The sequence below is a fragment of the Seongchinamella unica genome, from assembly GCF_004354085.1.
Classification (GTDB): Bacteria; Pseudomonadota; Gammaproteobacteria; order Pseudomonadales; family Halieaceae; genus Halioglobus; species Halioglobus unicus.
In genome coordinates, this window is record NZ_SMSE01000005.1 from 1 (window position 1) to 57,671 (window position 57,671).

Here is a 57,671-nt window from a genome sequence, read left to right on the forward strand (position 1 = left end):
CAATTCGAAATCAATGTTCCATAAAACTATGAATCAATGGTCACTTGTTGTGTCTGAATAGTCGTGATCAACTATCCCAACAAGTGCCCACACATCTGTCTTCGTCTTCTTGTTAAGCAACACCCGAACCGCCAGGGTTTCGGGTTGGCGCTGAGGTCTCCCTCGAGCGCGGAGGCGTATTATACAGCCGGGCCTCCGGTTGGCAACAAACTTTTTAAAAAAATTTGCTCCGATTCGGCCTCGATGAGTTGCAATCTTTACTTCCTAAGCTATTGATAGCTTTCGGGTTTTCTGATTACTCCCGACAGTGTTTTGAACACCGCCCTCATCGAAGGGAGGCGAACTATACGCAGCGATACCAGGCAGCGCAAGCCCTTTTTAAAAATTATGCTGAAATGCCAATTTTTGCCAGTTTTGGCGCACAGGATTTGAGCGCTGCCGGCAGCTGAAGCGGGTCCGCGACACCGTCCCGGCGACCCCTGCGACCCCTGCGACCCCTGCGACCGGCTAGCCTATCTCGAACAGGTGGTACTTCTTCTTGCCCAGTTTGACCAGGTAGTAGCGACCGTAAAGCGCGGCCTCCGGGTCGAAACAGCCGGAAACATCGGCGTTGGCCTCCCAGCCAACCGGCCGACTATTGATGGTCACCGCGTTGCGCCCAAGGGCGTCCTTGACCTGTTTGCCGGATGCGGCCATGCCGGCCTCGGTGAGCAACTGGGTCAGGGTCTCCGGGAAGGCGTCTCGAGTCATTGCGCTGGCCGGCAGCCCGTCCTGGCGCAACTGGGCGAGATCGCTCTCCGCCAGACTGTCGATAGAACCACTGAACAGCGACTCGGTAATCCGCTCCGCTGCTGCCAGCCCTTCATCTCCGTGGACCAGCGAGGTCACTTCCCGGGCCAACACGCCCTGGGCCTCGGGGCGACCCTGGCGTTCGGCATCGGCGCGCTCAATTTCCTCGATCTCTGCCACATCAAGGAAGGTAAAGTACTTGAGGAAGCGGTATACATCCGCATCGGCGCATCCCAGCCAGAACTGATAGAAGGCATAGGGCGAGGTCTTGTTTGCGTCAAGCCATATGGTGCCAGACTCGGTCTTGCCGAATTTGGTACCGTCAGCCTTGGTTATCAGCGGCATGGTCAGCCCGAACACCTGTTTGCCATGTAAACGACGGGTCAGGTCGATGCCACCGGTGATATTGCCCCACTGGTCGGATCCGCCGATCTGCAAGGTACAGTCGTAGCGTTCGTTGAGCTCGGCAAAATCGAAGGATTGCAGGATCATGTAGGTGAATTCGGTATAGCTGATTCCGCTACCCTCGCGCTCAATGCGCTGCTTCACCGACTCCTTCTGGATCATGGCATTAATGGAAAAGTGCTTGCCGACGTCACGCAGGAAGGTCAACACATCCATATTCGCGGTCCAGTCCAGGTTGTTCACCACCTCCGCGGACGTCTCGCTACCGTCAAAATCGATAAACTGCGACACCTGCTTTTTCAACTTATCCACCCAGCCTGCAACCACATCGGGAGTATTGAGCTGGCGCTCCTGCGCCTTGAAACTGGGATCGCCAATCAGGCCGGTGGCGCCGCCGACCAGCGCCAGCGGTTTGTGGCCGGCATGCTGAAACCGACGCAGCATCAGCAGCGGCACCAGTGAACCGATATGGAGACTGTCGGCAGTCGGATCAAAGCCGCAATAGAGCGTGCGGGTGCCGCCATCCAGCCAGGCGGGGAGTTCATCCTCACCGGCAATCTGGAATATCAGTCCGCGAGCGCGGAGATCTTCAAGTAAGGCGCTGCTCATGGGTTGTTCCGCCGTCTGTCCTGGATTGGTCAAAAAAGGGGCGCCAAAGATACAACACCGCTTCCCAAATGCAAGCTTCCGGCACTTCTTGCCTATAGAAGTTGCTGATTATTTAATATACTTGGCGCTCATTTACTGGAAACAAAGACGGGATATGCGAGCAGGGAACCGACCGCGGGGAGCTACGGCGATCCGCACCGAACAATCACCGCTGGCCACACTGCAGCTGCCACAGTTGAAACTGGGGCGCGGACAGGTGATGGCAGCTGCGGTGGTTGTCGGCTGCCTGGCTATCGGCTTCGGTTTGAGCAGTGGCGAAAAGCCACAGCCCGAGGAGCCCCTGGTCATCGAGCAGGAAGCCTTTCCCAGCAACGCTGAGCTCGCCCCCGAACCCCCGGTCGACACCTTTGCTGCCGTCACCGAGCCAGCTGCGGAGCAGCCGTGGAATGAACAGGTGGTGCGCAGCGGTGACAATCTCTCCCTGATCTTCAAGCGCGCTGGCTACAACGACCGCCATGTCCACCGCGTGGTCACCGAATCAGAACACGGCAAGGGACTGGCTCGAATCTATCCGGGTCAGACCATCGCCTTCCAGAGCGACGACAAGGGCGAGCTGGTCGCCGTGCGCCACGTCAAAGACAAACTGCAGACAGTGAGCTACCGGCTCGAGGACGGCCACTTCAGCAGCCAGCTGTTAACCCGTGAGCCCGAACTGCGGGAGTCATCCGCCACCGGCGTAATCACCTCCTCGCTATTTATGGCCGGGCAGGAAGCAGGCCTGTCACACACAACCATCATGGACATGGCCAATATTTTCGGTGGAGTGATCGACTTCGTGGGGGACCCCCGTAAAGGCGACACCATGCACCTCATGTTCGAGGAACTGTATTTGGACGGCGAGAAATTCGACGATGGCGAAATCATCGCCGCCTCCTACAACAACCAGGGCAAGACCTTTACCGCCTACCGTTATACCGACAGCAACGGCGAAACCGGCTACTACAATGAAGACGGCGTCAGCATGCGCAAGGCTTTCCTGCTGGCCCCGGTGGACTTCACCCGTATCAGTTCCAATTTCAACCCGCGCCGCATACACCCGATCTACAAAACCGCCCGCCCCCATCGCGGCACCGACTATGCGGCTCCGACCGGCACGCCGGTATATGCCGCCGGTGACGGCCGGGTCATCCAGGCAGGCTACAGCAGAGCCAACGGCAACTACGTTTTCATCCAGCACGGCGAACAGTTTGTGACCAGGTACCTTCACCTGCACAAACGCCGGGTGAAACAGGGGCAGCGGGTATCGCAAAGCCAGGTAATCGGAACCGTCGGCTCCACCGGTGCAGCAACCGGACCGCACCTTCATTATGAATTCCTCATGAATGGCGTTCATCGCAACCCCCGCACCATCCACAAGCAGCTGCCGAAAGCGAAATCCCTCGCAGCCTCGGAGCTGCCGCGTTTTCGCCAGGCTATCACCGGGATATCAGCCCAACTGGCCGCACTCCAGCAGGAAACCGACACCCGGCTGGCCATGGCCAACGCCAGCGAAGACAGGGGTTAAGGTTGCCAGAGCAGCTTTTTATCGGCCTGATGTCCGGCACCAGCGTCGATGGGGTGGACTGCGCTCTCATTGAAATCGACGACGACCATGTCCAACTGCTCCACACCCTGCAACAGGACATCCCGACAGAGGTCCGCGAACAGGTTGCCACACTGAGCCATAGCGGCCCCGGGGAGATCGAACATCTCGGGATTCTCGACCGGCAGATGGGTCAGCTGTTCGCTTCTGCCGCGCTGGCCCTGTTAGACACGGCAGGGAAGAGCCCGGCGGAGATTTCCGCCATCGGCAGTCACGGCCAGACCATTCGCCACCGCCCACGTTCCGGAGGTCACAGTGACAGGCAGAGCTTCAGCCTGCAGATCGGTGACCCCAACACCATTGCCGAAACCACTGGCATCACCACCGTGGCCGACTTTCGACGACGTGATATCGCCGCGGGTGGCGAGGGTGCACCGCTGGCGCCCGCCTTTCACCGGGGCGCCTTTGGTGCTGAGGGCGTAAACCGCGCCGTGGTCAACATCGGCGGCATTGCCAACGCCACCCTGTTACAGGGCAATTCGCTGATTGCCGGATTTGACACCGGACCCGGAAATACGTTGCTGGATCACTGGATAGAGCGGCAACGGCACCTGCCCTACGATCGGGACGGTCAGTGGGCCGCCAGCGGCGAGCAGGTACCCGAACTACTGGCCAAGCTGCTGTCACACCCCTACCTGCAACTCAGCGGCCCGCGAAGTACCGGCAAAGAGGCTTTCAACCTGCCCTGGTTGTACGACCTGCTGGCCGGGCTTCCGGAGCTTCGCCCCGAAGACGTGCAGGCCACCCTGGTGGAGTTCACCGCAAAGACCATTGCCAATGCCATAGGGCAGTCCGGGCTGGCCGTCACCGAGGTTTACGTCTGTGGCGGCGGCGCTCATAACCAGACATTGATGACGCGTCTCGATAGCGCCCTGCCAGACTGCGATATTGGCACCACATCGGCCCTGGGAATAGAACCGGACTGGGTGGAAGCGGCCACCTTCGGCTGGCTGGCCTCACGCACACTGGCGGGCCTGCCTGGCAACGCTCCGGAAGTCACCGGCGCAGCGCAGGCAAGAGTACTGGGCGCAATCTACCCGGGCAATCAGTGATCGCCCACTGCCGCAGGCGCGTGAATCCAGGCTAGATCGAAAAGGAGGCGCCGCAGCCGCAGGTGGTAGTGGCGTTGGGGTTGTTGATCACAAAGCGGGACCCCTCGAGGCCCTCGGTGTAGTCCACTTCCGAACCCACCAGGTACTGGAAACTCATCGGGTCCACCAGCAGGGTGATACCGCCCTGTTCGATGGCCGTGTCGTCCTCCGCCGTTTCCTCTTCAAAACTGAAACCGTACTGGAAGCCGGAGCAGCCCCCGCCGGTAATATAAACGCGCAGCTTCAGTTCGCTGTTCTCCTCCTCAGACACCAGCTCCTGCACCTTGCGGACGGCGTTGGCGGTAAGGTTGATACTGCTTGGATTGAAAGCTTCAGCTACAGACATGGTTTGGCTCTTGGCCTCGTTAAGGGGCCGTCAGAAATTTGATAACGGCCCATTATCGTAAATCCGACTAATTTGGTCAACTTTTAGCTGAGGCGACTTGATCCTTTGCCGGTTGCTTGCCCGCACCGACCTCAGTCACCTCTACCGTGGGGTCCTGGGGCTTTTCCCGCTTGGCTTCGCCGCTATTGATGTGAGTCAGGCTGCCATTGACCTCGGACCCTGCCGCCATCTCCAGCAAGGTGTAGTGAACATTGCCGTGAACACGGCCCTTGGCCGCAAGCTCAAGGTGTTTGCCGGAGTACACATCACCCTCGACCTCGCCATTTATCACCACCGAAGGCGCTCGAATCTCCCCCTGCACCCGCCCCTTGTCAATTATCCGCACAAGCGCATCCTTCCCTTCTTCGGCGAGAATATTGCCTTGCACGACCCCTTCAATGTCCAGGCTGCCGCTAAAATGGACGTCTCCTACGACAGTTGTATCGCGAGCCACCAGCGTGGTGTTGCCACCGGCGCCAAATCCGGATTTCTTATTTCCCAACATGGGTAAACCTCTCATTAATCTGCCAGGAAAATTCCTCCCTGACCTCCATCTTGCGTGGCGAGGTGGCTGTTGCCAGCAGACGCACGCTCCCGGGTTCAAAACCCTGCGGCAGTACCAACGTCCCTTCGATCGACTGGAAATAACGGAACCTCAGCGTTATCGCCGGCCCCTCCAGATCATCGCTCAGTTCTGCCAGCGAATAGCTTACCTGCTGATCGTCGAGCACACCAACCACCTCCGCACTTAACTCACCTTTTAGCAACGAATGCTTACGCGCCTCCTGCTGGGCAACGATGCGGAAAGAAAACTGGCCCGGCATATCCAAAGCCACCAACTCCAGCGGACGCAGGCTGAGGCCCTGGGCAATCTCACCCGGGGCCATCAGGCTGCGATAAAACTGCAGGCCCTCTTCGAGCGAGGCTATCTGTTCTTTCTGCTCGGCGATTTCCCGGCGCACCATTTCCAGTGCCTGCTCGCTGACCTGGGTCTGGGTTCGCTGCACCTCCAGCTCTGTCCTGAGGCTGCCCAATTCTTGCTGCAGGCGCGGCAGTTCGGCTTTCATCACCCGGTACAGCTCCGGGTTGAGGCCCATACCGCGGTAGGCGGCCTGCTCGCCCAGGTAGAATGCAAGTACCAGCAGGGCAGCAATCACCACTCCCGCCAATCCCAGGCGCTGCCGCTGCAGTCGCCGCAGCTCGCGACTGCCCAGATGGCGTTTACGGGTAAAGGGCACGTCCGGACCTCAGGGAAGCAAGCCTACCTGCTGCAATCCCCTGTCCTCGGGAAGGCCCAGCATGATATTCATGTTCTGGACCGCCTGGCCCGACGCGCCTTTCACCAGGTTGTCAATGGTCGACATCACCACGACGGTATCGCGGCCCTGCGGAACCTGCAGGCCGATCTGGCAGCGATTGGCGCCCTTGACTGTGCGGGTCTGGGGAAACATGCCCGCCGGCAGCACATCGACAAACGGTTCCTCGGCGTACCACTCTTCGTAAAGCGCCTGCAGGTCCACACTCATGTCCACCAGGCGGGCGAACAAGGTGGCGTGGATGCCGCGAATCATCGGCAGCAGGTGCGGCACAAATGTCAGCTGCACCGGGCAGCCAGCCACGTCCGCCAGACCCTGTTCGATCTCCGGCAAATGGCGGTGACCGGACACACCATAGGCCTTGAAGCTATCGGCCACCTCGGACAGGAGGTTGTCGACCTTGGCCTGCCTGCCGGCGCCACTGGCTCCGGATGCGGCACTGGCAATCAGGTGCTGGGTATCAACCAGGCCGCGCGCCAGCAGAGGAATCAGGCCCAACTGCACCGAGGTCGGATAACATCCGGGGCAGGCCACCAGGCTGGCGCTGGCTATCTGCTCACGATTCAGCTCAGGCAGCCCGTAGACCGCCTGCGGCAGGACATCAGGGCTGGCATGGGGTTCGCCGTACCAGCGTGACCACAGCTCGGCATCGCGAATTCGGTAGTCTGCGGACAAATCGATCACCCGGGCACCTGCCGCGAGCAACTCGGGAACCAGATTCATCGCCACATTGTGAGGCGTGGCAAAAAACACGACATCACAGGCAGCCAACCGGGCCACATCGGGTTCCGTGAAAGCCAGGTCATAATAGCCGCGAAGATTGGGGTAGAGGTCATCGAGCCGGCGGCCGCTTTCAGCGCGGGAAGTGATCGCCACCACTTCGGCGTCTTCATGCAGCGCCAGCAAGCGCAGGAGTTCGACGCCGGTATATCCGGTGCCTCCAACAATTCCAATCTTGATCATAGCCTTTCCTGTCATTCTTTCTGCCCGATACCGGGGACGCCGGGAACCGCGTAGTATAAAAGCAATGGCAGCCCAAATAACTGGTAATATTGTCTTTTTGACCCGGACTCTGCCACTCCGTGAGCCAGCTGATCAGCAATTATCGCCGCTACCTGACCAACTACGACTCCGTATTGGCCTACTCCCTGCTGGGAGTCATCGGCGGGGTTGCATCGGGGCTGGTGATCCTGGCTTTTGAGCAGGCGATCATCCAGCTTGCCGCGCTCTGGGGAGTGGGCAATCACGGTGAAGATTTTGAATCCTTGTCTCCCGGATTCCGTTTTGCGCTGCCTGCCGCGGGCGCCCTGCTACTGGGAATCGGCTACCACTTCCTAAGTAGCGAGAACCGCGAGGTGGGCATCGTCCACGTGCTCAGCCGGATGCACTCCCATTACGGTGTACTCCCCGCACGCAATGCCGTCCTGCAGTTTTTTGCCGGCGCATTCGCCCTCGCCAGTGGCCAATCCGGGGGCCGTGAAGGCCCCGGCGTACACCTGGGTAGCGCGGTTAACAGCCTGCTGGGCCAGCGCCTGCAACTACCCAACAACAGTCTGCGGATACTCATTGCCTGCGGTACCGCAGGGGGCATAGCGGCGGCCTTCAACACGCCCCTGGCGGGCGTTATCTTCGCCATGGAAGTCATCATCGCCGAGTACACGGTGGTTGGCTTTATCCCGGTTATGCTGGCGGCGGTCTCGGCCTCGGCGGTAAGCCGGACCCTGACGGCCGGCGGCGTGGCTTTCAGCATTCCCCCGGTCCAGCTCGCGTCACTGTGGGAGATACCCTACATCGCCTTCCTCGGATTTTGCTGTGGCCTGGCGGCTGTCGCCTTAATCCTGATCAGTAAATACACCGCCCGCCTGTCCCACCACAACGTGATCATCCGGTTTGCCACCGCCGGTCTGGTCACCGGTGGGCTGGCATTAGTCGTGCCGCAGGTCATGGGCATGGGTTATGACACTCTTTCCCTGGCGCTGGACGGGCAACTGGCACTGTTCGCCCTGCTGGTGATTGCCGCCGCCAAGATCCTGGCGACTGCCATCACCGTCGGGGTGGGCTTGCCGGTGGGGGTAATCGGTCCCAGTTTGCTCATCGGTGCCTGCATCGGCGGGGCCATCGGGCTCGTCGGCCAATTGGCGCTGCCGGAACTCGCTTCGGACCCGACCCTGTACATTATCGTCGGCATGGGTGCGGCAATGGCAGCAGTCATGAATGCCCCCCTGGCAGCGATTCTGGCGGTGATCGAGCTGACTCACTCCATGAGCATTGGCATGCCGGCGATGCTGGCCATTGTCGCTGCCACCCTCACCAGCACCGGTATGCTCCGCCAACGCTCCCTGCACCAGACCATATTGCGCCAGCTGCAGCGAGCAGTGCCCAGCGACCCCCTCAACCAGCTGCTGCACAGTACCCATGTGGGAGCCATCATGGACACCCGGGTGGTCCGGGTACCTGCCTCCCTGGACCCGACCGATCGGGAGCCTTTGCTGGAGTTCAATCCGGCCTGGTGCCTGGTCGGCCGGGATGGGCAGGACCTTTACCTGGTACAGGGCCAGGATCTCCTCGACTGGCTGGGCGAACAGGATGCCGAGCAATCCGTGGACATCACCGAGGCCGACATTCGCCGCTGGACCCTGACGGATGTCCCGATACAGGCCAGCCTGCGCCAGGCCATGGACAATATCGGCAACCAAACCGTGGAGGCGGTCTGCGTCTATGAGCGCAGCCGCTCCTCCAGCCAACCGATACTCCACGGTGTCATCACCCGTGAGAGCATCGAGAAATTCACTCTCAGCAGGCTATAGCCAACAAGGACACCCCATGCTGTGGATTAAAGCCCTACATCTCATCTTCGTGGTCTGCTGGTTTGCCGGCCTGTTTTACCTGCCGCGCATATTCGTCAACTACGCCGCCAGCGAAAACCCGGAGACCCGCGCCACCCTGGCCCAAATGGCGCAACGGCTGTATCGCTTTATTACGCCCTTCATGATTATCCTGGCGGCCCTGGGTATCTGGTTGATTGCGCTCAATCCCGCTTATTACCTGCAGGCAAAATGGCTATGGCTGAAACTCGGCGGCATGGCCTGCCTGGTGGTTTATCACCTGCAATGCGGCCGTTATGTCAAGGCGATGCTGGAATCGCGAGATGATCACAGCCACGTCTTTTACCGCTTTTTCAACGAGGTACCCGTCGTGTTCCTGTTCGCCATGATTATCCTCGCCGTACTGAAACCATTTTGACAGCGCTGGATATTCTCCGGGCCAAACAGGATAATTCGCCCCCCCGGTCCGCGGACCTGGATTGATCAAACCACCAGAGCAGATAGTTATGAGCACCTCGCAGGAACTCTTTGAACGCGCCCGCCGGCATATTCCCGGGGGCGTCAACTCGCCGGTAAGGGCATTCAAGGCCGTCGGCGGCACGCCGGTTTTTATCGAGCGCAGCGAAGGGGCCTATGTCTTCGATACTGAGGGCAAACGCTATATCGATTACGTTCTGTCCTGGGGACCGATGCTGATGGGCCACAATCACCCCCGGGTGCGCGAGGCAGTGATCAAGCAATGTGAAAAGGGGCTCAGCTTCGGTGCACCCACTGAACTGGAAATCCAGCTCGCCGACCGTATCTGCGACATCATGCCCGGCATGGACCTGGTGCGCATGGTCAGTTCCGGTACCGAGGCCACCATGAGCGCCATTCGCCTGGCCCGCGGCTATACCGGCAGGGACACCATCGTGAAGTTCGAAGGCTGCTACCACGGCCACTCGGATTCACTGCTGGTCAAGGCGGGCTCTGGGGCCCTGACCCTCGGTGTACCCAGCTCTCCGGGAGTTCCGGCGGCCCTGGCCGACCACACCATGACCCTCACCTACAATGACATCGACGGTCTGCGCCAGGCTTTCGCCGAGCACGGCGACAGCATTGCCTGCATCATCGTGGAGCCGGTGGCCGGTAATATGAACTGTATTCCGCCGCTACCGGGTTTCCTGGAGGCGCTGCGGGAGGTTTGTGACAACAGCGGCGCAGTGCTGATCCTGGACGAGGTCATGACCGGCTTTCGTTTCGGCCTGCAGGGCGCCCAGGGCTATTACGGCGTCGAGGCGGACCTGACCACACTGGGCAAGGTCATCGGCGGCGGCATGCCGGTCGGCGCCTTTGGCGGCAAGCGCGAGATCATGGAACAGATAGCGCCCCTTGGGCCGGTTTACCAGGCCGGCACCCTGTCCGGAAATCCCGTGGCCATGGCTGCCGGTTTGGCAACGCTGGACATTATCTCCGAAGACGGCTTTTACCCGCCGGTGTTCACCCGCACCCGGGCGCTCTGCGACGGCCTGCAGGCGGCAGCTGACAAGGCGGGGGTCCCCTTCACCACCAACAGCGCCGGGACCATGTTCGGCGGCTTCTTCACCGACGCCGACAGCATCAGCAACTACAACCAGGTCATGGCCTGCGATACCGAGCGGTTCAACCGCTTTTTCCACCTCATGCTGGCGGCAGGGGTCTACCTCGCTCCGGCTTCCTACGAAGCCGGCTTCACCTCCAGTGCCCACAGCGACGAAGATATCGAGGCCACCGTCGACGCCGCCACCGCCGCGTTCGCCGCCCTGTAACGGAGGAGTTTTCATGTCATTCAGCTCAAGCAGAGGTCCTTACCCCTCTACTCGAATGCGTCGATTGAGGGCTCGTGAGTTCTCCCGCCGGCTGGTAAGTGAGAACCTGCTGACGCCCGCCGACCTTATTTTTCCCGTGTTTGTGCTCGAGGGCGAGGGCCAGCGCGAAGCGATCCCCTCCATGCCCGGAATAGAGCGCCTGAGCATTGACCTGCTGCTGGGCCAGGCAAAAGAACTTCACGGCCTGGGAGTACCGGCTATCGCCCTGTTCCCGGTAGTGGCTGGCGAACGCAAAAGCCTGCAGGCCGAGGAAGCCTACAACCCCGACGGCCTGGTGCAACGGACAGTAAAAACGCTCAAGGATGCGGTTCCCGAGTTGGGTGTGATCACCGATGTCGCCCTGGACCCCTTTACCACCCATGGCCAGGACGGGATCATCGACGACTCCGGCTACGTTCTCAACGACCGCACCACCGAGGTACTGGTCAAGCAGTCCCTGTCCCACGCCGAAGCGGGTGCCGATGTGGTGGCCCCTTCGGACATGATGGACGGCCGCATCGGCGCGATTCGCCAGGCCCTGGAAGCGGCCGCCCGGCCCAACACCCTGATCATGTCCTACGCCGCCAAGTACGCCTCCAGCTACTACGGCCCATTCCGCGACGCGGTGGGCAGTGCCGGCAATATCAAGGGTGGCAACAAGTTCAGCTACCAGATGGACCCGGCCAACAGCGACGAGGCCCTGCACGAATGCGCCCTGGACCTGGCCGAGGGTGCGGATATGATCATGGTCAAGCCTGGCATGCCTTACCTGGACATCGTTCGCCGGGTGAAGGACGAGCTCAAGGCACCCACGTTCGCCTACCAGGTCAGCGGTGAGTACGCCATGCACCAGGCTGCCTTTGAGCAGGGTTGGCTGCAACGGGAAGCGGTCATGCTGGAATCACTGCTGGCGTTCAAGCGCGCGGGCTGTGACGGCATACTCACCTACTTCGCCCTGGAGGCGGCCAAAGCGCTGCAGTAAACCCATGTTCAAGCGATGCTGGCTAGCCATCTGTCTCGCGACCGCCTGCCAGACGGGCTGGGCGGAGTGCGAATGCCTCTGGCAGGGGTCGTTCGCCGATGTCCAGCATGAAACCGACCTGGTGGTCGCTGGCCGTATTGTCAGCCGCAAGGGCAATTCCGTCGACCTTGACATCCAGCGCACTCTCCGCGGGTCCACCCCGGGCGAAGAAATCCGTATCTGGCTGAAAACGGCCGATTACTGCCGCCCCGAACCGGAACTGTTCCCGCCAGACTCGACCTGGGTCATGGCGCTGCAGCGCATCGATAAAACTGTGCCCGGTGGCTTCAACCCCAACACCCCAAACTTCAGCTACGGACGCATTGGCGACTACCGCTTATCCAGCTGCGGCGGCTACTGGCTGCAACTGCGTGGAGACTTTGTCAGCGGTGCGCTGGTTGACTCGCCCCGCTGGGTGCACGACCCCAAAATGACCCCTGTACTGCTGGACCTGGTCAACGCCTTCGTTAACGGCGAGATTGGGGCCTCGGCCCTGCTGGAAGCCAGCCGGGAAGATCCCGCACTGCGGGACTTGCGACTCGACACCCGGGCTTTCCTGCGCGGTGACGAGGACTGAGGGAGACAGGGAAATCTGTTGAAATCTCCGGATAATGCAGGTTTTTGGCAAAAACTTGCGGTATAACCCGGTCATTGCACACCTGACAATCGGGAAGCCATGACCAACGTGTTGCACTTTATGGCCCGCATCCGGGATTGGTGGATCGCGCTTTGCACCGGTCGCGATCCGCTGCGGCCACTGGATGAAGAACACTACCGGCAGCGAATCCTGGCGCTCACCAGTTTTTTCTGGCTGCTGACGGTCATCATCGTCACCGTGGTAACCCCGTTGATCATAGACCTGTCACCCGAGGGCAGGCTGGCAGCCACATCGCTGTTGGTCATCGCCGGCTTCAGCGTGCTGGTGAGCGTCCTGATCCTGCGCTACCTGAACAATCGCATCGCCGCGCTGCACATGTTGTTGCTGGTTTACACCGGGGCTTTCACCGTGGCCTGTGTCTACTTTGGCGGCACCCGGTCGCCCACTTACGCCCTGCTGATCCTGGCGCCGGTCATGGCCTCGATTGTTGGCGGCACCGGTGCCGGCACATTCTGGACCGGCCTGGTGCTGCTGATCTGGACCGTCATTCTCGGCCTGGAAAGACTCGGCATGCAGTTTCAGCAAATTATCATGCCGCAGAATTACAACCTGGCCATCACCATCGCCTACGCCGCAATGGGCCTGGCGGTGGTCAGTATCATCATGGTGTATGCGGAATTGAACAAACACCTGCGGCAGGCGCTGCAGAGCGCCAACAATGAGCTGGATTACCTGTCTACCCACGACGACCTGACCGGGCTTTACAACCGTCGCTACTACGAGCAGCGCATGGCAAAAAGCCTCAAGCGGGCCCGCAGCCAGGGCAGGACAGTGGGACTGTTAATGTTTGACCTGAACGACTTCAAGGCGATCAACGACACCCACGGTCACGGCATGGGAGACGCGCTGCTGGTAAAACTGGGGGAACGCCTGAAGACCCAGGTCCGGGAAACAGACCTGATCGCCCGGCTCGGCGGTGACGAGTTCGTGGTACTGATGGAAAACATGCGCACCCCGGAAGATCTTCCGCAGATCGCCGCCAAGCTTGTCGCCGCGGTGGAACAGCCGGTCAAACTACGCAACCAGATGATGGTGCTCAGTGTCAGTTGTGGAGTGGCGATTTATCCCCAAGACGGCACCAGCCAGACAGAACTGGAAGAAAAGGCTGATCGAGCCATGTACCGGGCCAAGCAACAGGGGCCATCAACGCCCGCGACGACGGTCCTGCACTGAGGGACCGGTCAACGCCGCCGCCAGCGCGGACGCCGTGGGTTGCGACCCTCGACCAGGTCCATCAGCTCATCCAGCATCATCAGCGAAAGTCCCCAGATCACCTGTCCCTCATAGTGATAACAGGGCATGGGTATCGCTAGTCCCTTGTAGTTCCAGGTCATTTGTTCGCGGTTGTCAGTGTGCAGCAGGAATTCCAGCGGGACCCAGACCACCTCGGCCACTTCATAGTTGGGCGTGAAACTGACCTCCCGTTCAAGGTGAAACACGAAGGGCGTGACCGCCATGCCCAGCACCCCTTTGCGTGGCCGGGCATTGAGGTCGCTCAGGCGCCCGAGGCAGCGGTCCTGCGGCCCCAGGGTGAGGCCGACTTCCTCCTCGGTTTCACGGACGGCAACGGCGTAACCATTGGCGTCGGCCTTGTCCATTCGACCTCCGGGGAACGCCATGTGCCCGGACCAGGGATCACCCTCCCTTTCCGCCCGCTTGATCATTAGAATGTGCAGTTCGCCCTGCCTGATCTGCAGGATCATGGCGACTGCGGAACGCTTCATCAACGTTCGCAGCAGGGGCCTCTTCGGGCTATGTTCCGGGAGGCGCGTCTCGATCAGCTGTAACAGGGAAACCGACAACAGTATTCATCCACCAACGTTTTAAGGATTAAGCCAGCCACCGGCGTCACTTACAAGCGAGACCGGCGCGGAGGCAATTGACCATGAACAACATAAACCTGTTCACAATGAAAGACGTGCACCTGGTGTATCGGGCCCTGCCAGCCCTGGCTCATATCAACTGGGACGTAGACCAGGGCCAACAATGGGCTTGCCTGGGCCCCAACGGGGCCGGCAAAACCAGCCTGGCCAATATAATCAGCGGCCAAGCGAGCCATTATGGCGGCGAGTACCGCCGCTCGGCGCTGATGGCCGAGCGCGGCGTTGCCTACGTCTGCTTCGAGCAGGCCCGGGCGCTGTGTGAGCGCGACCGGAAGCTGGACGACTCTGAAACCCGGGCGGATGCCAGTGACCCCGGCACACTCGTCCGGGAACTCATTCTCGACGGGGGCGAACCGGGAGAGGCTTTCGACAACTGGGTACAGCGGATGAATATCGGCCACATACTGGACCGTGGTCTGCGTTACATTTCGACCGGGGAGATGCGCAAAACCCTGCTGATCAAGGCGGTACTGAGCCGCCCCGCGCTGCTGATCCTGGATTCACCCCTCGATGGCCTCGATGCCGCCGCGCAACAGGAACTGGCCACCGTCATCGATGAACTCATCGCGTCACAGCAATCCATGCTGCTGCTCTGTCGCCAGCTGCAGGACCTTCCGGCGGGAATCAGTCACCTGTTATTGCTCGATCGGGGAGCGATCCTGGCCCGGGGCAGCCGGGAGGAAGTGCTGGGGCTCAAAATCACCCGAGCGCTCCTCGATCCGCCGGCCGCGCCGCTGGGGCCACTGCCGGCTCCGGCCGCGCGGGAGTTCCAGCTGCCGGCTGAGGGCCCGCTGCTGCTGCTCAGGCAGGTCGATGTGCGTTACGGTGACCTGCAGGTGCTCAGCGGCGTCAACTGGCGTTTTGACCGCGGCCAGCACTGCTATATTTCCGGGCCTAACGGCTGTGGCAAGAGCACCCTGCTCAGCCTGATCACCGGCGACAATCACAAGGCCTACGGCCAGGACATCACCCTGTTTGGCATACGCCGGGGCTCCGGCGAGAGCATCTGGGATATCAAGCAGAAGTTCGGCCAGCTGGATAACCAGTTGCACCTCAACTTCGCCCGCGGGATGAAAGCTTTGGAAGTCGTGCTGTCAGGATTTTTTGACAGTATCGGCCTCTACGATGACTGGGGCGACGGCCAGCGGGCTATCGCCGGGCAATGGCTGACCGCACTGGGACTGGGGGAGATTGCGCGAGACAGCTTCGATGGCATGTCTTTCGGGCTACAGCGCATGGTGTTACTGGCCCGGGCGATGGTCAAGTCGCCGGCGATTCTGCTACTGGACGAACCCACCCTCGGACTCGACGGCCACCATCGACGACTGATGCTGCGGGCCGTAGACCACATCGCCGCCCACAGCGATACCCAGGTGATTTTCGTCAGCCACTCAGCGGGAGATGTGCCCAATTGCATCAACCAGCACCTGCGCTTCGAAGCGCGGGACGCGGGCTTCGAGCTGGTCTGCGAGAATCGCTAGGGCAGGTAGGCCCGCAGGGCATTGCACTGGCTGACACCGCTGCAGTACAACAGCCCCCTTTCTGCGGTGGCCCTTGCCTGGGCTGAATTACCCGCTGCCGAATGGGTCTGGGCCATGGCCAGGTAGACCTCTGCGTTGTCGGGGTCAATCCGCTGGGCCCGCTGCAGGTAGGCCAGGGATTCTTCATAATCACCCCGCGCCATGGCACTTTCCGCCTTGGCCAACAGGCCACTGTGGGCACCGGCGGCTGAATTCACAGGGGGGTCTACAGGCGCGCTGGGCGCTGGCGCCTCAGGCACCGGCTCAGTGACCTCTGGCTCGCCGGTTTCAATCCTGGGCAGGGAGTAGGGGTTGGTACCGCAGGCGGGCAGCAGTAAGAGCGCGATGGCCAGCAGGGGCATTCTCGCTTGGGTCAATAACACGTCGAACTCCGGCAGATTCATGGCTGCCAGAGTGTAACCCAGGCGCGGCCCGAATCAGACGCAGTGACAGCGAATTTTTTACCCGGGGCAGATCAATTTTCAGGCAGTTTTTTGCCCACTCGAGCGCCAACTGGTGCCAGAATGGCCTAATCGGAGCACAAGGGACTGCGTATGCTCACCACTCACGGTCGCTACATCTGGCTCATCGCCCTCACCTGCCTGACTGCCGCCTGCAGTTCCCCTCCCCCGATGGCACCTATCGGCGAACAGGTTCCTCCCGAGGAAGCCCTTATCGCCGTCGAGGCGTTCCGGGGCGAGGGACGCTACTTTCTGCGCTATCGCCACAACAATGAGTACTTCTACGCCGCGGGCGACCTCAAGGGACGCCAGCTATTGCAGCGCTCGGCCGATGGCCACTACCAGGCTGCCGAGGTCGATGCACTGATTCCAGAGCCACTGGGAAACTGGCAGGACATCCGCGACCGGTTAACGCCGGTGCCCATACTCGGACTCAGTGCCTGGGCCAGCTTTCGCGACCGGGTCTTTTCCGGATTCATGCCCACTCGCAGCAACAGCGGCGTGGCGGTCAGCCTTGAGCGTGGGGATTATTTTTTCTTTTATGACCGTGAGGGCAGGTTCCGGGCACGTCGACTGATCGACAAACCGGCGTGGTATGAAGTGGCTGACCATATCAACCTCGAGGAGTATTACCATCGCTGGGAGCCGGTACTGCTGGAGTTTCTCCAGGAGCAGGGCGTCCAGGGCGGCGAGGTGCTGTTCAACACCGGTGACCTGGAGGCGGGAGCAATACCCTTTATTTACATCAACACCCGGACCCAGGCCATCGTCCTCGTTCGCTACGACGAATTGCCCGCGGGCATGGGCAGTCAGCTGCCGGCAGCCCATTGGCTGCAATCCCTGTGGCACTTTGTCGGCAGTCACACCTACAGCGTGCCGATGCGTCCCTTTACCTCAGCGCAATCGTTAATCGCCCTGCTGACCGACACCGCGGTGCAGCCCGGCCGGACGCTGGTGTCACCAGCGCCCGGGGAGGCAAGCTTCCCGGCGCTGTCCGATGATCCACCCATGGACCTGGTGGCCTGGGAACAGACGCTGGACCAGCGACTGGGGCGTGAGGCCAGCGCCGGGACGCTCGACTTCCTGGTGGACGGTGATGCTTTCTTCCCGCGTTTTATCGACGCGGTGGCTTCGGCTGACCACTCGGTAGACATCCGCGCCTATATCTTCGACAACGATGACGTGGCCCTGACCATTGCCGAGCAACTCAAGCGTCGCTCTCGGGAGGGGATAACAACGCGGGTACTGTTCGACGGGCTCGGTACCATCATCGCCGGCGGTGAACATTCCGAAACCGAGCCGGACCACCATCAGAAGCCGATTTCCATTCACCGCTTCCTGGAACAGGGGTCCGACATCGACGTGCGCGCGGTCAAGAACACCTGGCTGATGGGCGACCACGTGAAAACCATGATCATCGATCAGCGCATCGCCTTTCTCGGCGGCATGAATATAGGCCGAGAATATCGCTATGACTGGCACGACCTGATGATGGAAGTGAGGGGCCCGGTGGTGGACGAACTCAATCGGGAATTCTCCCAGGCCTGGGCCAAGGCGGGCTGGTTTGGGGATTTCGGCATGATGCTCAGCCGCGATCCAAAGCCCGTCAATGCCTGGTCCAGCGGCTATCCCCTGCGACTGATCCACACCCGCCCCGGGCAGCAGGAAATATTCAGCCTGCAGCGCGAAGCTATCCGCCGCTCAAGGGACTACATTTACATCCAGAACGCCTACTTCACCGACGACGAGTTGCTGCATGAGTTGATTGAGGCCAGAAGGCGAGGCGTCGACGTGCGGGTGATTATCCCCCTGGAAACTGATCGCGGCCTCATAACCCGCAATATTGCCACCGCCGCCAACCTGATGCTGGAGCACGGCATACGGGTCTACATCTACCCGGGATTCACCCATGCCAAGGCGGCGATATTCGATGGCTGGGCCTGCGTTGGCAGTGCCAATTTCGATCGCCTGAGCCTTAAAATAAACCGCGAGATCAACGTCGCCACCTCGGAACCGGTAGCCGTGCAGGAACTGCTGGATGAACTCTTCCTGCCTGACTTTGAGCGCTCGCCGGAGCTCACCGAGCCCTTTCCCCAGGCCTGGGCGGACCAGGTGATAGAAATGGTCGGGGACTACATCTTCTAGCGGGCGTTCAATTGCCGAACAAGGACTCGAACCAGTCGCGGATGCCGGTCTTCCGGGGTGAACAATTGGTGCTGCGTCGGGGCTGTGATCCCTCGATAAATGGCATGCGCCGGGCATTCGGACAGCCTTCGCCGGTAATGCGGCCGTTACTGCTGTCAATCGTTTCAACCACCATGCCTTCCGGCATGTTGTAGGCTACCGGGCGCTTGCTCGATGCCGCCATAAAGTGGGACCAGACCTTGAGCGCACCGCTGCTACCGGTCAGCCCCGTACCCCCGTTATCATCACGACCTACCCAGCTCACCGTTAACAGATCGCCAGAAAAGCCGGCAAACCAGGAGTCACGGCCGTCGTTGGTGGTGCCGGTTTTCCCTGCCACCGTCAGGTTGGCGGGCAGATGACGGTAAGCGCCCTTGCCCGTGCCGTTCTTCATTACATCGATCAGCGCGTACTGCAGCAGGTACACGGCCTGCAGGCTGACCTCCCGGTCATATGTCAGCTCATAGCGGGTATCGATCTCACCGCGGGCATCGAGCACCGTGCGAATGGTTTTTAACGGAGTTCGGTAACCGCCCGAGGCAATGGTCTGGTACATGGTCGCCATGTCGAAGGGGGAATACTCCCCGGCACCCAGAGTCAGCGCCGGAACTTCCGGCACGTAATTCTCAATCCCCAGGCGCCGCAACATGTCGGCCACCACGTCCAGGCCGAGGTCCAGGCCGAGGCGGGCTGTGGCCAGGTTGTAGGACAGTGAAAGGGCCTTGAACAGCAGTACCTCACCATGGGCGATACGATCGAAGTTACGCGGCTGCCATGTTTCCCCGGAGGGCTGGGCCACCGATAACTCGGCATCGGTCAGCACCGTTGCCAGGGAGTAGCGTCTCGGCTGCTCCAGTGCCGCCAGGTAAACGGCAGGCTTGAGCAGCGAACCTGCGGGTCGGCGCGCGTCCAGGGCGCGATTGAACCCGGCATAGCTCACCTTGCGACCTCCTACCAGGGCGGCCACCTCACCACTATCGATGCGGGTGACAACAGAGGCAGTCTGCAACGAGCCCCCGGCATCCAGCTGGTTCATCACCGTCCCGGTGCTGCGCTCGAGCTGGCGCTGCAGCAGCGGGTCAAAGGCGGTAAGAATAGTGAGCCCCTCTGAGGTGAGGTCCTCCTCCCGGTATTGCCTGCGCAGCTGCCGGCGTACCAGGTCGAGGTAGGCGGGAAAAGTGTCGCGAATCCGCGGCGCACTGTTGAGCCCGAGCGGCATGGCCCTGGCAACCACCGCGTGTTCCTCCGAGATAACCCCCTGCTCAACCATCAGGTTCAGTACCACGTTGCGGCGCTCCCGCGCCCGCTCCGGATTGCGGCGCGGATTATAGAGCGAGGGGCCCTTGATCATGCCAATCAGCAGGGCCTGCTGATGCAACCCCAGTTGCTCCAGCGGGGTATCGAAGTAGTGCCGGGCCGCAAGGGCGAATCCGTGAATCGCCCGAGGTCCCTCCTGGCCCAGGTACACCTCGTTGATATAGCTTTCCAGGATCTGGTCCTTCTGGTAGTGCAACTCCAGCAGGATCGCCATCAGCACCTCATTGAGCTTGCGGACGATGGTCCGCTCTGGCGTGAGGTAATAATTTTTCACCAACTGCTGGGTAATTGTGCTGCCGCCCGCTACCACGCGGCCCGACATCAGGTTACTGTAGGCCGCCCGGGCAATGCCAGTAATGGAGAAACCCCAGTGCTGATAGAAGCGCTGGTCTTCCACCGCCAGCAAGCCCTGCCAAAGGGTCTCCGGCACATCCTCGAGCCTGACCAGTATCCGATCTTCGCCGTGGGTGGGGTAAATGCCGCCGATCTGCGCCGGGTCCAGGCGCATGAGGTCCACGCCCCGCCCGGATTCGCTGATGGACTGTACCCGGGTCGGGCCCACCTCGACGATAATCCGCCGCGCCGGCTCCGTCTCGCTGGGGAAGTCAAAGCCGCGGGTGAAAATCTCGAAACGTCCACGGTTCCGCGCAACCTGGCCCGGGCTGCGGGTATGACCGACCTTGCGATAGCCAAGCACTTCCAGTTCGTAGGCCAGCTCGTCCGGCGTCAGCTCGGCGCCGGCATACAGGTCCAGTGGGCGGGCATACACCTTGGCCGGGAGTTCCCACATTTTGTCGGTAAAGGTGGTGGTGATTCTGGCGTCGAGGAAGACGAGGTAGCCGGCAGCGATGACAGCCAGGACCAGGAACAGCTTGAATAACAGGTGACGGGTTTTCTTCATAGCGCGCGAGTGTAACTTAATTCATTGGCAACTTTCGCGGTCAGGGCGCCAAAATTGTCGCTGATGCTACCCGCCGGCCCGACATGGAGGATTGGCTTGCAGGGTACGCTACAAGCACGTCCCTGTGCGCTCGGCTTCGGCCATCCCTGGCCTCAGACGCCCCTGCAAACCAACCCGCCACCCCGTGCCTGACATCGTGCAATTAATTGCCTTTAAACCTGGCTGTGAATCCGGATAATACCCCGCTGATCTTATAAGGACCCTGGAAATGAAGAAGTACGTCGCCTACGGCATCGGCGCTGCGCTGGTGGATACTGAAATCAAGGTGGAGGACAGCGAGCTGGTGCAGATGAACGTCGACAAGGGCATGATGACCCTGGTGGACGGGGAACGACAGGCGGAACTGCTCAGCCATCTCGAAGGCCACCTGGTGAAGGCCAGCCATGCCAGTGGCGGCAGCGCGGGTAACTCGATGATTGCCACGGCACAGTTCGGCGGCCCCACCTTTATGAGCTGCAAGGTGGCCAATGATGCCGACGGCGACATCTACATTGCCGACCTGGAGGCAGCGGGGGTCGATCACTGCCTCAACGGAGAGCGCGAAGAGGGTACCACCGGCAAGTGCCTGGTACTGATTTCCCCGGACGCGGAGCGCAGCATGAATTCGCACCTGGCAATCAGCGAAACGCTGTCAGTGGAGCAACTGGTGCCGGACGCGATTACCCGCTCCGAGTACCTGTACATCGAGGGCTACCAGGTGACGTCTGCCACCGGCCGGGCCGCCGCCATCCGGGCGCGTGAAATTGCCGAGGAAGCCGGCGTCAAGACCGCAATCAGTTTTTCCGATCCGGGTATGGTGGAGTTCTTCCGTGAGGGCATGGAGGAAATGGTCGGCCAGCGAGTCAACCTGGTGTTCTGTAATGAGGCGGAGGCGCTGGGCTGGGGACAGACCGACAATCTGGAAGTGGCCATTGAGAAACTCAAACAGGTCGCCGACACCTTCGTTATCACCCGTGGCAGCGAAGGCGCACTGACCTTTGATGGCAGCTCACTGGCAGAGATTCCCCCGCACAGGGTGCAGGCCGTCGACAGCAATGGCGCCGGGGACATGTTTGCAGGGGCTTTCCTCTATGCACTCAGCCGCGGTGAGGACTTCCCTACTGCCGGCCGCTTTGCCAGCCTCGCGGCGGGCAGGGTCGTGGCCAATTACGGGCCGCGCCTGCCAGCGGCGGATTACCCTGCGCTGCGGGCTGAATTTTTCGGCGATTGAATCAAAACAAGTCGATCTGCTTGTCCACCAGCCCGCGAAAAGACATCCCGAGAAAGCCCAGGATGCCATCTGCCACGGGTTGCAGCTGGCGCTCTACATAGTGCTCATAGTCCAGCGGAGCCAGCGCGGCCTGGGCGGGCTCCGCTCCCGCCGAGGTAATCACGTACTCCACCCAGCTGCCCCGTGACGGCGTTTTCAAACCACGGGCTTCGCACAACCGGGCGGCCTGCACGTGGGGCGGCACATTGCGCTCATACTCACCCAGCTTGCGCCGCAGGCGTTTGCGATACACCAGTTCCTTGTCGCGCTCCCCGGACCGCAACTGCGCGGTGACTTCCCGCACGTAGCCTGCGAAGGGCTCACCATAAAATATCCGCCGGTAGAGCTCTTCCTGGAAATCGCGGGCCAGTCTGGTCCAGTCGGTGCGCACGTTCTCCAGCCCCTTGAACACCAGCTCATCCCCGTGCTTGCCGGCCACCACCCCCGCATAACGCTTTTTGCTGCCCTTGTCAGAACCGCGCACGGTGGGCATCAGGAAACGCTTGTAGTGCGTCTCGAATTCCAGCTCGAGAACACTGTCGAGCTGGAACTGTTGCGCAATCTCCCGCTGCCACCATTGGTTGAGGTTGCGTTCCAGAGCCCGGCCCGCATTGACCGCATCCTCATCCGTGGCGGCGTCCTGGATCCAGACAAACACGGAATCGGTATCCCCGTATATCACCCGGTGCCCGGCGTCCTCGATACGGTCGCGGGTACGCTGCAGTATCTGGTGCCCGCGGCGGGTAATTGAGCTGGCCAGCCGGGCGTCAAAAAAACGACACCCCGGCGTACCCAGCACCCCGTAGAAACTGTTCATGATGATCTTGATCGCCTGCGACAGTGGCGCATCACCGGCCTGCCGGGCATCATCCCGCTGCCGCCAGAGCTGCTGGATCAGGTCGGGCAGAATATGCCCGTCGCGGGCGAAGCGGGCACCGAGGAACCCGGGCACCGTCTGGTCTGCCTGTAAGCTACCTGAAACGCCCAGGGCGAGGCCCAGAGGATCGATACCGAAGGTGCGGATGATGCTCGGGTACAGGCTCTTGAAATCCAGCACCAGCACGTGATCGTAAATTCCCGGGGTCGAATCCAGTACCCAGCCGCCGGGACTGGCGGTGTGATCGCTGCTGGCATTGGGCGCCACAAAACCGGATCGATGCAGTCGCGGCAGGTACAGGTTATCAAAGGAAGCCACCGAGCCGCCCATGCGATCCATGTTGAGGCCGGTCATGGCGGTTCGAGCTACTGCAAAATCCAGCAGTGATGTCGCCTGGAATATTTCCGAGACCAGTTCACAGTCTTTCAGGTTGTAGGCCGCAAGTGCCGACTTGTCATGCTCGAACAGGCTTCCTATTTCTTCACCGCGATCTGCACCCTGCAGCAATTTGCCCTCTCCCAGCAGTTCCCGGGCGACATGATCGAGGGCGAAGCTCTCGAAATTGTAGAAGGCGGCCCGCAGCATATCGATACCGTCCAGCACCACCCTGCCGGGGCATTGCACCGCCCGGCGTTCACCGTCGTCATCCAGCTTGCGCCAGTGCGCAGGGCGTCGGTCGCGTCCCAACAGCAGGCGCCGACCGAGCTGATCAGCAACACGCTGCAGGTACCAACAATCGAAATTGATGACATTCCAGCCAATGAGCACATCAGGATCGTAAGTCACCAGCCAGTCGAGAAAGCACTCCAGCAATTGCTGCTGGTTGGCGCAGGGCTGGACATAATCCTGCCCGGCACCCTCCCCGATCATGAATACCCGGCGGACCTGCTGATCACCATCGACGCCATGCACACCGATGGAGTACAGCTGCACGCCGCTCATTGCGGTTTCGATGTCAAACGACAGGACTCTCAGTTGCGGCCGGTAACCGGCGCTGCGCATCCGGGGGTTGTCCATGCGCCAGAAGCCGCCCCGTTGCCGGGCAGTGCCATGAAGCTCGACACCGCCAGCAATGAATCGCTCCATCAGGTAGCGGTCGGCGGGGTTGATATCGGCCTCCAGCGGGTCGAGACCGGCTTCCCGCAACCGGTCAGCCAGTTGTCGGCTGCGGCGATAGCTGCGGCAGTAAACCCCCACCACCGGCATTAGTGCGAAGCACTTCAGCTCCAGCGGTCGAAATTCAATACCGGGTTCACTGCCAGCCACTTCCCTGGCCTGGTCCACGGCATCCGTGGCAATAAAAAATACACTCTGCTCGTCCCGCACCAGGGCGCAGAGCGGCCCCCGGTCGGTGGCAAACCAGAATTCCAGCTCGATGCCATTGGGGCCATCCCGCCAGTTGCGGGTCAGCAGGAATCCACTTATTGTTACTTCGTTCAAGCCGGTTCTCTTGTCTCAGCCTGCGGGGCAGCTTAAGCTATGCTCCCCCTATGGGGGCTATATTCGAAAGGTAATTGCATGAACAAGCCCGTAATAAAACCAGACCCTCTCTACCAGCTGTTACGCAACGAGGACATCAAGAGCTTCAACGAACAGCGAGACACACTGGACAGCAGCGAACTCAAAAGCGGAGACTACCGCGGCCGTGACCTGCGCAACATGAATGCCGACGGGCTGGACTTCAGCAACTCCTATTTCCGCAACGCGGACCTCAGCGGTATCGATTTTCGCAACACCAACCTCGAGGGCGCCAGCCTGCTGGATGCGAAGCTGTCCGGGACTTACTTCCCGAAAGAGCTGTCAGCTACCGAAATCCGCCTGTCGCTGGATACCGGCACCCGGCTGCGCTACAACCGCGATTAACCCTGTAGCAGCAGGTCCCGCAGGTCAATAATCGCTGCGTTGGCCCGGCTGATATAGGAGGCCATCACCAGCGAATGGTTCGCCACCAGACCGAAACCGGTACCGTTGAGAATCATCGGGCTCCACACGGTCTCCTGTGACGCCTCCAGTTCCCGAATAATCTGCTTGAGGCTGACCCTGGCATTTTTCTGCTGCAGCACGTCGGCAAAATCCACTTCCACTGCCTTGAGGAAGTGGATCAGGGCCCAGGTCGTGCCGCGGGCCTCGTAAAACACGTCATCGATTTGTAACCAGGGCGTTTTCACTTCCATTTCCGCCGGAGCAGCGGTTGATTGGCTGGCCCCCACATCCCCGGCCAGGTCAGTATTCAAACGGCGCTGGCCGACGCTGGCCGATAGCCGCTGGGACAGGGAGCCAAGGCGGGTATTGACCGTTGACAACCAATAGCGCAGGTTGTCTGCCCGGGCGAAGAACTGGGCCTCGGCCTGCCCGCTATCGGACAGGCGGCGGAAGTAGCTGCGGGTGAAGTCCTGGGCCTTGCGATACTCGGATTCGGACGAGGGCAGCACCCAGCTGTTGGAGTCGAAGTGATAGCGGGGCTCGGCAGCCGAGAGATCCTCGTCTTCGGTGGACTGGGACTGGGAGCGGCTGAACACCTCGCGCATGGCCCGCGACAGATCGCGCACCTGAATCAGGGCCCCGTATTCCCAGTTGGGCATGTTGTCCAGCCAGATACCGGGAGGGAAGCGATCGTTGTGCAGGTAGCCTCCGGGTTTTTCCAGCAGGGTGTCCATCACCCCCATCAGCGCCGCCGTGGTGACCGAGCCGGTGACGATTTCAACGCCATCCTCAGCGGCATAAGCGGCCGCTTTTTCCCGCGGGTCAAAATAGTCTGGCGTCAGGCTCCAGATGATCCCCACCACCAGCGCTATCAACAGGTAAACTGCCAGCGCCAGCAGTATCCAGCGGATCGGCCTGGTATCCGGCAACAGGTCAACCAGCCCATCGCGCCAATCCAACAGGGTTTCCTTTAAAGAGTTCATCCGATAATCGCCTTGTCAGTGATGTTGGTGATGACTGTGATCCGTGGTGGCGCTCTTGCGCACTGCGGCGGTGACACACTGTTCCCCGGCATCTGCGAACAGCAGACACATTTGCCGCTGTTCGCCGGGCCGTGGCATTCCTGCAAGCTCGAACAGCATGAAGTGACTGCCACCCGGTGCCAGGGAAACCGTCTGTCCCGCCGGTATCGACAGTGTAGACAATCGCTCCATGCGGATCAGCCCGTCCACGTCCCGGTTGGTGTGGATCTCGACCCTTCCCGCGCCTTCTACCCTGGCTCCCACCAGGGCAATTGCCGTGGGGCCGGTATTGCTCACCTCGGCGTAGGCGGCAGTGACCGGCTGGGTGGGGGGCAGCGCCCGAATCCAGGCATCCCGGACCACGGGCTCGGCCACAGCCAGCATACCCGGTGACGCCAGCAACAAAAACAACAGACAACGAGGTAACAACACCAACCACTCCTGGGAAACTAACGCCGTTTTGGGACGTCCTACACTATAACATCGCTGGCATGACCGGGGCAGTGGATTGGGTGGCGACTCCAACACTGGTAAACTCCGTTGCTTGTTCCCGGCCTGTCAGGCACAACCAAGGACTTTCATGCGCTCACTGCTAATCGGCCTGCTACTGCTCAGCCCAGTTCTCGCGCTGGCACAAACACTCGACGGCGCTGCCAAGCCGCTGTTCGGTGTCGGTACCACCACCGAATTGCTGCCCGTTGAAGAGGCCTATCAGCTTGAAGTGGAACTTGCCGATGAGCGGGCGGTCCGCCTTTACTGGCAGATTACCGAAGCCTATTACCTCTACCAACACGCCTTCAAGTTCAGGCTGGAGGCCGACGGCGAGCTGCTGGCAGTAAGCCCGGAGTTTCCCCAGGCGCTTGAGCGCACCGACGAATATTTCGGGGAGGTCAGCGTTTACTATGACAATGCCGACATTCTGTTGGCAGCTGAGCGGCCGATTCCCGCCGGCGCAACCTTGGCCGTAACCTTCCAGGGCTGCGCCGACGCCGGCCTTTGCTATCCACCAAGGACCCAGTTTTTTTCCCTGGATCCTGCGTCAGGCGCCACTGAAATCCCCCGGCCCGGCCGGCAACAGTCCGCCACCGACACTGCGGTCCAGACCACCGCCGACTTCGGCTCCCTGCCCTACATGCTGCTGCTGGCCTTCCTCGGCGGCAGCATCCTCAACCTGATGCCCTGCGTATTCCCCATCCTGTCGCTGAAAGTACTCAGCTTTGCCCGCAGCAGCGATCACTCCAGGCACCTGCACAGCTGGGTTTACACCGCTGGCGTGGTGCTCAGCTTTGTCGCCGTGGCGGCACTGCTGATCGCCCTGCAACGGGCAGGTAGCGCAGTGGGCTGGGGCTTCCAGTTACAGTCGCCGGGCTTCGTCATCGCCCTGACCTACCTGTTTCTGGTGATGGGCCTGTCCCTGTCGGGCCTGGTGCAACTGGGCGGCAGCCTGATGAATGCGGGCAGCGGCCTGGCAGATCGCGGTGGACTCTCCGGCAGTTTTTTCACGGGAATCCTGGCAGTAATCGTAGCCAGCCCCTGCACCGCCCCTTTTATGGGCACGGCCCTGGGTTTCGCGGTAACCCAACCGCCGGCGATCGGCCTGGCGGTATTCGCCTCGCTGGGACTGGGTATGGCAGCACCGCTACTGCTGTTCAGCTACAGCGGAGGCGCCCGGGCCCTGATGCCCAGACCCGGCCCGTGGATGGAAACCCTGAAACAATTCCTGGCGTTTCCGTTGTATGCCGCTGCGATCTGGCTGCTGTGGGTGGCCGGCCGGCAGACCGGGGTCAACACCATGGCTGCGGTGCTGGCGGGTGCGCTGGTACTGACCATGGCCCTGTGGCTGTGGGGGCTGGGGGGCTGGAAACGGGGAGCAGCGGTGGTCTGTGCCCTGCTGGCTATCTCACTGGCCAGCTGGCGTGGACTGGATGAGAACGGCAGGGGTGAAGCCCAACTGGCTGCGGGGCTGGTGCCCTTCTCGGAACAATCACTGGCACAATTGCGCCGGGAAGGCTCGCCGGTGTTTGTGGACGTTACCGCGGACTGGTGCATTACCTGCCTCGCCAATGAGAACGCCGTACTGTTCACCGACGAGATGACAGCCGCCTTCGAGGATCACGGTGTGGTCTACATGGTGGCGGACTGGACCAATTACGACCCGGATATTGCCCGTTTCATCAGCAGTCACGGTAGAACAGGCATTCCCCTGTACCTGATGTACCCCGCCGACCCCGGTGCGGAGCCCCTGTTGCTGCCACAAATCCTCACCAGGGACACCGTTTTTCAGGCGTTGAGAGCTGTAACTGGCAATAACTCTTAATTTGCCAGCAGTTTTCTCGACGTTGGCGGCAAATCGGACAACTGGCAGGATCTGGTGCCGTCTGTCCATCAACCGGACCGGAGATGTCCACAACTTCATAAAAATAGCTAACTTCTGCAATATCGCAGCTAAATGCTGGCAAAATTCAAAAAAATCACCTGAAGCATGGACAGTGCACCGATATTGGGCCAAACTTGTACAAAATGCGCCAGGCTCCAGGAGCAGCTGCAAGTGGCAACTATTCTCGTACTTCACGGCCCCAACCTTAATCTGCTGGGCGAGCGCGAGCCCGGAATTTACGGCCATGCCACCCTCAACGATATCAACCAGCAGCTGCAACAACAGGCCCGGGACAAGGGCCACCACCTGCTGTCTGTGCAGTCCAACGCCGAATACGAACTGGTTGAGCGGATACAGGACGCTCGCCACGAAGGGGTTAATTTCATCCTGATTAATCCCGCCGCCTTCACCCATACCAGTGTCGCCCTGCGCGATGCGCTGGCGGCAGTTGAAATACCTTTTATCGAAATTCACCTGTCCAACGTGCACGCACGAGAAGAATTTCGCCGCCACTCCTATTTCTCCGATATTGCCCAGGGCGTCATTTGCGGGCTGGGCCCGCAAGGCTATGAACTGGGCCTCCAGGCAGCCCTGCGCTACCTGGAACAATCCTGATAACCGACCAAGAGAGAAACGCTATGGATATTCGCAAGGTTAAGAAACTGATCGAGCTCCTTGAAGAGTCAAATATCGACGAGATCGAAATCAAGGAGGGCGAAGAATCCGTGCGCATCAGTCGCAACGGTGCCCAGGCCATGATGGCGGCGCCAGCGCCGGTTTATGCCCAGGCACCCGCCCCAGCCGCAGCACCGGCGCCCGCGGCACCGGCACCCGCAGCCGCCGAAGCCCCCGCCGAGAGTGCACCGGCCACTTCCGGCCACGTGGTCAAATCCCCGATGGTCGGCACTTTCTACCGGGCCCCGGCGCCCACTTCACCGGCCTTTGCCGAAGTGGGCCAGACGGTCAAGGTAGGCGACGTTATCTGTATCGTGGAAGCGATGAAAATGATGAACCAGATCGAGGCGGACAAATCCGGCACTATCGAGGCTATCCTGGTAGAGAACGGCGAGCCCGTAGAATTCGACCAGCCCCTGTTCTCCATCGTATAGGGCCTGGCCCGAGGATCTAGACATGCCCATTCTGGACAAGGTACTTATCGCTAACCGAGGCGAGATAGCCCTGCGTATTCTGCGGGCCTGCAAGGAACTGGATATCAAAACCGTGGCTGTGCATTCATCCGCTGATTCCGAGCTGATGCATGTGCGACTGGCCGATGAATCAGTCTGTATCGGCCCTCCCTCCTCTACCGACAGCTACCTCAACGTACCCGCGATTATTTCTGCCGCAGAAATAACCAATACCACCGCCATACACCCGGGTTACGGCTTTCTCGCGGAAAACGCGAATTTCGCCGACCAGGTGGAAAAAAGTGGCTTTACCTTTATCGGCCCGACCGCAGACACCATTCGCCTGATGGGTGACAAGGTGTCGGCCATTGAGGCCATGAAGCGCGCCGGCGTGCCCACCGTGCCAGGATCCGACGGCCCACTCACCGACGATCACGATCGCACCCGGGAAATTGCCCAGCGGGTGGGCTACCCGGTCATCGTCAAGGCTGCCGCCGGCGGTGGCGGGCGCGGCATGCGTGTCGTGCATAACGAGGAAGTGCTGATCAGCTCTATCGAGGTCACCAAAAGCGAGGCGGCGGCGGCCTTCGGTTCAGACGTGGTCTACCTGGAAAAATTCCTGCAGAAGCCCCGCCACGTCGAGATCCAGATCATCGCTGATGGCCAGGGCAATGCTATCCACCTGGGGGACAGGGACTGCTCCCTGCAGCGCCGCCACCAGAAGGTACTGGAAGAAGCACCGGCCCCCGGTATTCCCGAGGACCTGCGGGCACAGGTGGCCGAGGCCTGCGTCAACGCCTGTATCGAGATTGGCTACCGTGGCGCCGGGACCTTTGAGTTCCTGTATGAAGACGGAGGCTTTTATTTCATCGAGATGAATACCCGGGTGCAGGTGGAACATCCGGTCACTGAAATGATTACCCGCTTTGATATCGTCAAGGAGCAGCTGCGCATTGCCGCCGGTATGCCCCTGTCCGCTGCCCAGGAAGACATCGATTTCCAGGGCCACTCCTTTGAATGCCGGATCAACGCTGAAGACCCACAAAACTTCCTGCCTTCCCCCGGCAAGGTCACCACCTTCCACGCCCCCGGCGGGCTGGGGATACGGGTCGACTCGCACCTGTACGACGGCTACACCGTGCCGCCTTTTTACGACTCGCTGATCGCCAAGATCATCAGTTTTGGCGAGTCCCGTGACGTCGCCCTGGCGCGGATGCGCCAGGCCCTGGATGAACTGGTCATCGAGGGTATTCGCACCAACACACCACTGCACCGTGACCTCACCCGCGACCGCGCCTTCCAGGCCGGCGGTGTAAGTATTCACTATCTGGAAAGCAAGCTGGAAGACTAGCGATGCCCCGGGCACTGACGGCGGGAAGACACGCGGTGTGTCGCCCCCGCACGACTGACCGGGGGCAACCACGGTGAGCTGGATTCAACTGCGGCTGGACACCCACCCCGAGCAGGTCGCCCAGCTGGAGGAGCTGATGCTCGCCAGCGGCTCGGTGGCGGTGACCCTGGAAGATAACGCCGACCAACCGGTACTGGAACCCGCCGTGGGAGAAACCCCCCTGTGGGGCCAGACCCGGCTCACCGGCCTGTACCCCGCGGACACCGAGATGAGCGCCGTGCTGGCTCACTTCCCCGCGCACCTGCTGGCCCAGTGCAACCAGCGTATTGAGATTCTCGAGGACAAGGACTGGGAACGGGAGTGGATGCAGCACTACCAGCCCATGCAGTTCGGCAAGCGCCTGTGGGTCTGCCCCAGCTGGCTGGAACCGCCCCAACCCGATGCAGTCAACCTGCTGCTGGATCCCGGCCTCGCGTTCGGCACCGGCACCCATCCCACCACCGCCCTTTGCCTGTCGGAACTGGATGGCATGTCTCTTCAGGACCAGGTGGTGGTCGACTATGGCTGTGGTTCCGGCATTCTGGCAGTGGCCGCACTGAAGCTGGGCGCTGCCGAGGCCCTGGGGGTGGACAACGACCCTCAGGCACTGGTGGCGAGCAGGGATAACGCGGGCCGCAACGGCGTCGACCCGGCCCAGTTCCCGGTGGCGCTGCCGGGCCAGTATGACAACGCACATTGGGGCCAACGGGCGGACACGGTGATCGCCAATATCCTCGCGGGCCCCCTGATGGAACTGTCGGACACCCTGCTGCACTGTCTCAAGCCCGGCGGCACATTACTGCTGTCAGGATTGCTGGACAGCCAGGCCCCGGGAATGATCGAACACTACGGCTCCCGGCTTCCCTTGCACGTGGCGGGAGTACTTGACGGCTGGGTGTGTTTGCGCGGCGAACTGCCGATAACTTGAACTGCCTCGCAAACTGGCGGTTTTTTGTGCAGAAAATCTTCCCCGCGTAACTTCATGGGAGTATCATACCGCCTCTTTTTCGCACCAATCTTCAGTAGACGCTATCAATGCCGCAGATCGGACCGTACAAGCTGGCCAATCAGGTAGCCCTTGCGCCTATGGCAGGTGTTACCGACTTGCCCTTCCGCCGCCTGTGCGCACAAATGGGTGCCGGGCTGGTGGTGTCGGAAATGATCAGCAGCAATCCGCGGTTGCGCCATTCTCGCAAGACCGCCTGGCGCAGTGTCCACGATGCGGAAGTGGAACCCCGCTCGGTACAGATAGCCGGCAGTGAACCTGCCGAAATGGCCGCCGCCGCGCGCTACAACGTTAACGCAGGCGCTCAGATTATTGACATCAATATGGGTTGCCCCGCCAAGAAGGTGTGCAAGAAGGCCGCAGGCTCGGCGCTGCTGGCGGACGAGGCCCTGGTGCGGGACATTCTCAAAGCGGTGGTCGCCGCGGTGGCTGTGCCCGTTACCCTGAAAATTCGCACCGGCGCCTGCCCCGATGCCCGCAACGGCGTCACCATCGCCAGAATTGCCGAGGACGCCGGCATCGCAGCCCTGGCGGTTCACGGGCGCACCCGCGCCTGCAAGTTCGAGGGTGACGTCGAATATGACACCATTGCTGCCATCGTCGAGGCGACGGAATTCCCGGTGTTCGCCAATGGCGATATCGACTCGCCGGAAAAAGCCGCCAGGGTCCTGGCGCACACTGGCGCCGCCGGGGTGATGGTAGGCCGTGCCGCCCAGGGCAGACCCTGGCTGTGTGGCCAGATCGCCGCACACCTGGCCGGCGACCCCGTAGCCGATGTGCCGGCCGAGCAGCAACAGGCCATTCTGCGCCGCCACCTGCTGGCACTGCACGACTTCTACGGGGAGTTCATGGGCGTTCGAATCGCCCGCAAGCACGTGGCCTGGTACCTGCAGGACCAGCCCGACTGCCGCTCCCGTCGCACGGCCTTCAACAGCCTGCAGAGCGCGACGGAGCAACTGCAACAGATTGACCAATTCTTCAACACTGACTTCAACAAGGAACTCGCAGCATGAGCAGGGCTGAACCCCTTCACGCGACCGTGGACGGCGACACCGCCGCCAATGACGAACAGCTTCAAGCCACCGAAGCAGCAAGCCTGCGCGACGCGGTTACCGCCAGCGTTCGCAAGTATCTCGCCGAACTTGACGGCCAACTTTCCACCGACGTCTACCAGATGGTACTGGCGGAAATGGAAGCGCCGTTACTGGAGGAGATCATGGCTTACACCCGCAACAACCAGACCAAAGCCTCCATCATGCTTGGCCTGAACCGGGGCACCCTGCGCAAGAAGCTTAAACAATACGGCCTGATCGGCAGCAAGGACTGATTACATGAGTGAACTGGTAAAGGTTTCCCGCGCCCTGATCAGCGTTTCAGATAAATCCGGCATCGTCGAGTTTGCCTCCGCCCTGCGCGACCAGGGCGTCGAACTGCTTTCCACCGGCGGCACCTACCGGCTGCTGCAGGAAAACGGCCTGGCCGTGACCGAGGTCTCCGAGTACACCGGTTTCCCGGAAATGATGGACGGCCGGGTCAAGACCCTGCATCCCAAAGTCCATGGCGGCATTCTTGCCCGCCGCGGCCAGGATGATGCCGTGATGGCTGAGCACGGCATTGACGCCATCGACATGGTCGTGGTCAACCTCTACCCCTTTGAGGCGACCGTGGCCCGCCCCGACTGCAGCCTGGATGACGCGGTGGAAAATATCGATATTGGCGGACCGACCATGGTGCGGGCCGCCGCCAAAAACCACCGATTCGTCAACATCGTGGTCAATGCCAGCGACTACGCTGCCATCATAGCGGAAATGCAGGCTAACAACGGCGCCACCAGCCTGGAGACCCGCTTCGACCTGGCGATCAAGGCCTACGAACACACCGCCGCCTACGACGGCGCCATTGCCAATCACTTCGGCAAACTGGTGCCCGGCGGATCCGAAACCTTTGCCCGCACCTTCAACGTCCAGTTCCACAAATTGCAGGAGATGCGCTACGGGGAAAACCCCCACCAGAAAGCCGCCTTCTACGTGGAAAAGTCGCCTGCCGAGGCAGGCATAGCCACTGCCAGACAGATCCAGGGCAAGGAGCTTTCCTACAACAATGTGGCCGATACCGACGCCGCCCTGGAATGTGTCAAGAACTTCGATCAACCCGCCTGTGTGATCGTCAAGCACGCCAATCCCTGCGGTGTCGCGGTCGCCAGCGACATCGGCAAGGCCTACGACCTGGCCTTTGCCACCGACACCGAGTCCGCCTTCGGCGGCATTATCGCCTTTAACCGGGAACTGGATGCAGCCACGGCTGCCGCCATCTGTGAGCGCCAGTTTGTCGAGGTGATTATCGCTCCCAGCGTCAGCGCGGAAGCGGCGGCCGCGGTTGCCGAAAAGAAAAACGTACGCCTGCTGGAATGTGGGCAGTGGTCTACACCCGGCCCGGCTCTGGACTACAAGCGGGTCAATGGAGGCCTGCTGGTACAGGACCGTGACCTGGGCATGGTTGCTGCTGGCGACCTCCAGGTGGTCAGCAAGGTACAGCCCACCGAACAGCAACTGAAAGACCTGCTGTTCGCGTGGAAGGTGGCCAAGTTCGTCAAGTCCAATGCCATTATCTACGCCAAAGACGGCCAGACCGTGGGCGTGGGCGCCGGCCAGATGAGCCGGGTGAACTCCGCACGTATCGCCGCCATCAAGGCGGAACATGCCGGCCTGGAGGTCAGGGGCTCGGTGATGGCCTCGGACGCTTTCTTCCCCTTCCGGGACGGTATCGACAGCGCCGGTGAACGCGGCATTGCTGCGGTGATCCAGCCTGGGGGCTCGATTCGCGACGAGGAAGTCATCGCCGCCGCCGACGAGCACGGCATGGCGATGGTGTTTACCGGCATGCGGCACTTCAGGCACTGATCACACTCAGCTCATCACCCCCGCGAACGAGGTGAATTGCGACACAGTCGCAAGAGAGGGCACCCTGGGGTGGGCGGGGGTCCAGCGGCTTTCGATGAACCACGACCCTGGATTCCCGCCTCCGCGGGACTGACGAAAACCAGTGACGAGGAGAATACTTTGAACGTACTAATCATCGGCAGTGGCGGGCGTGAGCACGCCCTGGCCTGGAAAGCAGCCCAGTCTGAGCAGGTGGACACCGTCTACGTGGCTCCCGGTAACGCGGGCACCGCCGGCGAACCGGGTATTGAAAATGTCGCCATCGACGTGGCCGACTTCAACGCGCTGGCCGATTTCGCCGAGAGCAACGGGGTAGGCCTGTGCATCGTTGGTCCCGAGCAGCCGCTGGTAGACGGCGTGGTGGACTACTTCGCCGAACGCGGCCTGCGCTGCTTTGGCCCCCGTAAAGGCGCCGCCCAACTGGAGGGCTCCAAGGCTTTCACCAAGGATTTTCTGGCCCGCCACAATATCCCCACGGCGGCCTACGCCAACTTCACCGAACTGGAACCGGCCCTGGCCTACCTGCGGGAGCAGGGCGCTCCCATCGTGGTCAAGGCCGACGGCCTCGCTGCCGGCAAGGGGGTCATCGTCGCCGAGACCCTGCAGCAGGCCGAAGAAGCAGTCACCGATATGCTGTCAGGCAACGCCTTTGGTGAGGCCGGTTGCCGGGTAGTCATCGAGAAATTCCTGGAAGGTGAGGAAGCCAGTTTTATCGTCATGGTCGATGGTGAGAACGTGCTGCCCATGGCCACCAGCCAGGACCACAAGCGCATCGGCGAAGGCGACACCGGCCCCAACACGGGTGGCATGGGCGCCTACTCACCGGCCCCGGTGGTGGATGAGGCCGTCAACCAGCGCATTATGGACGAGGTTATCATGCCCACGGTGCGCGGTATGGCCGCCGAGGGCAATGATTACACCGGCTTTCTCTACGCCGGGCTGATGATTTCTCCCAGCGGCGAGCCAAAAGTCATCGAGTACAATTGCCGCTTCGGCGACCCGGAAACCCAGCCGATCATGGTGCGGCTGCAGTCTGACCTGGTAGCTCTGTGCGAAGCGGCGCTGGACAAAAAGCTGGACACCGCCAGTGCAGACTGGGACAGCCGCTGTGCGATCGGCGTGGTACTGGCGGCCGGTGGCTACCCGGGAAGTTACGCCAAGGGCACAGTGATCAGCGGACTGGACGCGGAGCAGGCCGGTAATATCAAGGTATTTCACGCTGGCACAGCCCGGGATGGCGACAATATCGTCACCAGCGGCGGCCGGGTGCTGTGCGTAACCGCACTGGGCGACAACATCGCCGCGGCGCAAAAGGACTGCTACCTCGCCGCGGACAAGATCAGCTGGGACGGCGTGACCCTGCGCCGGGACATTGGCTGGCGCGCCATCGCGCGCTATAGTCAGGGCTGAATTCACAGAGCCCTGTTGCCATGCGCAAGCGCAGATTATCACTGCTGGACCGATTTATCTCCGAAGCGGATTCGGTGATGCGCACCATCACCAACCGCGGCCACTCCGCTGGCCGCCCCTCCCCCGCGGAAGGCCACAGTGAGAGTGAACTCTCCGCCAGGGAGCGTGCGCACGTGGCCGGCCTGATGCGGGTCAACCACACTGGCGAGGTTTGCGCCCAGGCACTTTACCAGGGCCAGGCACTGACCGCGCGCCTGCCCAGGGTGCGCGAGGAAATGCAACAGGCCGCCGACGAGGAGATTGATCACCTGGTGTGGTGCGAGCAGCGGTTGCGCGAGCTGGACAGCAATACCAGCGTGCTCAACCCCCTGTGGTACGGCACGTCCTTCGCCCTGGGCGCTATCGCCGGCGCCATTGGCGATGATGTCAGCCTCGGGTTTGTCGCCGCCACCGAGGAACGGGTCTGCAATCACCTCAAGGATCACCTCAAACAATTACCCGAGGAGGACCGCAAATCGCGGTTGATCCTGCAGCAGATGCTCGAAGATGAGGAGCGTCACGGTACCAGCGCACTCGAGGCCGGGGGCAAGGATTTTCCGGATTCGGTCAAGGACGCAATGACGTCTGTGTCCCGGCTGATGACCGGCAGCAGCTACCGCATCTGACCCTAACGCACACCGGTTTCACGGATTCACCCACAATGATTGAATGGCAGGATAAAACGCGCTTCCGGGTCGGGGACGTCAACTTCCGCGGCTTCGACTGGGTATTCGGCTCCCGGGAGTCCACCACTGACGAATATTTCCTGCAAAAAGATGCAGCGATGATCGACGTGTACGAAGGGCTATTCGCCAGTCTGCAACCCCGCCGCATCGTCGAACTGGGTATCTGGCAGGGCGGCAGCTGCGTGTTTTTCCACGCCCTGGCGCGGCCGGAGAAACTGGTGGCCATAGAGCTCAGCACCCAGCGGATCGCCGCGCTTGACAGCTACATCACTGACGGCTGCCGGCAACAGTCACTGGTCCCCCACTATGGGGTAAACCAGGCTGACACTGCGGCCCTGGCGAACATTCTGGCGAAGGAGTTCGGCGAAGAACAACTCGACCTGGTGATCGACGATGCCTCCCACTTTGTCGAGGAAACCCGCACCTCCTTTAACCTGCTGTTTCCGCGCCTGCGGCCGGGCGGCGTCTATGTCATCGAGGATTGGGCCTGGGGCCACGATCCGGTCGATCAACCGGACAGTGCGGTCAATCTCTACCCTGACCGCGAACCCCTCTCCCGGCTGGTATTTGAGATCGTGCTGGCTACCGCGTCGACTCGCGGACTTATCGCCGGGGTGGACATCGATCGCAACCTGGTGAGGATCATCCGGGGCAGTGCACCGCTGGAGAGGGAGGGCTTTGACGTCGCCCGTTGCTGCCTGCCCAGAGGTCGCAGCATGCTGGCTGACCCTGCCGCCAATCACCCGGCCTGACTGATGACCCCGGGCAAGCAGAAGCGCTACCTGGAACCCTACCAGCAGATAATGGCAGGGCAACTCGCTGAGGGGAGCCAGACGGCGAGCCGGATACCCGACCCGATCGGCGTGGGCGCCGTAGGCGGCAGCGGCACCCGGGTGGTGGCACAGCTTCTCGCCACGGCCGGCGTCGCCATGGCTTCACCCATCAACCGCGCCGGCGATGCGCTGGAGTGGCCGCCCTACCGGGCAATATTCGCCGCGCCGACGCTGCAACAACGCCCCGCCGAGCTGGTCCTGGACAACACCCATCGGGCCTTCGAGCAACTGCTGGCTGCGCGCCGCAGTGCGCTGGGCCTCAGCGGACGCGCGGGATGGAAAGTCCCGGAGACATTTTTTCGCCTCGAATGGCTCAACAGTTACTTCCCGCAACTCCAGTACGTACACCTGATCCGCCATGGCCTGGATATGGCCTACTCGGATAACCAACGGCAGGCAAAGAACTGGGCGGAAACCCTGGGGCTGGACGTGCGCCATGATGACCAGGGCAGGCTCTCGGCGGGCACCATGCTGGAGTACTGGTTAACCGCCAACGAAGTCGCCGGGGAAACCGTGGCCCGGATACTCCCCGGGCGCGGCTACGTTTTGCGTTTCGAACGGCTTTGCAGCCAGCCCCGGGAAGAAATCGCCGCCTTGCTGGCATTCCTGCGATTGCCCTGTCCGGAACCGCTGCTGGCAGAGCTGGCCGCCCTGGTGCAACCGCCCGCCTCCATCGGTCGTTACCGTTCCCGGCCCTGGCAGGAGGATATCAGCGCCGGGCAACGGGCCAGGCTGGAAAAGCTGGGTTACAGCGCGAACTGATTCAGGGCGGGCAGTGCGCCTCTCCTCCGGTGAGCGCGCGATAGTGAGCTGTCGGATTGTTATCGAGATAGGTGTTGCTGATCAGCAACTCGCCGCTGTCCGCCGCCACCCGGGTGGGAGCATAGCTGTCCTCCAGCACTGTCGATACCAGGCTCTCCCGGCCACTGGCCAGTAACTCATCGTCCAGGTAGACCCGCAGGTGGACCTCGGCATCGCGCACACGCCGGGCCGGCCACTGGTAATAGGCCGACACGGTCAGCAATTGGCAGCCGGCCCCAGGCAGCTGAGACTGCAGCTCCACGCCCGGTATCTGCAGCGCCAACTGAGCGCCCCCCAGATGGATATCCAACTGCTGCTCCTGCGCCACCAGGCGGCTGTAGGGGCGATCAGTCCGGACAGGCAATTGCAGGGTCCAGCCGCCGTATCCCGGTGTGCGCCGGTAACTGTCGCCAGCGTATTCGCGGCTGCCCTGCGACCCGGATGCGGATTGCACTTCTACCCGCCTTATACTGCTCTGCCACTGGTGATATTCGTCCCGTATTCGGGTCTGCTCCCGGGGGGTTGCAGGCCGGGGCGGCGCAAAATAGTTCTCGCCGGAAGCCCGTTCCTGCACCTCCACGCCCAGGCCCAATTGCTCACGCTGCAGGTCCAGCACCCCGTAGGCGCCCCATTCAGGGATATCAATATCCCAGTAGACTCGCGGAGGTCTCGGCAGGCTTTCGCCGTGCAGCAGCGGACCAAGGTCAAGCCCATCAAGGTCCTCCACCGCCGGCAGACCGGCGTAAGCCAGTAGTGTCGGCATCAGGTCGCGAATGAAGACGGGCTGTTCGATGTCCATCGGCGCCAGGCGGCCGGCCTGCGAGAGAATCAACGGCGTTCTGATACCGCCCTCGTAAAAGGTGGTCTTCTTGCCGTAAAACGGCTTGTTACTGTCGCGAACCCGGTTGACACCGCCGTTGTCGCTGGCAAAAACCAGCAGGGTGTTTTCCAGTTGCCCACTGTCGGCCAGCGCTTGTAACAGACGGCCCACAGCCTCATCCAGTTGCGCCAGCAGTGACAGGTACTCTCCCTCGGGAGAGTCGGGAAAGCGGCCCGCAAACCGCGGCGCGGCCTGCACCGGGTTGTGCGGGGCAAAGTACCAGAGATTGAGAAACCAGGGGCGCGCCCCCTCTCCGAGCCGGTCGATGCGCTCAATTGCCGCGTCGGTGAGCAAATCCGTCAGGTGCCCTTTGTGCTGGACCGGCGGCTGACCCGCACGCTGCAGCCAGGGGTCAATATAGGACGCTGCCGGCCTCGCCAGGGATCCGTACCGCGTGGTCAGCGCATGGAGGAATCCGTACCAGTCGTCAAAACCCTGGGACCCGGGCTCCGCGGAGCCAACGCCGTGGCCCAGGTGCCATTTGCCGATATGCGCGGTGGCGTAACCTCCATCACGCAAGGCCTCGGCCAGGGTGACATGCTCCGGCCCGATGCCGCGGAAATGGGGAGGCACGCCAACACGACTGGCAGCCTTGCCGGTGAGCAACTCAACCCGGGCGGGGCGGCAACTTGGCTGGGCGTAATGGCGGCGGAATCGAACCCCTGCGGCGGCCAGGGCATCCAGGTGCGGGGTAACCGCCGAGCCATCCCCGAACGCGCCGAGGTCATTGTTCCCGAGATCATCGGCCAGAATCAGCAGGATGTTGGGGCGACCCGCTGAGGCACCGGTCGACGGACCGTCGGCAGAGCACCCGGCCAGCAGGAGCAGGGAGAGCAGCCAGCAGGCCCTCGGCATCAGCCGGAGCGCGCGAGCAGTGTCTGGTCCTGGGCCAGTACCCGTTCGCGCCAGTCCAGGTCCTCGTGCATGCCGGGAAAACCCTGCTGGTCCGACCGCAGGGTGTCCAGCAGGCTGGACACATCATCGTCGGTGGCAAAACCGGCATCCCGCTCGAGCAAGATCTCACGCACCTTGTTGCCAGGATCCAGGTCGCAGTTGTTACAGGCGGAGATACCGCCACGGGCCAACAGCTCAAGCTTGGTGTTATTCAGCTCGGTAAACCCGAGCTCGCTTACATGACCCAGGGGGGTGGTTTTCTCGTAGTCGTTGCAGCACACATAATAGTGCCCACTCCAACCCACGAACAAAAACTTGAAAGCGGCATCGCAGAGACTGGAGATCCCGTGCTGGCTCATCAGCTCCTGGGCCTCATCAGTGGCAGAGCGGCTTTCCAGGAAGAGCTTGCCGTTGTCGCAGGCGCCGCCGCGGTTGTTCTGGCTGAACACCAGGAATCTTTTGACACCGTGTTCCCGCCAGAACGCTTTCATTTCCTCGATCTTGCCCTTGTTGATGTCGTGCTCAACAATATTGATGGTGATCTCCACCTGGTCACGGGCGATTTCGACGAACTTCAATGCGTTGGTCATGGAGTTGTCAAAATCCAGGTTATACACCTCCTCGTAGTCGTCGCCGAAATCACTGATGCTCAGACTGATCTCCTTGAGGCCGGCGTCGACCAGGTCCCGGGCCAGGTTCTCGTGCAATTTCGAGGCATTACTGGTCATGCCCACGCGCAAACCCTTTTCGGTCGCGTGGTGCATGAACTCCACGATGTCGGCATGCAGGGTGGGCTCGCCCTGGCCGGTGAAGGTCACCTTTGGCAGTGGCGCGGGCAATTCCAACACCCGGTCTATCGCGCTAAAGAAGTTTTCCCGGCTGAGCATCCCCTGCTGCGGAGTCTTGTCGCGAGGGCAGAAGGAACACAGGGCATTGCACCGATTGGTCAACTCGATATCGACTAGCACGTGAGAAAACTTCATAATGGCCCTGCTTGCAGCGACGGCCCGACGCGAGGCGCCAAGCGTGAATAAGCGGACAAGAATATAGCACTGCCTGACCCCGTTCAATCGCCGGTATCGGCGACGATGCTAAAGCAACCACTAAACATGACCGGAACATGCTCTACCTGATCGCGGCTGTCGCCGCGCTAATCCTCGCCTTTGTTATCTGGCAACGACGCCGACCGGAAGCACCCGCGTCGCCAGAACCAGAGCCCCTGCACCTGGGCATCAAGGCCTACATGCGCGAGGATTATGCGAGGGCCGAACCGGTGTTGCGCCACCATGCCGAGGCGGGCGAGCTGAAGGCCCAGCAGTTACTGGCCAAGATGTACTATTCCGGCCACGGTGTTCCCCAGGATCGCGAGCGCTACCTCCACTGGCTGGAACAGGCCGCGGCCCAGGGCGACCGCAGTGCCAAAGCGCGCCTGAAGGCGGCACGAAAACAGGGATCTTGAGCGCCTGCGCCGGTTGCGCGGCACTCCCCGGGCCGCTTAGAATGCTCGCAACAGACTGATAATTCTTCAAAAACTTGTGAGTGCATGCAGGCCGCGCCCACCCTCCCCAGGTGTACCCGATGTCCCTATATTTTCCACCCAGCCTCCGTGTTGATTTCGAGCCCAGACTGGGAGGCCAGAGCACCTGGCAGGACCACGCGGCCTTCGGCTATGACCTGGTGGCCGCAAAAGCGCCCCGACTGCTGGTGGAACTGGGCAGCCAGCGCGGCTTTTCCTTTGGCGTGTTCTGCCAGTCGGCGCGGACTCACTCACTGGACTGCACCTGCTATGCGGTCGACACCTGGGCAGGAGATGAACATACCGGCAGCTACGGGGAAGAGATCTACGACAAACTCGCCAGTCACATTCGCGAGTACTACCGTCACTATGCCTACCTGCTGCGCATGACGTTTGACGAGGCGGTGGGCCAGTTCAGCGACGGCAGCATCGACCTGCTCCACATCGACGGACTGCACACCTATGAAGCGGTCTCGCACGACTTCCATACCTGGTACCCCAGGGTCGCAGCAGGCGGCGTCATCCTGTTCCATGACATCGCAGAGAGACAGGGTGATTTCGGTGTGTGGAAGCTGTGGGAGGAGCTGCAACAGCAACACCCCTGCTTCACCTTCAAACATGGCCACGGACTCGGTGTGCTGCGCAAGCCGGGGGGTGTGGAACTCGCTGACGAACCGCAGTTGATTCAATTGTTGTTCGGGGGCTCCGCGGAAGACCGGCAAACCGTGGCGGAGATGTACAGTATCGCCGGCCAGTTTTTGAAGAACCGCCGCCAGGCCCGCAAGTTTCGGGAGGGCCGGGAGCAGGCAATCAAGCGCAAGATGACCGGGCAGGCATGAATACCGCATCCCGGCCCCAGCTCTCCGTGGTGGTGGTGGCCTACCGCATGCCAGCGCAGCTGCAGCGCACCCTCTATACACTGTCAGCAGCCTACCAGCGAAACGTGCACCCGGATGATTATGAAGTCATCGTGGTGGAGAACCGCTCTGACCAGAACCTGGACGAAAGCGTGGTGGCGGGACTGCCGGGCAACTTCCGCTATTTCCTGCGCGACGAGACCAGCCCAACGCCGGTGCACGCCCTCAACTTCGGCTTCGAGCAGGCCCAGGGCGAGTACATCGGGATCATGATCGACGGGGCACACATGATCACGCCTCGTGTCATTGAGCACGCCATGGCCTGTTTTCGAGCTCATCCCAACTGCCTGGTGGCGATTCCGGTTCACCACCTGGGTCCGCAAGAGCAACACATCAGCACTCGCGAAGGCTATGACACGGCTGAACAGGACAGACTGTTGGGCGGCGTGGACTGGCGCACCGACGGTTACGAACTGTTCCGCATCAGCGTCTGGTGTAGCGCCCACTCCCGGGGCTTCATGCAGCCTATTTCCGAGTCCAACTGCTACTTTGTGCCGCGGCAAAACCTGGCCGCCATCGGTTACGCCGATAGCAGCTTTGACTACGAGGGGGGCGGCGCCATCAATCTGCACATGTTCCGCGCCCTCGGCCTGTTTCCCGGCAGCACCTACGTCCTGTTGCATGGCGAGGCCAGCTTCCACCAGTTTCACGGCGGGGTAACCTCCAACGAAACCCGCGAGCAGGTGGTTGACAAGTTCTTCCAGCAACTGAGTGACCACTGGCAGGGCCAGTACCGGGCGCTGACCCGCGAGCCACTGTTCTACGGCAGTATCAGTCCCCAGGCCCAGGTCCTGGTCACCGCCGCGTCGCGCTTCGGCGAGCGGCGGGCAAAACGGCTGGGCGACATGGGTCAACCCCTGTGGCCGGAGCGAGCCGCCGGCGCCCTGGAGGACCTTCCGATATTCGGGAGCGAGTGACACCATGAACCCGCCTGCGCCTCTGCTGCACATCGGCTATCCCAAGTGTCTGTCCACCTGGATGCAGCAGTGCCTGTTCCAGCCGGAACAGGGCATGGTCAATGTAATGAACCCCTTTGACATCCAGTTGGGACTGGTGAGTCCCGACCCGCTGGAATTCGAGCCCGAGGCATTTACCACGGAGTTCTGGAAGCGCTACCGTGAGCGGTCCCCCGGGACCGACCTGCTGCCGGTACTGAGTTCCGAAAATCTGGTGGGAGCGATCAGCCACGCCGGCTATAACGCGAAGGACAATGCCGACAAGCTGCACGCCTGCTTTCCCGATGCCAGCGTGCTGATCGTCATCCGTGAGCAGCGCTCGGCCCTGCGTTCCCTGTACCGCACCCTGGTCGCCTGGGGCATGCCGTATTCCCTGGGGCAATTACTGCAACCGGAATCCCATTGGCGCCATATGGCGCCCTCCTTCTCGCCCACAGCCCTGGAATACCACCGGCTTATCGCCTATTACCAGCAACTGTTTGGCGCGGCGCAGGTGAAAGTCCTCTGCTACGAGGCTTTCGCTGAACAGCCCGGGGCATTCGTCAACGAGATTGTCAGCCACTGCCAGTTGCCCGCTGACCCTAATCGACTGGCCGGGCTTCGTGTCGAGCGGCGCATCAACCCCGGAACTGCCCTCTACGGCATCGAAAAACATCGGCTGGCAAACCGCCTGTACCGCAACCTGTACAACGCCAACGGCCTGATCCGGGAGACAGAGCAACGCCAGTTCAAGCGCATGGCCGACTTCCGGCGGCGGCGGGAAGGGCTGCTGGACAGGTTGTTGTCCCCTTACCTTGAACGCAGGTTCTCTGCCCGCTTGCTGGCAGCGACGGCCGGCATGTTCGCAGACAGTAATCGCAGGACGATGGAGTTGACTGGATTACACCTGGACGCATTCGGTTACCAACTGGAGTCGAATGACGCTTAGGGCATTCAATAGCGTTTTTTACCAATCCAGGACCTGGGCAGTTATCTGGGCCTATATCCTGTTGACCTACCTCACCTTGCCGGTGATGCGCGATCTGCTCAACTATTTGCGGGATATGCTGGGCAGACAGCAGTTGGGGATGGCCTTCAACAGTGCACTGGCCATCGTTGGCCTGGCCATACTGTTCCTCACCCTGGCCCGGCGTGACTGGAAAACCGTGCTCTCGGTGGGCACTGCCCTGACCCTGATCGGCCTGATCGCGGTGCAGCTGAAAATACCCGAGGAGCGCTTTCATTTTCTGCAGTACGGCCTGCTCGGCGTGCTGGTCTTTTCCACCGCCCGCGAATATTCACTCCGTACAACAGTCCTTCTTGTACTGTTTGTGGTGGCGGTGGGTATTGGCGACGAAACCATACAGTGGCTACTGCCCAACCGGGTGGGAGACCTCCGCGACGTGGCCATGAACAGCGCAGCCGGCGTACTGGGGGCCTGGATTGGCAGGGCGTATTTCTGGCAGCCACAGGCAGACAACCCTGCCGAAAGTTAGCCGCGACTCAGTTCGGATCGGGGCTAAACTCGACAATTTCGTAGCTGTGACTCATCTCAACCCCTGCCGCGCCGAGCATGATTGATGCGCTGCAGTACTTCTCTGCCGACAGTTCCACCGCCCGCTTCACGTGATTTTCCTTGAGACCCACGCCGCTGACAATAAAATGCATATTGATACGGGTGAACACGGCGGGAACCGCATCCGCCCGTTCCGCCTCGATTTCGACCTTACAGTCCACCACTTTCTGGCGTGACTTCTGCAGCATGCTCATCACGTCGTAGGTGGAGCACCCCCCGGTGCCTATCAGCAACATCTCCATGGGACGCGGCCCCAGGTTGCGCCCGCCAAGATCGGCGGAACCATCCATCACTACCGCGTGGCCACTACCGGACTCGCCCACGAACATGGCGCCGTCGGTCCATTTAACCGTTGCTTTCATCACTACCTCGACTGGAAAATCTGGCGCAGCAGCTTAGCACAAGAAATCCCGTTTTACTTGAGCGGAGACCGGGGTAGAATCTGGAAAACAACGCACAAGGTAGGGGTAAAGCGGAGTGTTGAAGCCGCAGATCACAAACACCATTCCCAACGTGGAAAACTTTCTTCGCCACTGCGAAAGACAGCAGTACAAAGCCAAGGCCACGGTGATGAAGCAGGGGGAGGCAGGGGACCGTCTTTACCTCATACTCGAGGGCTCGGTTTCGGTGATGGTTGAAGACGAATCCGAACCCGATCACATGATGGTCGTGAGCTACCTGAACCCGGGAGACTTCGTTGGCGAAATGGGTCTGTTCGAGGACGAGATCACCCCCCGCAGCGCCATGGTGGTCGCCAAGACCCAGTGCGAGGTGGCGGAGATCAGCTATGACAAGTTCCACCAGATCAGCGCCCAGTACCCCGAGGTGCTTTACGCAATTGCCCGGCAGCTGGGCAAACGCCTGCGGCAGACCACCCGTAAACTTACCGACCTGGCCTTCGTCGACGTATCCGGCCGCATCGCCCACACCCTGCTGGACCTGTGCCGGGAGCCGGATGCGATGACCCATCCGGACGGGATGCAGATCAAGATCACCCGCCAGGAACTGGGCAAGATTGTCGGCTGCTCCCGGGAAATGGCGGGCCGGGTGCTAAAGACCCTGGAACAGGATGGCCTGGTGTCGGTTTCCGGGAAGACGATGGTGGTGTTCGGGGCGCGCTAGAAAAACAACTCCCGCAGCTTTTCACCCGGATCCTCAGCCCGCATAAAAGTTTCACCCACGAGGAATGCGTGCACATCACGCTCACGCATCAGCGCCACGTCTTCACGGTTGTGAATCCCGCTTTCGGTCACAACCACGCGATCTTCCGGGATATGGGGCAGCAAATCGAGCGTGGTTTCCAGACGCATGTCGAAGCTGTGCAGGTCGCGGTTGTTGATTCCCACCAGCTGCGTCTCCAGTACCAGCGCCCGGTCCAATTCAGCCCGGTCATGGACCTCGACCAGCACGTCCAGGCCGAATTCTGCTGCCGTATCCGCCAGTTCGCGCATCTGGTCATCCGCCAGGGCGGCGACGATCAGCAGTATGGCGTCGGCACCAATCGCCCGGGCCTCGACCACCTGGTAGGGATCGACGGTAAAATCCTTGCGGATAACCGGCAGTTCACAGGCGGCGCGGGCCTGTTGCAGGTATTCATCGGCACCCTGGAAAAAATCGATGTCGGTGAGCACGGAAAGACAAGTGGCGCCACCGCGCTGGTAACTCTCGGCAATGGCAGCAGGGTCAAAGTCCGCTCGTATCACCCCCTTGCTCGGGGAAGCCTTCTTGGCCTCGGCAATAACCGCCGGCTCCGCCGCCGCAACCCTGGCAGCCAGCGCCCGGGCGAACCCCCGGGCTGGTGGCTGTTCGCTGATCCGGGACTCCAGGCTGCCCAGGGAAATCCGAGCCTGGCGGGATGCAACCTCCTCGGCCTTGCGGGCCAGGATTTTGCGCAGGATGGTAGGAGGATTGATCGCCATTGCCCTACCCCGCTTCGCCGCCGCGCATCAGCTGGGTGAAGTCCACAAAGGACGCCAGCTTTTCCGCTGCCTGGCCACTGGCCAGCAGGTCTTCCGCCATCGCCACGCCACCGGCAAGGCTATTGGTCACACCGGCCACATAGATCGTTGCCCCGGCATTGAGCGCAATAATCGCGACAGCCTTGCGCGATGCCTCGTCATCGGCGCCGCCGAGCGCCCGGCGGATGAGCGCCGCCGAGGCAGCGGAGTCTGCCACCGCCAGCCCCTCCAGGGACTGACGTTCAAGGCCAAAGTCTTCCGGGCTGATGCTGTAACTTTCGATATTGCCCGCGCGCAATTCCGCCACCCGGGTCGGAGCGGCAATGGAAATTTCATCCAGGCCGTCGTCGGAGTGAACGATCATTACGTGTTCTGACCCCAGCGCCTTGAGTACTTCCGCGAGTGGCTGGCAAAGCTCGGCTGAAAAAACGCCAATCACCTGGCGGGTAACTCCGGCTGGGTTGGTGAGGGGACCCAGCACGTTGAATATCGTGCGCATGCCCAGTTCACGACGGGGACCGATGGCATAACGCATGGCGCTGTGGTGGGCAGGGGCGAACATGAAGCCCACGCCAATCTCTTCGATCGCCCGGGCTACCTGGCCCGGATCGAGATCCAGGGGCATACCCAGGGCTTCAAGCACGTCTGAACTGCCGCTACTGGAGGACACCCCACGGTTGCCGTGCTTGGCCACGTGGGCGCCGGCCGCCGCTACCACGAAGGTCGAGGCAGTGGAGACATTGAACAGGTTGGCGCCATCGCCGCCGGTACCCACCAGGTCCACCAGGTGGGGGCAGTTGACGTCAACCGGGGTAGCCAACTCACGCATGACCTGGGCGGCGCCGGCGATTTCGTCGGTGGTCTCGCCCTTGATGCGCAGGGCCACCAGCAGGGCACCAATCTGCGCGTCGGTAGCGTCACCGGACATCACCTGGCGCATGACTGCCGCCATCTCTTCCCGGCCGAGATTCTGCCCCTCGACCAGGGCCGCGACCGCTTGTTGAATATCCATGCTATTGCTCCAGGAAATTGCGCAGCAGGTCGTGGCCGTGCGCGGTGAGAATGGATTCCGGATGGAACTGAACGCCTTCTATGGCCAGCTCTCGATGACGCAGGCCCATGATTTCATCCACCTCGCCGGATTCGGTCTGGGTCCAGGCGGTCACTTCCAGGCAGTCCGGGAGACTGTCTTTTTCGACCACCAGGCTGTGATAGCGGGTGGCTTCAAAGGGCTCACTCAGTCCGCGAAACACCCCTTCACCCCGATGGTGTACCGGTGAGGTTTTACCGTGCATGACCTGGCGCGCCCGCACCACCTTGCCGCCAAACACCTGGCCTATGCTCTGGTGGCCCAGGCAAATGCCGAGAATGGGCAGCTTGCCGGCATATTCCTTGATAACCGCCATCGAGATGCCCGCCTCGTTGGGCGTGCAGGGCCCCGGGGATATCACGATTTTTTCCGGCGCCAGGGCCGCGATGTCCGCTACCGCAATCTCGTCGTTGCGCACCACATGCACATCGGCGCCCAGTTCCCCAAGATACTGGACCACGTTGTAGGTAAAGGAGTCGTAATTGTCGATCATTAACAGCATTGTTTACTCCTCCCCCGCCAGCACCATGGACGCCGCGCGAAACATGGCCCGGGCCTTGTTGTGGGTTTCCTTCCACTCCAATCGGGGCACGGAATCAGCCACCACGCCACCACCGGCCTGAACGTGCAGCTTGCCGTCCTTGATCACCGCCGTGCGGATGGCGATAGCGGTATCCATATCGCCGGCCCAGGAAATATAACCCACTGCACCGCCATAGACGCCGCGCTTGACCGGCTCGAGTTCGTCGATGATTTCCATGGCCCGAATCTTGGGAGCACCGCTGAGGGTACCTGCGGGCAGGGTTGCCCTGAGTACGTCTATCGCGGACTTGTCGTCCTTCAGTTCGCCGGTGACGTTGGAGACGATATGCATCACGTGGGAGTAGCGCTCCACCACCATTTTGTCGGTGAGTTCCACTGACCCTGTCTTGGCAATGCGACCCACGTCGTTGCGACCCAGGTCAATCAGCATGAGGTGCTCGGCGATTTCTTTCGGATCGGCCAGCAGTTCCGCTTCCAGCGCCTCGTCTTCTTCCTCGCTGTAACCCCGCCGACGGGTGCCGGCAATCGGCCGCACGGTGACTACGCCGTGTTCCAGCCGGGCCAGAATTTCCGGTGACGAACCCACAATGTGGAAGTCTTCCAGATCCAGGTAATACATATAGGGGGACGGATTGAGATTGCGCAACGCGCGGTAAAGGTTCAGTGGCGGTGCCGAAAACGGCACGCTCATGCGCTGGGAAGGCACCACCTGCATCACGTCCCCGGCCAATACGTAGTCTTTGACCTTGTCCACGGCCGCATAGTAGGCGGTCTCGGTGAAGTGAGATTCGGCCTGCTGCTCCAGCTCGGAACTGTCGGCGGCCGCCAGCGACACCTGGGGCAACGGCTTCATGGGTTCCGGCAGCCGGGCAACCAGTTGCTGGAGGCGCGCATTGGCGGCCGCCAGGGCATCCGGCTGCGAGGGGTCGGCATTCACAACCAGCCTGATGGTGCCCGCCAGGTTGTCGAACACCAGCACTTCCTCCGACACCATCAACAGGATGTCGGGGTTGCCCAGGTCATCCTCCGGCATGCCCGGCGCCAGCCTGGGCTCGACGTAACGCACCGTGTCGTAACCAAAGTAGCCCACCAGGCCGCCATGGAATACGGGGAGATCGTCCCGGGGGGCGGCCCGGTATCGCCGCTGGAAAGCCTCGGCAAATGCCAGCGGGTCTTCCACTTCCTCGCTCTCGGCAAGCTTGCCATCCACATAGATGTCGGCCCGGTGGCCGTAGACCTTGAAAACTGTTCTACAGGGCAGGCCGATGATCGAATAGCGGCCCCATTTCTCGCCACCCTGAACCGACTCAAAGAAGAAGGAGTAAGGCCCTTCCGCCAGCTTGCGGTAGGCACTGATGGGGGTTTCCAGGTCTGCCAGCACTTCCAGGCTGACAGGTATGCGGTTGTAGTCTTGTGCCGCCAACGCGGCAAAGTCCTGCGAATTCATGGGTGTTCCTCGGAGAATGGTTTTGCGTAATGAGGTCGAAGCGGGGCCCTGGCTACCATCGCCAGCAGGTGATCTCACGCATCGAAAGCAGGTCGATGCTGTTACGCACAGCTGTTTGCACAGCAATCTCCGGATAGAGGGTGGGCCTATTGTACATAGGGATAACGGGATGGCAAATGGGTGGATTCCGTCATGCCCGCCCCTCATGCGTCTTTCTCGCCCCTTTGTGCGTCATTCCCGCGCAGGCAAGAATCCAGGGACCATCAGACTGGGCATCCAGGCCGCACTCAACGCCGGTGGTAGGGCCAAAACCGGTTGCCCAGGCCTTTGTCACGCCTCGAAAGCCGCTGGATTCCCGCCTGCGCGGGAATGACGTAGGGCGCGGGAATGACGTAGGGCGCGGGAATGACGTAGGGCGCGGGAATGACGTAGGGCGTGGGAATGACGCAGGGCGTGGGAATGACGCAGGGCGCGGGAATGATGCAGGGCGCGGGAATGACCTGGCTTGAGCTACACCTTCGCCAACTCCTCCCGCATATCCTCAATCACCGCCGCATAGTCGGGTTGATTGAAAATCGCCGAACCCGCGACAAAGGTATCTGCTCCGGCGGCGGCGATCTCACCGATGTTCTTCGCCGACACCCCGCCATCGATCTCCAGCCGGATATCGAGTCCGGTGGCATCGATCAGTGCCCGCGCCTCGCGCAATTTATCCAGCGTTGCGGGTATGAAGGACTGTCCGCCAAATCCCGGATTGACCGACATCAGCAACACCATGTCCACCTTGTCCATCACATATTGCAACGCATCCAGCCCCATGGCCGGGTTGAAGACCAGCCCGGACTTGCAACCGGCGTCACGAATCATCTGCAGGGAACGGTCCACGTGGGTGGAGGCGTCCGGGTGAAAGGTAATATAGGTGGCGCCCGCCTCGGCGAAATCGCCGATCAGCCGGTCCACCGGACTGACCATCAGGTGGACGTCAATGGGGGCGGTCACGCCGTGCTTGCGCAGGGCCTTACACACCATCGGCCCAATGGTCAGGTTGGGTACGTAGTGATTGTCCATGACGTCAAAGTGAACAATATCGGCGCCTGCCGCGAGCACGTTATCCACCTCTTCTCCCAGGCGGGCGAAATCGGCGGAAAGAATGGAAGGGGCGATCTGGTAATCGGCCATGTGCTGGGCTCCGGCTGGGTTAAAAGCGGCTATTCTACCTGTTAGCCGACCGGGGAACGAGAGCGGCGGAAGCGGTGTTAATTTGACCAATTTTGCGCTGTATCCCGGCGTCTGTTGTGGATGAAGGGGATCGCGATCGCCCGCACCGCCCTGCCCCGGCGTGTTTCATTGTTCAGCGCCTGATCGAATCCGGGCATCCAGCGCCTCCAGGCGCTGTGGCGTTCCCACATCTTCCCAGTCACCACGGTAGTGCTCCGCCCCCAGGGTCCCACGGGCGATGGCAGCATCCAGCAGTGGCCTCAGCGCCAGCTTGCCGGGGCGCATGCCGGTAAAGAACGCGGGCGTGTAGAGCCCTAAACCGGCGTAGGTCAAGCCCGCTTCCCGCTCTGCCCGGTAGCACACCTCTCCCGCCTCCCCCAGGCAGAAATCCCCCAGCGGGTGCTGCGGCGGGTTATCCACCAGCACCAGGTGAGCCTGCTCCCAGGGCTTCAGGGTGTAACGACGCAGGGTGTCGAATGCATAGTCAATCCACACGTCGCCATTGATCACCAGGAAGGGATCGGTGCCGAGTAGGGGTAGTGCCCGCTGGATACCGCCGGCTGTCTCCAGCGGCTCCTCCTCCCGCGACCAGGTGATAGCCATCCCCCAGCGGGAGCCATCACCACAGTAGTGTTCAATCTGGCCGGCCAGGTGGGAAACATTCACCACCACCTCCCGGAACCCGGCCCGGGCGAGTCCCCGGAGGTGATACTCCATGAGCGGCACATCGGCCACCCGCAACAGGGGCTTGGGGGTATGCCCGGTCAGCGGCCGCATGCGCTCTCCGATGCCGGCGCAGAGCATCATTGCCTTCATTGGCCCGCGCTCCAGGATTGCTGGCGGATCACCGGCATCAATTCAGTCTCAAACCAGTGGTCAAATGCCGCAATTGCAGCCACTTCACCCCGATACTTGTGCAGCATCTCCCGCACGTAGCGAATCACCAGCGGCAGGTCATGCAGGTATGCGGGCTTGCCGTCCCGGATAAAGAGCCGGGCAAACGTGCCCAGTACCTTGATGTGACGCTGCAGGCCCATGAGGTCGAACCAGGCCAGGAAGCGGGCATCGTCAATCGACATCAACTGCCCCCGCTGCCGCAGCATCCCCAGGTAGGACAGGGCCCAGGCCTCAACCTGCTGTGGCTGCCAGCGGATATAACAGTCCCGCAGCAGCGACACCAGGTCGTAGGTGACAGGACCGATGACCGCGTCCTGGAAATCGATCACCGCCAGCGCGCCATCCGGCTGGGGCATCAAATTACGGCTGTGAAAATCGCGATGGACGAGCACCGTGGGCTGCTCCAGGGCACTGGCCTTGAGAACCTCGGTAAAGGCTTGCCAGATCGAGTCATCCGGCGCAGGAAGCTCCAGCAACTGCTCGACAAACCACTGCGGGAAGCGGCCCAGCTCTTCACTGAACAGGGCGTCATCGTAGCGTGGCCAGTGCGGATCAGCCGGATCGATGCTGGCCATGGCCAACAGCACCGCAAGCGCACGCTGGTAGGGAGCGCCATCGGCAGCGGGATCAAGTTCCTGTAATAACAGTCGGTCCCCGAGGTCACCCAGCAACAGGCAGCCCCGGGACAGGTCCGCTCCGTGCAGGTCTGGCACTGTGATACCGGCAGCACAAAGCAGCTCCCTGACCGCCAGGAACTCGGCGTTTTTCTGGCTATCGGGAGGTGCATCGACGACCATGAAGCTGCCCCCATCGAGCCGCAGGCGAAAGTAGCGCCGGGCGCTGGCATCTCCTGATACGGGCTCCAGCTCTGCCGGGCCTTCCGCCCCCAGAACCGACAGCGACCAGGACATTAAATCGGCTGGAGGTGAATTATTGGCCACATGTTCCTCGTGTTGACACGCTGATTGAATTGACAGGGCCCATACCCAAATTTTGCCGGACAAGGACCAGCCTATGCTTTAGAATTCGCCCTTTACGCAAAGAACCCGCACTCAGAATGATACCCAGACCCGCCCTTCCGCCGCGGCGAAACACTACCCCAGGGCGGCTCTGCCTCGCGGTGGCCTGCGCCCTGCTCACCGCGCCGGGGCTGGCACAGGATAACAGCGCGCAGGAACCGGCACACCCCCTGGACTGGGTCCACGTGAACGAAGTCCCGCGGGACCTTCGGGATGACCAGTGCGTGAACTGCCAGGGCCGCTATATAGACCCCCTGGCCGGCGCGGACCAGTCACTCTCCCCCGAAGAATCACCCATCGACGCAGACGCCAGCGACGCGGAGCTGCGCGAAAGCAGCGCAATTTTCAGTGGCGGCGTCTTCCTGCAACAGGGCTATCGGCATATACGTGCGGATGAAGTCAGTCTCGACCGGGCAGCGGAAACGGCCACGCTCAGAGGAAACATCACCCTGCGCGAACCGGGCCTGTTATTGCGTGGTGAAAGCGCGCAAATTTTCTCCAAAACGGAGGAAGCCAGCATCGAAACCAGCCAGTTCGTCCTCCACGAGCTGCATATGCGTGGCAGTGCCGACATCCTGGAACGGGACAGCGAGGGCATTCTCCACATCCACGGCGGCCAACTCAGCTACTGCGCCCCCGGGGATGACCAGTGGCTGCTGCAGGCTGGAGAGCTGGAACTGGACCTGGAGGAAGGCCTGGGCGTGGCCCGGGACGCCAAAATGCGAGTGGCCGGAGTCCCGGTATTCTACTTTCCCTGGCTGCAGTTCCCGCTGGATGATCGTCGCAGGGCCGGGATGCTGTGGCCGGATATAGGCTCGGACTCGCGGGGCGGCGTCGACGTTGCGGTACCTGTTTACCTGAACCTGGCACCGGACTACGACCTGCTTTACACCCCTCGTTTTATCGAGGAGCGGGGGCTCAATCACGAAGCCAAAGCGCGCTATCTCAATCCTTACCTGGGACGCTGGGAAGTGGGTGGCGCCTTTATGAACGAGGACAAGCGTTACAAGGACGAGTATCCCAGCGAGCGCAATCATGACCGTTGGCTGGGGGTGGTAAAGCAAAACGGCCTGTTCAACAGGCGCTGGCGTTCGCAGATCGACTACAGTAAGGCCAGTGACGTCAACTACATGAAGGACCTGCAGACCTCCAGCCTGGACTCCAAGCGCCGGACCGCACTGTTGCAATACGGAGCCCTGGACTACCTGGGCGACCGGTGGATGGCCAACCTGGAAGTCCAGCAGTTCCAGACACTGGCGGATGACATCAACAACGACTACAAAAAGCTGCCGCAGATTACCGGTCGCTATCGCCCCGATGGCACCCCCTTTGAACTGGACCCGATTTTGCTGGTCCAGTACTCCAATTTCGACACCGACACCAACAAGGTCACCGGCCAGCGAATCTACAGCGAAGCCGGCGCCAGCTATCCGATGATGTGGACCTACGGCTTTTTCACGCCAACCGCCAAGTACCGGTTCCTGACCTACGACCTGGACCAGCACAGGAATTATGAAGACCAGACTCCCGACGCTGGCGCCCCCATGCTCAGCCTGGATGGTGGCCTCTATTTTGACCGCGAAACCCGGCTGTTTGGCAGCCAGATACTGCAAACCCTGGAACCCCGGTTGTACTACCTGTACAGCGACCATGAGGACCAGCGCGGCCAACCGGACTTCGACAGTTCGGAGCTGACATTCAGCTACAACCAGCTTTTCCGGGAGACCCGTTTCTCCGGTCACGACCGCATCGATGATGCCGACCAGCTCTCCGTCGGCATCACCACCCGGTTCATCGACGAGACCGACGGCAGGGAGGAGTTCAACGCCAGCATCGGCCAGATTTTCTATTTCAAGGATCGGGAAGTACGGTTGAATCCGGATGATCCGCCGCTGGAAACCGGTGGTTCCGAGGTCGCCGGTGCACTGAGTTTTTACCCCAACGAACGCCTGAGCCTGCGTACCAGCCTGGTCTGGGACCCCTACAGCGACAGGATGAACTCCGGGAATTTTTTCACCAGCTACACCAGCGACGACGGCAGTATCTATAACGTCGGTTACACCTACCGGCGCCCGCTGACCACCGTGGACACCACCCAGCCTCCCACCGAGGAGGCACATGTGTCCCTGTACGTACCGGCGGGATTGAACTGGCGGGTATTTGCCGCTGTCAACTACTCCATCCAGGCCGGGGAAAGCGTGGAAGATATGTTCGGAGTGGAATATGATACCTGCTGCTGGAAATTGCGATTGCTGCACCTGCGCTACTACGATAATGCATCCGGGGAAAACCCCGACTTTGATGACCCGCTGCTCGAGCGGGAAGACTCCACCCAGGTTCAAATTGTGCTCAAGGGCATGGGCGGCTTCGGCAGCCGGGCCAGCAGCATCATGAAAGACATGATTCGAGGTTTTACCGATAGTGAATATTAAAGCAATGCTGCTGGGCGCCTGCCTGGCGGCCTCTACCCTCGCCACCGGCATGGCCAGGGCGGAAACCGAGATGCTGGACCAGGTGGTGGCCATCGTCGAGGATGACATCATCATGGCCAGCGAGTTGCGCGAGCGCGTTGACTCGATCAACCAGAACCTGGAGGCACGGGGTGTGGAAATGCCCCCGGAAGAGGTCATTATCCGCGAGACCCTGGACCGCCTCATTCTGGAGAGCATCCAGTTGCAGAAGGGCCAGCGTGTGGGCGTGCGCATCACCGACGCCCAGCTGAACGACGCCATGCAGCGTCTCGCCGGCCAGAACGGGATGACCCTGGACCAGTTCCGCCTGGCGCTGGAGCAGCAGGGCCAGTCCTACCAGGGTATGCGCGAACAAATCCGCAAAGAAATGATCATCCAGCGGGTGCAGCAGGGCAACGTGAACCAGCGCATCGAGATCACCGACCAGGAAGTGGACAACTTCCTGGCCACCGAGGAAGGTCAGAAAATGACCCAGCCGGAATACCAGATTCTCCACGCGCTGCTGGCAGTCTCTCCCAGCGCGCCTGCCGCAGAAGCAGAGCGGGCCGAGGCCTATGTCGACAAGATACTGGCGGAAATTCAGGCTGGCTCGGCTTTTGAGGAAGCGGTCAGCGCCCCGGGGCCCTACACCTTCAGCGGCGGCAACCTCGGCTGGCGCAAGCTGGATGACCTGCCCTCCCTGTTCTCGGACCTTGCCCCGGGTCTGGCCAAGGGCGAAACCCGGAAAGTGCGCTCAGACAGCGGTTTCCACCTGATTTACATGGCCGACCGCCGAGGCGACGAGAGCATGGTGGTCAACCAGACCAAGGTACGCCACATCCTGGTGAAACCCTCCGAGATCATGACCGATCAGCAGGCGCAGGAACTGGTCACCAGCCTCAAGTCCCGCGCCGAAGCCGGGGAAGACTTCGCCGAACTGGCCCGGGAATACTCCGAAGACATTGGCTCTGCCCAGGAAGGCGGCGACCTGGGCTGGACCAGCCCCGGACAAATGGTTCCCGAATTCGAGCAAACCATGCAGATTACCGCCATCGGCGAGATTTCAGACCCGGTGAGGAGCCAGTTCGGCTGGCACATCCTGGAAGTGCTGGACCGCCGGGAAGAGGACATGACCGACCGCGCCACCCGCAACAAGGCCATGAACTACCTGCACAACCGCAAATACCAGGAAGAACTGGACGCCTGGCTGAGGCAGATCCGCGATGAAGCGTTTGTGGATATCAAGTGACGGCGAAAGCCGTCCGAACAGCCCCCAACCCCGTCATTCCGGCGCAAGCCGGAATCCAGTGACCCTGCTACCAGAAACCAACCACCCCCTGGATTCCGGCTTGCGCCGGAATGACCAAGCACGTTGATCCCCCGCATCGCTCTCACCCCCGGCGAACCCGCCGGTATCGGCCCTGACATCACCCTGGCCATCGCCCAACAGCCCTGGGACGCGGAACTCATCGCGATCTGCGACCCGGACCTGCTGCGCCAGCGCGCAGACATGCTGGGCCTGGATATCAGGATCGACGTCGTCGATAACCCGCAGGGCCAGCCCCAGCTTCACCGGCCAGGCAGCCTCAAGGTCTACCCGGTCGCCCTGAACGCCCCCTGCACTGCCGGCGAACTGGACCCGGCCAACGCCAGCTACGTCCTCTGCACCCTCCACGCCGCGGTTGACGCCTGTCTGGCCGGCCGCTGCCAGGCCATGGTGACTGCCCCGGTACAGAAATCCGTGATCAACGAGGCCGGC

54 protein-coding genes (1 of these 54 running past the window's edge) are annotated in these 57,671 nt (G+C 61.3%); 33 read left to right on the plus strand and 21 right to left on the minus strand.

Translation table 11 applies throughout. The features are described 5' to 3' along the window. Nucleotides 1-507 precede the first annotated feature (507 nt). A complete protein-coding gene (tyrS, locus tag E2F43_RS17730) occupies nt 508-1,803 on the minus strand; it encodes a tyrosine--tRNA ligase (RefSeq protein WP_133215236.1) in 1,296 nt (431 codons plus the stop codon). Nucleotides 1,804-1,957: 154 nt separating this feature from the next. Here tyrS and E2F43_RS17735 point away from each other — a divergent pair, with 154 nt between their 5' ends. Then, nucleotides 1,958-3,367: a peptidoglycan DD-metalloendopeptidase family protein gene (locus tag E2F43_RS17735; protein ID WP_238947009.1), complete on the plus strand. Its 1,410-nt coding sequence runs from the start codon at nt 1,958-1,960 to the stop codon at nt 3,365-3,367. 2 nt (nt 3,368-3,369) lie between these two features. Beyond that, complete coding sequence (locus E2F43_RS17740; RefSeq protein ID WP_133215238.1) at nt 3,370-4,497, plus strand: anhydro-N-acetylmuramic acid kinase; 1,128 nt, start codon at nt 3,370-3,372, stop codon at nt 4,495-4,497. 31 nt (nt 4,498-4,528) lie between these two features. Here the strand turns inward: E2F43_RS17740 and erpA are convergent, their stop codons facing one another. From erpA to argC, 4 genes are all read right to left on the minus strand, one after another. Beyond that, the gene (erpA, locus tag E2F43_RS17745) at nt 4,529-4,882 is read right to left on the minus strand and encodes an iron-sulfur cluster insertion protein ErpA (protein ID WP_133215240.1); all 354 of its coding nucleotides are present in this window, start codon (nt 4,880-4,882) and stop codon (nt 4,529-4,531) included. 76 nt (nt 4,883-4,958) lie between these two features. Further along, nucleotides 4,959-5,426 (minus strand): bactofilin family protein, encoded by a 468-nt coding sequence (locus E2F43_RS17750; RefSeq protein ID WP_133215242.1) that lies wholly within the window; start codon nt 5,424-5,426, stop codon nt 4,959-4,961. Then, nucleotides 5,413-6,159, minus strand: coding sequence for a DUF6776 family protein (locus E2F43_RS17755; RefSeq protein WP_133215244.1), 747 nt, complete (start codon nt 6,157-6,159; stop codon nt 5,413-5,415). The genes E2F43_RS17750 and E2F43_RS17755 overlap by 14 nt, the downstream gene beginning before the upstream one ends. Before the next feature lie 9 nt (nt 6,160-6,168). Further along, nucleotides 6,169-7,200, minus strand: a complete 1,032-nt coding sequence (gene argC / locus E2F43_RS17760; protein WP_133215246.1) for an N-acetyl-gamma-glutamyl-phosphate reductase — start codon at nt 7,198-7,200, stop codon at nt 6,169-6,171. A gap of 119 nt (nt 7,201-7,319) precedes the next feature. Between argC and E2F43_RS17765 the strand changes: the two genes are divergently transcribed. From E2F43_RS17765 to E2F43_RS17790, 6 genes are all read left to right on the plus strand, one after another. After that, complete coding sequence (locus E2F43_RS17765; protein ID WP_133215248.1) at nt 7,320-9,044, plus strand: chloride channel protein; 1,725 nt, start codon at nt 7,320-7,322, stop codon at nt 9,042-9,044. A gap of 16 nt (nt 9,045-9,060) precedes the next feature. Then, nucleotides 9,061-9,480 (plus strand): CopD family protein, encoded by a 420-nt coding sequence (locus E2F43_RS17770; RefSeq protein WP_133215250.1) that lies wholly within the window; start codon nt 9,061-9,063, stop codon nt 9,478-9,480. 88 nt (nt 9,481-9,568) lie between these two features. Then, the gene (hemL, locus tag E2F43_RS17775; RefSeq protein ID WP_133215252.1) at nt 9,569-10,849 is read left to right on the plus strand and encodes a glutamate-1-semialdehyde 2,1-aminomutase; all 1,281 of its coding nucleotides are present in this window, start codon (nt 9,569-9,571) and stop codon (nt 10,847-10,849) included. 13 nt (nt 10,850-10,862) lie between these two features. Continuing rightward, nucleotides 10,863-11,870 (plus strand): porphobilinogen synthase, encoded by a 1,008-nt coding sequence (hemB, locus tag E2F43_RS17780; protein WP_133215254.1) that lies wholly within the window; start codon nt 10,863-10,865, stop codon nt 11,868-11,870. A 4-nt stretch (nt 11,871-11,874) separates the two neighbouring features. Continuing rightward, on the plus strand, nt 11,875-12,486 hold the full coding sequence (locus tag E2F43_RS17785) for a delta-aminolevulinic acid dehydratase (RefSeq protein ID WP_133215256.1): 612 nt from the start codon (nt 11,875-11,877) through the stop codon (nt 12,484-12,486). Between the two features lie 99 nt (nt 12,487-12,585). After that, the gene (locus E2F43_RS17790) at nt 12,586-13,740 is read left to right on the plus strand and encodes a GGDEF domain-containing protein (RefSeq protein ID WP_133215258.1); all 1,155 of its coding nucleotides are present in this window, start codon (nt 12,586-12,588) and stop codon (nt 13,738-13,740) included. Nucleotides 13,741-13,748: 8 nt separating this feature from the next. Here E2F43_RS17790 and E2F43_RS17795 read toward each other — a convergent pair whose 3' ends face one another. Then, nucleotides 13,749-14,291 carry an NUDIX hydrolase gene (locus tag E2F43_RS17795; RefSeq protein ID WP_133215260.1) on the minus strand — a complete coding sequence of 181 codons (543 nt, stop codon included), beginning with the start codon at nt 14,289-14,291 and terminating at the stop codon, nt 13,749-13,751. Nucleotides 14,292-14,452: 161 nt separating this feature from the next. On the opposite strand from E2F43_RS17795, the gene E2F43_RS17800 reads away from it, so the two are divergent. Continuing rightward, a complete protein-coding gene (locus E2F43_RS17800; RefSeq protein ID WP_133215262.1) occupies nt 14,453-15,931 on the plus strand; it encodes an ATP-binding cassette domain-containing protein in 1,479 nt (492 codons plus the stop codon). Here E2F43_RS17800 and E2F43_RS17805 read toward each other — a convergent pair. Continuing rightward, complete coding sequence (locus E2F43_RS17805; RefSeq protein WP_165954392.1) at nt 15,928-16,353, minus strand: tetratricopeptide repeat protein; 426 nt, start codon at nt 16,351-16,353, stop codon at nt 15,928-15,930. The two genes, E2F43_RS17800 and E2F43_RS17805, sit on opposite strands and share 4 nt — an antisense overlap. A gap of 171 nt (nt 16,354-16,524) precedes the next feature. On the opposite strand from E2F43_RS17805, the gene E2F43_RS17810 reads away from it, so the two are divergent. After that, nucleotides 16,525-18,576: a phospholipase D-like domain-containing protein gene (locus E2F43_RS17810; RefSeq protein ID WP_133215266.1), complete on the plus strand. Its 2,052-nt coding sequence runs from the start codon at nt 16,525-16,527 to the stop codon at nt 18,574-18,576. A 7-nt stretch (nt 18,577-18,583) separates the two neighbouring features. Here E2F43_RS17810 and mrcB read toward each other — a convergent pair whose 3' ends face one another. Beyond that, nucleotides 18,584-20,833 carry a penicillin-binding protein 1B gene (mrcB, locus tag E2F43_RS17815; protein ID WP_133215268.1) on the minus strand — a complete coding sequence of 750 codons (2,250 nt, stop codon included), beginning with the start codon at nt 20,831-20,833 and terminating at the stop codon, nt 18,584-18,586. A gap of 268 nt (nt 20,834-21,101) precedes the next feature. Here mrcB and E2F43_RS17820 point away from each other — a divergent pair, with 268 nt between their 5' ends. Then, a complete protein-coding gene (locus E2F43_RS17820) occupies nt 21,102-22,103 on the plus strand; it encodes an adenosine kinase (RefSeq protein WP_133215270.1) in 1,002 nt (333 codons plus the stop codon). A 1-nt stretch (nt 22,104) separates the two neighbouring features. Here the strand turns inward: E2F43_RS17820 and E2F43_RS17825 are convergent, their stop codons facing one another. Further along, a complete protein-coding gene (locus tag E2F43_RS17825; RefSeq protein ID WP_133215272.1) occupies nt 22,105-24,459 on the minus strand; it encodes a DNA polymerase II in 2,355 nt (784 codons plus the stop codon). Between the two features lie 78 nt (nt 24,460-24,537). On the opposite strand from E2F43_RS17825, the gene E2F43_RS17830 reads away from it, so the two are divergent. Further along, on the plus strand, nt 24,538-24,882 hold the full coding sequence (locus E2F43_RS17830; RefSeq protein WP_133215274.1) for a pentapeptide repeat-containing protein: 345 nt from the start codon (nt 24,538-24,540) through the stop codon (nt 24,880-24,882). Here E2F43_RS17830 and E2F43_RS17835 read toward each other — a convergent pair. After that, nucleotides 24,879-25,925: a DUF2333 family protein gene (locus tag E2F43_RS17835; RefSeq protein ID WP_133215276.1), complete on the minus strand. Its 1,047-nt coding sequence runs from the start codon at nt 25,923-25,925 to the stop codon at nt 24,879-24,881. The genes E2F43_RS17830 and E2F43_RS17835 overlap by 4 nt on opposite strands. A 15-nt stretch (nt 25,926-25,940) precedes the next feature. Beyond that, nucleotides 25,941-26,396 (minus strand): copper chaperone PCu(A)C, encoded by a 456-nt coding sequence (locus tag E2F43_RS17840; protein WP_133215278.1) that lies wholly within the window; start codon nt 26,394-26,396, stop codon nt 25,941-25,943. 148 nt (nt 26,397-26,544) lie between these two features. On the opposite strand from E2F43_RS17840, the gene E2F43_RS17845 reads away from it, so the two are divergent. The 12 genes from E2F43_RS17845 (at nt 26,545) to E2F43_RS17900 (ending at nt 38,533) form a co-directional block, all read left to right on the plus strand. Further along, complete coding sequence (locus tag E2F43_RS17845; protein WP_133215280.1) at nt 26,545-28,281, plus strand: protein-disulfide reductase DsbD family protein; 1,737 nt, start codon at nt 26,545-26,547, stop codon at nt 28,279-28,281. Nucleotides 28,282-28,512: 231 nt separating this feature from the next. After that, the gene (gene aroQ, locus E2F43_RS17850; protein ID WP_133215282.1) at nt 28,513-28,956 is read left to right on the plus strand and encodes a type II 3-dehydroquinate dehydratase; all 444 of its coding nucleotides are present in this window, start codon (nt 28,513-28,515) and stop codon (nt 28,954-28,956) included. Nucleotides 28,957-28,979: 23 nt separating this feature from the next. Next, nucleotides 28,980-29,450: an acetyl-CoA carboxylase biotin carboxyl carrier protein gene (gene accB / locus E2F43_RS17855; RefSeq protein ID WP_133215284.1), complete on the plus strand. Its 471-nt coding sequence runs from the start codon at nt 28,980-28,982 to the stop codon at nt 29,448-29,450. A gap of 28 nt (nt 29,451-29,478) precedes the next feature. Beyond that, nucleotides 29,479-30,819: an acetyl-CoA carboxylase biotin carboxylase subunit gene (gene accC / locus E2F43_RS17860; protein WP_133215457.1), complete on the plus strand. Its 1,341-nt coding sequence runs from the start codon at nt 29,479-29,481 to the stop codon at nt 30,817-30,819. A gap of 73 nt (nt 30,820-30,892) precedes the next feature. Then, nucleotides 30,893-31,786, plus strand: a complete 894-nt coding sequence (gene prmA, locus E2F43_RS17865) for a 50S ribosomal protein L11 methyltransferase (RefSeq protein WP_133215286.1) — start codon at nt 30,893-30,895, stop codon at nt 31,784-31,786. A 107-nt stretch (nt 31,787-31,893) separates the two neighbouring features. Continuing rightward, complete coding sequence (gene dusB, locus E2F43_RS17870; RefSeq protein ID WP_133215288.1) at nt 31,894-32,877, plus strand: tRNA dihydrouridine synthase DusB; 984 nt, start codon at nt 31,894-31,896, stop codon at nt 32,875-32,877. Beyond that, nucleotides 32,874-33,191, plus strand: a complete 318-nt coding sequence (fis, locus tag E2F43_RS17875) for a DNA-binding transcriptional regulator Fis (protein WP_133215290.1) — start codon at nt 32,874-32,876, stop codon at nt 33,189-33,191. The genes dusB and fis overlap by 4 nt, the downstream gene beginning before the upstream one ends. Nucleotides 33,192-33,195: 4 nt before the next feature. Then, complete coding sequence (gene purH, locus E2F43_RS17880) at nt 33,196-34,764, plus strand: bifunctional phosphoribosylaminoimidazolecarboxamide formyltransferase/IMP cyclohydrolase (RefSeq protein ID WP_133215292.1); 1,569 nt, start codon at nt 33,196-33,198, stop codon at nt 34,762-34,764. A gap of 159 nt (nt 34,765-34,923) precedes the next feature. Continuing rightward, nucleotides 34,924-36,213 carry a phosphoribosylamine--glycine ligase gene (gene purD, locus E2F43_RS17885; RefSeq protein WP_133215294.1) on the plus strand — a complete coding sequence of 430 codons (1,290 nt, stop codon included), beginning with the start codon at nt 34,924-34,926 and terminating at the stop codon, nt 36,211-36,213. Nucleotides 36,214-36,233: 20 nt separating this feature from the next. After that, nucleotides 36,234-36,878, plus strand: a complete 645-nt coding sequence (gene coq7 / locus E2F43_RS17890; protein WP_133215296.1) for a 2-polyprenyl-3-methyl-6-methoxy-1,4-benzoquinone monooxygenase — start codon at nt 36,234-36,236, stop codon at nt 36,876-36,878. A 35-nt stretch (nt 36,879-36,913) separates the two neighbouring features. Next, complete coding sequence (locus E2F43_RS17895; protein WP_133215298.1) at nt 36,914-37,690, plus strand: class I SAM-dependent methyltransferase; 777 nt, start codon at nt 36,914-36,916, stop codon at nt 37,688-37,690. Nucleotides 37,691-37,693: 3 nt separating this feature from the next. Further along, entirely contained in the window at nt 37,694-38,533 is an 840-nt protein-coding gene (locus tag E2F43_RS17900; protein ID WP_133215300.1) for a sulfotransferase, read from the plus strand. 1 nt (nt 38,534) lies between these two features. Here the strand turns inward: E2F43_RS17900 and E2F43_RS17905 are convergent, their stop codons facing one another. Both E2F43_RS17905 and E2F43_RS17910 read right to left on the minus strand, forming a co-directional pair. Then, nucleotides 38,535-40,307: a sulfatase-like hydrolase/transferase gene (locus E2F43_RS17905; protein ID WP_133215302.1), complete on the minus strand. Its 1,773-nt coding sequence runs from the start codon at nt 40,305-40,307 to the stop codon at nt 38,535-38,537. Further along, nucleotides 40,307-41,329, minus strand: coding sequence for a radical SAM/SPASM domain-containing protein (locus E2F43_RS17910; RefSeq protein WP_133215304.1), 1,023 nt, complete (start codon nt 41,327-41,329; stop codon nt 40,307-40,309). The genes E2F43_RS17905 and E2F43_RS17910 overlap by 1 nt, the downstream gene beginning before the upstream one ends. A gap of 137 nt (nt 41,330-41,466) precedes the next feature. Here E2F43_RS17910 and E2F43_RS17915 point away from each other — a divergent pair, with 137 nt between their 5' ends. The 5 genes from E2F43_RS17915 to E2F43_RS17935 all read left to right on the plus strand — a co-directional run bounded on the left by E2F43_RS17915 (nt 41,467) and on the right by E2F43_RS17935 (nt 45,210). Beyond that, entirely contained in the window at nt 41,467-41,805 is a 339-nt protein-coding gene (locus tag E2F43_RS17915) for an SEL1-like repeat protein (protein WP_133215306.1), read from the plus strand. A gap of 119 nt (nt 41,806-41,924) precedes the next feature. Further along, on the plus strand, nt 41,925-42,701 hold the full coding sequence (locus E2F43_RS17920; RefSeq protein WP_133215308.1) for a class I SAM-dependent methyltransferase: 777 nt from the start codon (nt 41,925-41,927) through the stop codon (nt 42,699-42,701). Then, a complete protein-coding gene (locus E2F43_RS17925) occupies nt 42,698-43,696 on the plus strand; it encodes a glycosyltransferase family 2 protein (RefSeq protein WP_133215310.1) in 999 nt (332 codons plus the stop codon). The genes E2F43_RS17920 and E2F43_RS17925 overlap by 4 nt, the downstream gene beginning before the upstream one ends. Nucleotides 43,697-43,700: 4 nt before the next feature. Then, on the plus strand, nt 43,701-44,663 hold the full coding sequence (locus tag E2F43_RS17930; RefSeq protein WP_133215312.1) for a sulfotransferase: 963 nt from the start codon (nt 43,701-43,703) through the stop codon (nt 44,661-44,663). Continuing rightward, on the plus strand, nt 44,653-45,210 hold the full coding sequence (locus E2F43_RS17935) for a VanZ family protein (protein WP_133215314.1): 558 nt from the start codon (nt 44,653-44,655) through the stop codon (nt 45,208-45,210). The genes E2F43_RS17930 and E2F43_RS17935 overlap by 11 nt, the downstream gene beginning before the upstream one ends. A gap of 7 nt (nt 45,211-45,217) precedes the next feature. Here the strand turns inward: E2F43_RS17935 and E2F43_RS17940 are convergent, their stop codons facing one another. Next, the gene (locus tag E2F43_RS17940; RefSeq protein ID WP_133215316.1) at nt 45,218-45,652 is read right to left on the minus strand and encodes an OsmC family protein; all 435 of its coding nucleotides are present in this window, start codon (nt 45,650-45,652) and stop codon (nt 45,218-45,220) included. 115 nt (nt 45,653-45,767) lie between these two features. On the opposite strand from E2F43_RS17940, the gene crp reads away from it, so the two are divergent. Beyond that, nucleotides 45,768-46,412: a cAMP-activated global transcriptional regulator CRP gene (gene crp / locus E2F43_RS17945; protein ID WP_133215318.1), complete on the plus strand. Its 645-nt coding sequence runs from the start codon at nt 45,768-45,770 to the stop codon at nt 46,410-46,412. Here crp and trpC read toward each other — a convergent pair. The 7 genes from trpC to E2F43_RS17980 all read right to left on the minus strand — a co-directional run bounded on the left by trpC (nt 46,409) and on the right by E2F43_RS17980 (nt 53,354). Beyond that, a complete protein-coding gene (gene trpC, locus E2F43_RS17950; RefSeq protein WP_238947010.1) occupies nt 46,409-47,209 on the minus strand; it encodes an indole-3-glycerol phosphate synthase TrpC in 801 nt (266 codons plus the stop codon). The genes crp and trpC overlap by 4 nt on opposite strands. 4 nt (nt 47,210-47,213) lie before the next feature. Continuing rightward, nucleotides 47,214-48,260, minus strand: a complete 1,047-nt coding sequence (gene trpD, locus E2F43_RS17955) for an anthranilate phosphoribosyltransferase (RefSeq protein ID WP_133215320.1) — start codon at nt 48,258-48,260, stop codon at nt 47,214-47,216. A gap of 1 nt (nt 48,261) precedes the next feature. Then, nucleotides 48,262-48,840: an anthranilate synthase component II gene (locus tag E2F43_RS17960; RefSeq protein ID WP_133215322.1), complete on the minus strand. Its 579-nt coding sequence runs from the start codon at nt 48,838-48,840 to the stop codon at nt 48,262-48,264. A gap of 3 nt (nt 48,841-48,843) precedes the next feature. Continuing rightward, complete coding sequence (gene trpE / locus E2F43_RS17965; RefSeq protein ID WP_133215324.1) at nt 48,844-50,328, minus strand: anthranilate synthase component I; 1,485 nt, start codon at nt 50,326-50,328, stop codon at nt 48,844-48,846. 510 nt (nt 50,329-50,838) lie between these two features. Further along, nucleotides 50,839-51,507: a ribulose-phosphate 3-epimerase gene (gene rpe, locus E2F43_RS17970; protein ID WP_133215326.1), complete on the minus strand. Its 669-nt coding sequence runs from the start codon at nt 51,505-51,507 to the stop codon at nt 50,839-50,841. A gap of 165 nt (nt 51,508-51,672) precedes the next feature. Next, nucleotides 51,673-52,362 carry an N-acetylmuramate alpha-1-phosphate uridylyltransferase MurU gene (gene murU, locus E2F43_RS17975; RefSeq protein WP_133215328.1) on the minus strand — a complete coding sequence of 230 codons (690 nt, stop codon included), beginning with the start codon at nt 52,360-52,362 and terminating at the stop codon, nt 51,673-51,675. Beyond that, on the minus strand, nt 52,359-53,354 hold the full coding sequence (locus E2F43_RS17980; RefSeq protein WP_133215330.1) for an aminoglycoside phosphotransferase family protein: 996 nt from the start codon (nt 53,352-53,354) through the stop codon (nt 52,359-52,361). The genes murU and E2F43_RS17980 overlap by 4 nt, the downstream gene beginning before the upstream one ends. Before the next feature lie 146 nt (nt 53,355-53,500). Between E2F43_RS17980 and E2F43_RS17985 the strand changes: the two genes are divergently transcribed. The 3 genes from E2F43_RS17985 to pdxA all read left to right on the plus strand — a co-directional run. Continuing rightward, entirely contained in the window at nt 53,501-55,894 is a 2,394-nt protein-coding gene (locus E2F43_RS17985) for an LPS-assembly protein LptD (protein ID WP_133215332.1), read from the plus strand. After that, the gene (locus E2F43_RS17990; protein WP_133215334.1) at nt 55,884-57,161 is read left to right on the plus strand and encodes a peptidylprolyl isomerase; all 1,278 of its coding nucleotides are present in this window, start codon (nt 55,884-55,886) and stop codon (nt 57,159-57,161) included. Before E2F43_RS17985 ends, E2F43_RS17990 begins: the two co-directional genes overlap by 11 nt. A 123-nt stretch (nt 57,162-57,284) precedes the next feature. Then, a protein-coding gene (gene pdxA / locus E2F43_RS17995) for a 4-hydroxythreonine-4-phosphate dehydrogenase PdxA (RefSeq protein WP_133215336.1) crosses the window boundary here: on the plus strand, nt 57,285-57,671 show its 5' portion. The gene runs 612 nt beyond the window's last position; only the first 387 of its 999 coding nucleotides appear in the window; the start codon lies at nt 57,285-57,287; its stop codon lies off the right edge, out of view.

Bases quoted from the DNA above. Each gene is read 5' to 3' on its own strand.
- tyrS (WP_133215236.1), bottom strand. From the start codon at position 1,803: ATGAGCAGCGCCTTACTTGAAGATCTCCGCGCTCGCGGACTGATATTC.
- E2F43_RS17735 (WP_238947009.1), top strand. From the start codon at position 1,958: ATGCGAGCAGGGAACCGACCGCGGGGAGCTACGGCGATCCGCACCGAA.
- erpA (WP_133215240.1), bottom strand. From the start codon at position 4,882: ATGTCTGTAGCTGAAGCTTTCAATCCAAGCAGTATCAACCTTACCGCC.
- E2F43_RS17750 (WP_133215242.1), bottom strand. From the start codon at position 5,426: ATGTTGGGAAATAAGAAATCCGGATTTGGCGCCGGTGGCAACACCACG.
- argC (WP_133215246.1), bottom strand. From the start codon at position 7,200: ATGATCAAGATTGGAATTGTTGGAGGCACCGGATATACCGGCGTCGAA.
- E2F43_RS17770 (WP_133215250.1), top strand. From the start codon at position 9,061: ATGCTGTGGATTAAAGCCCTACATCTCATCTTCGTGGTCTGCTGGTTT.
- hemL (WP_133215252.1), top strand. From the start codon at position 9,569: ATGAGCACCTCGCAGGAACTCTTTGAACGCGCCCGCCGGCATATTCCC.
- hemB (WP_133215254.1), top strand. From the start codon at position 10,863: ATGTCATTCAGCTCAAGCAGAGGTCCTTACCCCTCTACTCGAATGCGT.
- E2F43_RS17785 (WP_133215256.1), top strand. From the start codon at position 11,875: ATGTTCAAGCGATGCTGGCTAGCCATCTGTCTCGCGACCGCCTGCCAG.
- E2F43_RS17790 (WP_133215258.1), top strand. From the start codon at position 12,586: ATGACCAACGTGTTGCACTTTATGGCCCGCATCCGGGATTGGTGGATC.
- E2F43_RS17795 (WP_133215260.1), bottom strand. From the start codon at position 14,291: ATGAAGCGTTCCGCAGTCGCCATGATCCTGCAGATCAGGCAGGGCGAA.
- E2F43_RS17800 (WP_133215262.1), top strand. From the start codon at position 14,453: ATGAACAACATAAACCTGTTCACAATGAAAGACGTGCACCTGGTGTAT.
- E2F43_RS17810 (WP_133215266.1), top strand. From the start codon at position 16,525: ATGCTCACCACTCACGGTCGCTACATCTGGCTCATCGCCCTCACCTGC.
- mrcB (WP_133215268.1), bottom strand. From the start codon at position 20,833: ATGAAGAAAACCCGTCACCTGTTATTCAAGCTGTTCCTGGTCCTGGCT.
- E2F43_RS17820 (WP_133215270.1), top strand. From the start codon at position 21,102: ATGAAGAAGTACGTCGCCTACGGCATCGGCGCTGCGCTGGTGGATACT.
- E2F43_RS17830 (WP_133215274.1), top strand. From the start codon at position 24,538: ATGAACAAGCCCGTAATAAAACCAGACCCTCTCTACCAGCTGTTACGC.
- E2F43_RS17835 (WP_133215276.1), bottom strand. From the start codon at position 25,925: ATGAACTCTTTAAAGGAAACCCTGTTGGATTGGCGCGATGGGCTGGTT.
- E2F43_RS17845 (WP_133215280.1), top strand. From the start codon at position 26,545: ATGCGCTCACTGCTAATCGGCCTGCTACTGCTCAGCCCAGTTCTCGCG.
- accB (WP_133215284.1), top strand. From the start codon at position 28,980: ATGGATATTCGCAAGGTTAAGAAACTGATCGAGCTCCTTGAAGAGTCA.
- dusB (WP_133215288.1), top strand. From the start codon at position 31,894: ATGCCGCAGATCGGACCGTACAAGCTGGCCAATCAGGTAGCCCTTGCG.
- fis (WP_133215290.1), top strand. From the start codon at position 32,874: ATGAGCAGGGCTGAACCCCTTCACGCGACCGTGGACGGCGACACCGCC.
- purH (WP_133215292.1), top strand. From the start codon at position 33,196: ATGAGTGAACTGGTAAAGGTTTCCCGCGCCCTGATCAGCGTTTCAGAT.
- coq7 (WP_133215296.1), top strand. From the start codon at position 36,234: ATGCGCAAGCGCAGATTATCACTGCTGGACCGATTTATCTCCGAAGCG.
- E2F43_RS17895 (WP_133215298.1), top strand. From the start codon at position 36,914: ATGATTGAATGGCAGGATAAAACGCGCTTCCGGGTCGGGGACGTCAAC.
- E2F43_RS17900 (WP_133215300.1), top strand. From the start codon at position 37,694: ATGACCCCGGGCAAGCAGAAGCGCTACCTGGAACCCTACCAGCAGATA.
- E2F43_RS17905 (WP_133215302.1), bottom strand. From the start codon at position 40,307: ATGCCGAGGGCCTGCTGGCTGCTCTCCCTGCTCCTGCTGGCCGGGTGC.
- E2F43_RS17910 (WP_133215304.1), bottom strand. From the start codon at position 41,329: ATGAAGTTTTCTCACGTGCTAGTCGATATCGAGTTGACCAATCGGTGC.
- E2F43_RS17915 (WP_133215306.1), top strand. From the start codon at position 41,467: ATGCTCTACCTGATCGCGGCTGTCGCCGCGCTAATCCTCGCCTTTGTT.
- E2F43_RS17920 (WP_133215308.1), top strand. From the start codon at position 41,925: ATGTCCCTATATTTTCCACCCAGCCTCCGTGTTGATTTCGAGCCCAGA.
- E2F43_RS17925 (WP_133215310.1), top strand. From the start codon at position 42,698: ATGAATACCGCATCCCGGCCCCAGCTCTCCGTGGTGGTGGTGGCCTAC.
- E2F43_RS17930 (WP_133215312.1), top strand. From the start codon at position 43,701: ATGAACCCGCCTGCGCCTCTGCTGCACATCGGCTATCCCAAGTGTCTG.
- E2F43_RS17935 (WP_133215314.1), top strand. From the start codon at position 44,653: ATGACGCTTAGGGCATTCAATAGCGTTTTTTACCAATCCAGGACCTGG.
- E2F43_RS17940 (WP_133215316.1), bottom strand. From the start codon at position 45,652: ATGAAAGCAACGGTTAAATGGACCGACGGCGCCATGTTCGTGGGCGAG.
- trpC (WP_238947010.1), bottom strand. From the start codon at position 47,209: ATGGCGATCAATCCTCCTACCATCCTGCGCAAAATCCTGGCCCGCAAG.
- trpD (WP_133215320.1), bottom strand. From the start codon at position 48,260: ATGGATATTCAACAAGCGGTCGCGGCCCTGGTCGAGGGGCAGAATCTC.
- E2F43_RS17960 (WP_133215322.1), bottom strand. From the start codon at position 48,840: ATGCTGTTAATGATCGACAATTACGACTCCTTTACCTACAACGTGGTC.
- trpE (WP_133215324.1), bottom strand. From the start codon at position 50,328: ATGAATTCGCAGGACTTTGCCGCGTTGGCGGCACAAGACTACAACCGC.
- rpe (WP_133215326.1), bottom strand. From the start codon at position 51,507: ATGGCCGATTACCAGATCGCCCCTTCCATTCTTTCCGCCGATTTCGCC.
- murU (WP_133215328.1), bottom strand. From the start codon at position 52,362: ATGAAGGCAATGATGCTCTGCGCCGGCATCGGAGAGCGCATGCGGCCG.
- E2F43_RS17980 (WP_133215330.1), bottom strand. From the start codon at position 53,354: ATGTCCTGGTCGCTGTCGGTTCTGGGGGCGGAAGGCCCGGCAGAGCTG.
- E2F43_RS17985 (WP_133215332.1), top strand. From the start codon at position 53,501: ATGATACCCAGACCCGCCCTTCCGCCGCGGCGAAACACTACCCCAGGG.